We start from the raw sequence: 56,304 nt of genomic DNA, 5'->3' as shown, positions 1-56,304 counted from the left end.
CATGAACTTGACCTGGAAACGGTCCCCCGGACCCAGCCGGTAGGCCGGCGTGGAATCCTCCCACCGGGCGAAACCCTCGGGCATCGCCTCCCTGGGTGTCACGGACTGGCCGGTGCAGGCGCCGAGCGCCAGCAACGCCGCCAACAGGAAGCCCCGCATCGCGGCCATCCGCCTCACAACCATCTGTAGATCACCTGGGGAATGTGGAAGTGGCGGCCGGTCAGCACCAACCCGACGATGTCGCCGCCGGACGCGAGGATGGAGTCGCGCATCCGGGCCGCGACCGGCGCACGGGTGTGCTCGGCACGGGCGACCAGGATGTTCGCGTCCACCATCGGCGACAGCCGCCGGGCAAGATGGCTGTTCCCGATCGGCGGGGACAGAATCAAAATGATGTCAAAGCGTTGGTTCAGCCGCTCCAGCATCTGGCGCGATTGGGCGATGGGGGTGCGCAGGCTGCCCAGCGCCGATCCCGTCGCCTGCCGCGACACCCAGAGCAGCGGCACGGCGGAGGGCAGCGTTTCGAGGTCGCCGCTCCCCTGCGGGTCGATGGTCGGCAGCCGCTCGCCGGTTCCGGCGTCCGCGTCGCCGTCCGTCTTGTCGTCCGCCCCGGCGTTGATCGCCGCCAGCTGGCCCGTGCCGTCGCCGCAGAGGTCGATGAGCAGCGTCCGCAGGCCCCGCCCCTTGGCGAATTCCAGCGCCAGCCCGCGCGCCACGATGGCGTCGCCGTCGCCGTCGTTGGCGGTCACAAACTGGACAAGGGCCATCGGCTGGTCGTCGACGCCATGGTCGCGCAGCTGGGCGGCCAGATGGATCAGCTCCTGCTGGGCGCCTGGGGAGACCAGCTCGCCGTCGGTGTCGGAGAAGCTGGCGATGGCCGGAACACCCAGGTCGCGCTCGATCTCGTGCGGCAGAATGTAGACTTGGCGCAGCCATGTCGCCAGCACGCCGGCCGCCCCGCCCAGCAGGATGCCGCCGACCAGCCCGGCGATGATGAAGCTCGGCGCCATGCTCGTCCCGGTCGCCGGAGCCACCGCCGGCTGCACGACGCGGACGTTGGAGAAGCGCACCTTGGCGGCCTCCTCCTCGGCGCGGGCGGCCTCGGTGCGCTGGGCATAGTCGCGGTAGATGTCCTCCATCACGCCGCGCGTGCGCTCCAGGTCGCGCAGCTCGCTCTCCGCCTTGCGCAGGCGGCCGACCTTCTCCACCGCCACCGTATGCTGGCGGTTCAGCTCGTCGATCTGCCGGGCCACCGCGTCCTGCTCGATCTCCAACGTCAGCAGATGGTTGCTCAGAAAGGGGATGGTCGGGTTGCGGACCTCGCGCGTGGTGTTGAAGACCGGCTTGTCGCCGCCCTTCATCGACTGCCGGACCGTCCTGATCTTGCGTTCCAGCTCCTGGAGGGGCGGGTAGTCCGGCAGGAATTGGGAGGCCAGCCGGTCGCGCTCCAGCTCCAGGCGGAGCAGCACGTTGCGGTCGTCGTCGTTCTGGTTCTGATTGCTCTGTTCCCTGAAGTCGAACACCCGCTCCGGCAGGGCGGCGAGCCGCTTCTTGGCCGCCGCGACCTCCGCCTGGAGGGCGGCCTGACGCTCCTGGGTCTGCCGGCGGCGCTGCACGATGCTGTCCACCTGGTTGGCGGCGAGCAGGCTTTCCTGCCCGAGATCGACGATGTCGTATTCGGACTTCAGCGCCTGGATCTGCCCCTCGATGCTCTTCAGCTGGTCGGAGTGACGCGCCAGCTCGGAGGCGAGGAAGGGCGAACGCGGGATGTCGAAGATCGCGCGACGGCGCTTCAGGTAGGCATCGGCGAGCGCGTTGACGGTGTCCGCGGCGAGGTCCGGGTCCTCGTGGCTGAAGCTGAGGCGCACAATGTTGGAGGAAGACTGCTGCTCCACCTGAAGGCGGCGCTTGAACTTGTCGATGGCCTTTTCGAGCTGGTCCTGCGGGCTGTCGGCGGGCAGCAGGCCGAAGAGGCGCGGGTGGGCGATCTCCGGGAACAGGGTGACGGGGTCCAGCGCGCTCAGCGTGTCCTCGATCACCCGGCGGCTTTCCAGGATGCGGATCTCGCTGTCCACCGACTTCAGCCCGTCGATCGACAGGACGGAGGGCAGGGTCCCCGCCACATCGCTGATCCCCGCGTGCGAGCGGTCGATCATCATCATGACCAGACTCTCCGCGGCGTAGCGCGTGCGCGCATAGGTGGCGGCGGTCAGTCCGGCGATGATCGAGAGAAGAGCAACGATCAGGATGATACGCTTGTGATAAAAAGCGAGTATCAAGAGGTCGCGCGGTGTAAATGCCGACACACCGCTGGAGAACAGCACGCCATGCGATTGCTGAGCCGGCGAGCCATCCAGCTGATCAGCCGATTGACTCTGCCTGCGATTTTCCAGATGTTGGGACAGCATCTCTTATGGGTACCGTAGCGTGTGGATCGAACTCTTTACCGGTAGGGTTTACCACGCCCGGTGTAGAGCTGTCATGGGGTGGTTGGGGTTTTGAAGCATTTTGTCTCAATTTTTAGTTATTTGCTTTTTGCCGAAACCTCCCACTTTTGGTTGGGTCCCAGGATGCCGGCCCCAGCCCCACCGAGCCACGCGCCATGAACCACCGACTGTCTTCGCTGAAAGCCGCGATCGAGCTCCGCCACCCGCGGATCTTCCGTCGCCTGACCTGGCTTCGGGACCGCCTCGCGCCCTATTATGCCGAGCCGGAGCTGCGCCTTCTTCCCGCCCTGTGCGTTCCGGGGGAGGCCGCCTACGACATCGGCGCCAACAGCGGCATCTACACCTTCTGGCTCTGTCGGGTCGCGGCCAGCGTGACGGCGTTCGAGCCGAACCCGAAACTCGCGGCGTTGCTGGAGAGCAAGTTCGCGCCGCTGATCGCGTCCGGCCGGCTGCGGGTGGAGGGTTGCGCGCTGAGTGACGGCGACGGGTCGATCGTGCTCCACGTTCCGCGCTCGTCCGCCCTGGCCTCGGTCGAGGCGGGAGCGGTGGGCGCCCATGGCGAAGCGGTGGACGCGGTGACCGTCCCGCGTCGGACTCTGGACCGCTACGACGATCATCCGGTCGGATTCCTGAAGATCGACGTGGAGGGGCACGAGGCCGCGGTGGTCGGCGGCGGTCTCCGCCTGATCGACCGTGACCGTCCCAATCTCCTGATCGAAGCGGAGGAGCGGCACAATCCCGGAGCCCTGGCGGCGTTGCAGGCGCTGCTGGCTCCGCTGGGGTATCGTGGCTATTTCGTCCTGGCGGGGCGCCTGTGCACGCTGGACGGCTTCGACCCGGCCCGCCACCAGTCCCGCTCGGCCCTCAACGCGGCGGGCACCCATCGTGTCAAGGGGCAGATCTACATCAACAATTTCATCTTCGTGGCGCGCGACGGCATGGCCGACCGGCTGCGCGCCGCGCTCGGTCAATCCGGCGGGACCTGACGGCCTCGCATCGACGGCCGCGCATCGACGGCCTGAGCGGCAGCCTCAGCGGCGGCAGTCGACCTCGGGCCAGGGCCGCTTCTGGTGGAAGGGGCGCAAGGTCAGGATCTTCGCCACCTTCCAGATGCGGCTCTGCCGCTCGGGGCACAGATTGTTCACCGCCGAGGTCGGGTTTCCATGCCACCAATCGGGAATATTGACCTCGACCTCGTAGGCGTTCAGGTGCAGCTCGGGTTCGCGAATCCACCAGCCATAGGGCAAACGGTCGAAATGGGTGCGGATTTCCTGGCGGATGTCGACCGCGCGCCATTCCTCCACGTCCTGCGCGGCGGCTGGGCGGCCATGCCCGAGCAGCGCGGCGGCAAGACACAGCGTCAGCCCCGCGTGAACGCTCCGGCGGCATCGCCCTTTCGTCACCATGGTCATCAACCGATTGCTCTCCTTGCGCGGCGCACCGCCGCCGGTCCCAACGCGTCTGCGGATGTCCTCCGCTTCCGCGACAACCCCTTATCCCATAGAGCGTGATGCGTCTCCAGACATGGCGTGCCCTCGGGCGTTATGGCATCGGCCTCGGGCTGCGCGCGGTGGAGGTCGTCGGCAAGCTCGGCCTCTACATCATAGCGGCGCGCTCGCTGGGGGCCCATGACGCCGGCCTCTTCTTCCTGTGCCTGACCTGGATCGGTCTGGCATCGACCATGGCGCGGCTGGGGCTCGAACGGGCGATCACGCGGCACATCGCCGCCGAACTGGCCATCGGCCAGGGGCGGGCGGCCGGGCGCGATCTGCGGACCGGGCTCATTGGCACGGGACTCGCCGCGGCCTTGGCCGCGGTGGCGACCTTTGCCCTCTCGGGGCCGGCGTCGCACGTGCTGTTCGCGACGCCGGACCTCGAAACACCGCTGCGGCTGTCGGCCCTGGCCCTGGTGCCGCAAACCTTGGCGATCACCATCGGGTCGGCCCTGGCGGGGCTCAAGCGGGGCGTCGCCGCGCAGTTCGTGCAGAATGCGCTGTGGCCGGTGCTGATGCTTGCCACTCTTCTGGCCGGTGCTTCCAGCCTCGATTCCCTGATTCTGGGTCTGGCCGGGGCGCTGACCCTCAGCGTCGCGGTCGGACTGGTCCTTCTCGCGCGCGACCGCCACCGGTTCACCGACCAGTCGGTGTCGGCCGATGCCGCGTCTTCGGACGGTCCGACGGAGGTTTTGCCGTCGCTGTGGCACACGGCGCTTCCCCTGTTCGTCGTCGAGCTGGTGCAGGTGTCCCTGGCGTCGCTGCCGGTGCTTGCTCTGGGCGTGTTCGTCGACGCGTCGTCGGTCGGGGCGTTCAGCGTGGCGAACCGCATCTCCATGCTGGTCTGGGTCGTCATCATCAGCATCGGCACCTTCGCCGCGCCCAACTACGCCGAATTGCACCGCCGCGGCGAGACGTTCCGCCTGCTGGTCATGAATCGCAGCATCATGCTGACCGTCGCGGCACTGGGTCTGCCCATGGTGTCGGTGATGATGATCGTGCCGGAGCTGTTGCTCGATCTGGTCGGGCAGGGGTTTGGCAGCGCGGCGACGGCGCTGCGCATCCTCGCCGCGGGCCAGATGATCAACTGTCTTCTGGCCTGCCAGGACATTCTGCTGGCCATGACCGGGCACGGGCGCACGCTGCGCCGGCTGAATCTTCTGCAATTGGCGGTGTGCGTCCTTCTGGGCGCTGTCCTGATCCCGGTCTTCGGCATGACCGGAGCGGCTGTGGTGACGGCGCTGACCGTCGCCCAGGGAGCGATCGGCACGACGCTGGTGCGCACCTTGCTTTTCAGGAGCCGCCCGACGTCCGCAGCAGCCTCCAGCGCGCCCTGACCAACCCAATGGCCCGATCCAAATTGGTCAAGCTGGTTGAGGGGAGCAGGCCATGGGTCATATCATACCAACGGCATTAAACATCGACCTCTGCCCATGGGGGCGAGGCAATGGAGCGAATGATGTCGGGTGCCTGGGCGAGAGCGTTCCACGCCTCGCAGCAGGCCTCGACGATTGCGCCATACGAATCGAAGACGCGATGGCTGAGGCGGTTCTGGCGTAGGAACTGCCAATTGTTTTCGATCGGATTGAGTTCTGGGCAATAGGGCGGCAAAGTTTTTTTGTGAGCCTCGAGCGCCTCGGCATCCTGCTGAGGATGCTGGGGACGCACCGACAGGCGACGGAACCCCAGACGGCGCAGCAGTCCGCCACCGCTGCGCTCGGCCAGCACCACGCCATCCTCGGCGAGGTCCGGACCGGAACGGACCCAGGACGCCGCCTCCGCTTCCTGCTCCTCCGACAGCTTGGGCTTGGCAGCCGGTGCCTTGCGATCCCGCGGTCCCGCCACGCCTTGAGCGTTGTAGCGGTGAACCCAATCCCGCAGCGTTTGCCGATCCATCCCGCACGACCGCGCGGCGTCCCCCCGAGACAGCCCCTCCAAAACCAGGGCCAGGGCAAGAAGACGCCGCGCTACATCCGGATCGCCAAAAACGCACAGCCCGACGGCGCAACTCCGTCGAACTCAGCTCCAACCGCGTGATTGCCACCGCCGCCATGCCCCCTCCTTCCGAGAGCCGATAGCGACTCACGTTGCGGACCAAAAGCGAACCCATCCGTTACGAGTCACGCTTCAAAGCCGCTGGTATTACGTGACGGCCCGTTCGACGGGTCTCGTGTGGCCTACGCCTCCGACTCCGCGGTGATGCCGTGCTTGCGCAGCTTCGCATAAAGGTTGGTGCGCGACAGGCCGAGGCTTCGCGCGGCTTCGAGCTTGTTGCCCTGGGCATCCTCGAGCGCGGCGAGGATGAGTGAGCGTTCCAGCTCGTCCATGCTGTCGGCGAGCGGACGCTTGCGCACCAACGGGGTGGTCGGCCGGGCGGCGGCTCCGGGAAGGATGTCGGCGAAGTCCTCGGCCAGGATGCGCTCGCCTTCGGTGCGCACATAGACCTGCTCGATGACGTTGGCCAGTTCACGGACGTTGCCCGGCCAATCGTGCCCGCGCAGCGCGTCGAGCGCCGCGGGGGTGAGGTCGCGCATCGGCTGGTCGAGGCTCACCGCCATCCGTTCCGAGAAGAGCGAGGCGAGGATCTCCAGGTCTTCCTTGTGGTCACGCAGCGCCGGCAGCTGGATCGGGAAGACGTTCAGCCGGTAGTAGAGGTCCGAGCGGAAGGTGCCGTTCCGCATCATCTCCGGCAGCGGTCGGCTGGTCGCGGCGATGATGCGGACATCGACCTTGATGACCTGATTGGAGCCGAGCGGCTCGACCTCGCGCTCCTGCAGCACGCGCAGCAGCTTGGCCTGAAGCGGCAGCGGCATGTCGCCGATCTCGTCGAGGAACAGCGTGCCGCCGTGCGCGAGCTGGAACTTGCCGGGCCGCGGCTGGCGGCCGGCCCCGGTGTAGGCGCCCGGCGCCACGCCGAAGAACTCCGCCTCCAGCAGGTTTTCGGGAATCGCCGCGACGTTGATGCCGACGAAGGAGCGGTCGACCCGATCCGAGGCCGCGTGGATCGACTGCGCCACCAGCTCCTTTCCGGTCCCCGTCTCGCCCAGCACCAGCACCGCCGAGTTGATCTGCCCCGCCTTGCGGACCAGACGCTTCACCTGGAGCATCGCCGGGCTGAAGCCGACCAGATTCTCGACCGAGTATTTCGGTGCCCGGCTGGCGGCGAGTTCCTGCTCCATCCGCGCGAGCCGCGATTGAAGCTTGTTGAAGCGCTCGGCGATGGGGCGGAGGTAGGTCAGGCTGTTCTTCAGGGCGAAGGCGAGGGCGCCGATGATCTCCCCCTGCTCGTCGCGCAAGGGCAGGCGGCTCACCAGCAGCGTGTGCTCGCCATAGCGCATGATGTCGAGCGGGAAGGAGCGGCCGGTCTCCACCACGTCACGCATCTGGCTGTGCGGGATGACCCGTTCGATGGGCTGCCCCACCACCTCGGCCAGGGAGCGGATGCCCAACAGCGCCTTGCGCTTGTCATCGAACCAGACGTGCTTATCATTGGACCAGACGATCCGCGCGTCCTTGTCGACAAGGATGGCGCCGTCGATCATCTCGTCGATCATCACCATCAGCGCGCGCGCCGCCGCGAAGTGTTCGTCCCGTCCCGCCGCCATGGCCCGCCTCCCGTCGCGTCGTTTCTGTTAATATTCTGAACACGTTTTGTCAAAATTCAGCACACGACGGAAGCCCTGATTGGCAGGCCGGTGGCGGCGAGGGGGTCAAATCCGTAGGCAATCCGCCCGCTTGCCTAGCCGAATGCCCTCCATACCAACAATTTCCATCGCTGGCACGCCCCTTGCTTTGATTGCGCCAAGAAAATATGTGCGCTGCGAACAATTGGTCGGACGGCCGTCGCAGCGGCGCTCAAGGCAGGGGGGACGCGACAAAGGCATGACGCAGCAGCGTATTGGAATCATCGGCGCCGGGCTGATGGGGCATGGGATCGCCCAGGCCTTCGCCGTCGCCGGGCACCCGGTCGACATCCACGAGCCCGATCCGGGCCGCCGGGCCGGGATCGTCGGACGAATCCGCGGCAACCTTCACGGGTTGGGGATGGACGTCGCCGCCGCGGACCGGGTTCGGCCGTGCGACTCCCTGGAGGACGCGGTCGGGCACGCGGACGTCGTCATCGAAGCGGTTCCGGAGGATCTGCCCCTCAAGCAGCGAGTCTTCCTGGCCGTCGAGGCTGCCGCTCCGCCCCATGCGCTTCTGGCGAGCAACACGTCGGTGATCCCGATTACCCGGATCATGGAACCGCTCCGGGACAAGAGCCGCGCCCTGGGCACCCACTGGTGGAATCCACCGTACCAGATCCCGCTCGTCGAGGTCATCCAGACCGCCGACACCGACGACGCGGCGGTCGCCGCGATGATCGGACTGCTGGCCGCCATCGGCAAGACGCCGGTGCATGTCCGCAAGGACGTTCCCGGCTTCATCGGCAACCGCTTGCAGCACGCGCTCTGGCGCGAGGCCATCGCGCTCGTCCAGAACGGCGTGTGCGATGCCGAGACGGTGGACGCCGTGGTCAAAGCCAGCTTCGGCCGCCGCCTCGCCGTCCTGGGGCCGCTGGAGAACGCCGACCTTGTCGGCACCGACCTGACCCTGGCGGTGCACGAGCATGTCCTGCCCGACCTCGACCGGACGCCGGAACCGTTGCCCCTGCTGCGCGACCTCGTCGCGTCCGGGCGGCTGGGCATGAAATCCGGCGCCGGCTTCCGGACCTGGACGGAAGCGCAGCGGACCGAGACCCACGCCCGTCTGGCGGCCCACCTCCAGCGGCTGGACGGCGTCGAGCGCGGGTGATCGCGCGCCGTTCATACCGTCCTTCCCTTCGAACCGAACCCACACAGAGAATGTCCCATGGCCGCACCACAGAAGGCACCACAGAAGGCACCACAGAAGAAGGTCATCATCAGCTGCGCGTTGACGGGGTCGATCCACACCCCGACCATGTCGGACGCGCTGCCGGTGACGCCCGATGAGATCGTCGAGCAGGGGGTTGGCGCCGCCGAGGCCGGTGCCGCGATCCTCCACCTGCACGCCCGCGATCCCCGGACCGGGCAGCCGACGCCGGCCCCGGCGGTGTTCATGCAGTTCCTGCCGCGCCTCAAGCAGTCCACCGACGCGGTGCTCAACATCACCACCGGCGGTTCGCTCAACATGACGGTGCAGGAGCGCCTTGCCGCTCCGCTCCAGGCCCAGCCGGAGATGTGCTCGCTCAACATGGGCTCGATGAACTTCGGCATCTTCCCGCTGGCCGACCGTTACCAGGGCTGGAAGCACGATTGGGAGGAGCCCTATCTGCGCAGCACCGACGACTTCATCTTCCGCAACACCTTCCGCGACATCGCCTACATCCTGGAGCATCTGGGCGAGGGCTGCGGAACGCGTTTCGAATTCGAGTGCTACGACGTCGGGCACCTCTACAACCTCGCGCATTTCGTCGATCGGGGGCTGGTGAAGCCGCCCTTCTTCGTCCAGACGATCTTCGGCATCCTCGGCGGCATCGGCGCGGAGCAGCGCAACCTCGTCTTCATGCGCGAGACCGCCGACCGGCTGTTCGGGACCGATTACGAATGGTCGGTGCTCGCCGCCGGGCGCCACCAGATCCCCTTTACCACCATGGCCGCGGTCATGGGCGGCAACGTGCGGGTCGGACTGGAGGACAGCCTGTATCTCAGCAAGGGCCGGCTGGCCCGGAACAGCGCGGAGCAGGTGGCGAAGATCCGCCGCATTCTTGAAGAGCTGTCGCTCGAGGTCGCCACCCCCGCCGAGGCGCGCGCCATGCTCGCCCTGAAGGGCGCCGATCAGGTGGCTTTCTGACCTGCAGGACGCCTCAGACTCCATGTCGCCCGAAAGAAGGACAGAAATGCGAAACAGAAACGCTGTCGTCACCGGCTCCACCACCGGCATCGGGCTGGCGACCGCCCGCGAACTGGCCCGCCAGGGCTGCCATGTGATGCTCAACGGCTTCGGCGACCGCGCGGAGATCGACCGGCTGTGCGCGGACATCGCGGCGCAGAGCGGCACGACGATCGTCTATTCTGGGGCCGATCTCAGCCGGCCGGACGAGGCCCGCGCGATGATGGCGGACGCCGCGGCAACGCTCGGCCCCATCGACATCCTGGTGAACAACGCCGGGGTGCAGCATGTGGCGGCGGTGCACGAGTTCCCCGACGACAAGTGGGACCTGCTGCTCGCGGTCAACCTCAGCGCCGCCTTCCACACCATCAAGGCGGCCCTTCCCGCGATGCGGGAACGCCGCTGGGGGCGCATCGTCAACACGGCGTCGGTGCTCGGCATGGTCGGCGCCCCGCACAAGCCCGCCTATGTCGCTACCAAGCACGGCATCATCGGCCTGACGAAGTCGGTGGCGATCGAGGTCGCCGAACACGGCATCACCTGCAACGCGGTGTGCCCCGGCACGGTGCTGACCCCGATCATCGAGAAGCAGATCGCCCAGCAGGCTCAGGTCACCGGCCTGCCGGAGGAGCGGGTTCTCCAGGCGGTGTTCCTCGACCGCATGCCGACCGGCCGCCCGATCCCCCCGGAGGAGGTCGCCGCCGCCATCGCCTTCCTGTGCTCCGACGCCGCCGCGTCGATCACCGGCACCGCGATCCCCGTGGACGGCGGCTACACGACCCATTGAATCCCCAACCATCAAGAACAACACCCTAGGGAGTGAACCATGCGCAGCACCCGTCTTGCCGGCCTTCTCGCCGGAGTCGCCTTCGCCGCCCTGGCGTCCGGCACGGCCCAGGCCCAGATGTCGGACAACGTCATCAAGATCGGCATGCTGTCCGACCGGTCCGGCATCTACGCCGACATCAACGGCGAGGGGTCGGCGGTGGCCGCGCGGCTGGCCGCCGAGGAGTTCGGCAACGCCATCAACGGCACCAAGATCGAGATCATCGTCGGCGACCACCAGAACAAGGCGGACATCGCGGCCAACCTCGCCCGCCAGTGGATCGACGTCGAGAAGGTCGACGTCGTCGCCGACGTGCCGAACTCGGCCGCGGCGCTGGCCGTGCAGGGCATCACCAAGGACAAGAAGCGCATCTTCCTGATGTCCGGCCCCGGCTCCACCGATCTGACGGGCAAGGATTGCAGCCCCTATGGCTTCCTGTGGACGTGGGACAACCACGCCGTGGCGTCCTCCACCGCCCGCGCGCTGGTCGAGCAGGGCCGGAAGAGCTGGTTCTTCATCACCGCCGACTACGCCTTCGGCCATTCGCTGGAAACGGAAGCCGCCAACACCGTCAAGAAACTGGGCGGCACCATCAAGGGCAGCGTCCGCCATCCCCTGGCAAGCTCGGACTTCTCGTCCTTCCTGCTGCAGGCGCAGGCCTCGGGCGCGGAGGTCGTCGCCTTCGCCAACGCCGGCGGCGACACCATCAACGCGGTCAAGCAGGCCGCCGAGTTCGGCATTCCCCAGGGCGGCCAGACGCTGGCCGGCCTGCTGCTGAACGTCAACGACATCCATGCGCTGGGCCTCGACACCGCGCAGGGGCTGATGCTGGCGAATTCCTTCTACTGGGACATGAACGACGAGACCCGCGCCTGGTCGAAGACATTCGAGGAGCGGACCGGGCGTAAGCCGTCGATGAACCAGGCGGGCGTCTATTCGGCGGTCAAGCATTACCTGAAGGCCGTGCAGGAGGCCGGCACCGACGACGCGGACAAGGTCGCCGCCAAGATGCGCGCCACGCCCATCACCGACATGATGATGAAGGACGCGAGGATCGCCGACAACGGCCGGATCTTCAACGACATGTATCTGGCGCAGATCAAGGCGCCGGGCGAGTCGAAGGGAGCCTGGGATTACTTCAAGATCCTCAAGACCATCCCCGGCGAGCAGGCCTACATCAACCCGAAGGACAGCGGCTGCCCCCTGGTGAAGTGACGGTGGAAAGGGGGCGAACTCGCTTCCCTTTCGACTTTCGGTCGTTCCGCGCGGGATCGGTCGTACAGGCCTCTTCTCGGGCCGGACGTCATACCGTGGGCGGATGATGGCTTCCATCATCCACCCACGGTCAAACCCGACAGATCAATGCGATAGCATTGATTGAAAGGGTGATACGGACGAAGCCTTCAGGCGCCGTCCGTATCACTTGTACTTGGCGTAGACCCAGAGAACGCGTGCGTCCTCGTCCCCCTCCGACACCCAGAGATGGGGGGTGCTGGCGTCGTAATACATGGAATCGCCGGCATCAAGCCGCAGCGGCTCGTAGATCTGGCTGTGCACGACCAGCGTGCCGGAGACGACGTGGAGGAACAGCTCCGCGTCGTACTTGGCCCATTCCGGGTAGGCGTCGAGCGAGCGGGCGACCACGGTGGTCATGATCGGGGTCATGACCTTGCTCGTCAGGTCCGGGCAGAGCCAGGCGTTGTTGCAGGTGCCGGTCGGAAAGGGGCGGCCCTGTCCCGACCGCGTCACCGAGCGGCGCCCGGCGACGCGCAGCGCCGGGGTCTGCCCGCCGATGATCGCTGCCGCGTCCATCTCGAAACCGGCGGCGATCTTCAGAAGGGTGGTGACGGTCGGCGACAGCTCGTTCCGTTCGATCTTGGACAGGGTGGACACCCCGACCCCGGTGCGGTCGGCCGCCTGCTGGAGCGTCAGCCCCAGGCGCTTGCGCAGGTTCTTCAGCCGGACGCCGAGGTCCAGCTCTCCGTCCGCCCCGCTCTGGGAAGAGGGGGAGGAGGCCGCGTCGGGCCGGTCAATCACATCCATAGCGTCGTCCGCCGCCGGTCGTGTCGCGATTTGTCGTACATGCTTGGTCGTCAGGGCGGGCCGCTTCATTGAGGTTCCTCGAGCACCAGAACCTTTCCAGGATTCATCATATGGTCGGGGTCGAGCAACGCTTTGATCTGGGTCATCAGCCGATAGCGCGCCGGGTCGATGGAATGGGCGAGCCGTTTACGGTTGCTGAAGCCGATCCCGTGCTCCGCGCTGATCGAACCATCGCAGGCGAGCGTCGCGCTGTCGACGATCCCGTTGATCCGCCCCGCCGTCGCCTCGAAATCGGCGCGGGAGGGAAAGGCGTCGTGGTCGAAATGGATCACCGCGTGCAGGTTGCCGTCGCCGACATGGCCGACGAACAGCAGCCGCGCCTGCGGGAAGGCGGCGCGCACGCCGCGCTCCGTCTCCGCCGCGAAGTCGCCCAGCCGGTCGAGCGGCACCACGGTGTCATAGGAGACGCTGATGCCGGCGGTCTTGTTCGCCTCCGACACCGAATGGCGCAGGCGCCACAGCGCCTCGCGCTGCGCCCCGCTCCGGGGGATCACGGCGTCGGCGACGAGGCCGCGCTCCAGCGCGTCGGCTAGGCAGTCCTCCAGGATGGCGGCCAGATCCATGGTGGCGAAGCTGTCCTCCGCCTCGATCAGCACGTACCAGGGGTGCGGCTCCGCGAAGGGCAGGGTGCAGCCGGGAATGTGGTCGAGCACGAGCTGCATCTGGGAATGCGACATGACCTCGTAGGCGCCGACCCGGTCGCCGAAGTGGGAGCGGACGGAGGCCAGAAGCTCCAGCGCCTGGTCGAGGTGGCCGGCGCCGGCCATGGCGGTGGCGCTCGTCTGCGGCTGCGGGAACAGCTTCAGCACCGCCGCCGTGACGATGCCCAGCGTGCCCTCCGCCCCGATGAACAGGTGGCGCACCGCGTAGCCGCTGTTGTCCTTGCGCAGCCGCTTCAGGTCGTTCATCACCGAGCCGTCGGGAAGCACCACCTCCAGCCCCAGCACCATGTCGCGCATCGGGCCGTAGCGCAGCACCGCCGTGCCGCCGGCGTTGGTCGCGATGTTGCCGCCGATCTGGCAGCTCCCCTCCGCCCCCAGGCTGAGCGGGAAGAGGCGCCCAACCTCCTGCGCGCGGGCCTGAAGGTCGGCCAGGATGCAGCCGGCCTCCACCGTCATGGTGTTGTCCAGCGCGCTGACCTGCCGGACCCGGTTCAGCCGGTCGAGCCGCAGCACCACCGTCTCGTCCGAGAAGGGCGTGGCGCCGCCGCACATGCCGGTGTTGCCGCCCTGCGGCACGATCTTCCCGCCATGCTCGCGCACCAGCAGCACGGTCGCCGCCACCTGCCCGGTGTCCGAGGGATAGACGGCGCACAGCGCCGTGCCCTGGTAACGGCCCCGCCAGTCGCGGGTCAGCGGGTCCAGATCCGTCGCCTGCGTGACCACATGGCGCTCCCCCAGGAGCGTGCGCAACGACGTCAGCAGAGCCTGTGGGTCACGCATCGGGCAGGTCCTTGTGGCTTCGGGGCCGGCGAGGGGGAGCGGACATCGGTGCCCCGAACAATCGGCCGGGGCGATCGGACGTTGACGATACTGTTGCGCCATGTCTAGCATACGAAAAAATGTTCCCGAAAAGATAATTTTTGTCGGAGCAGCACCCAATGGGCATATCCTGTGAATCGTGCGATGCACGCCTCCTCCCTCGCAAACCGGGGACATGGCGGTGACTGCGTCGCTCAACATCGCCGAGGCCCGGCTGCGGGCACGGTCCCGCCTGCCGCGTGGCCTGTTCGAGTACATCGACCGCGGCACCGAGGACGAAACCGGCATTGCGACGAGCAGAACGGCGCTCGATGGCCTCGTCTTCAAACCGCGCGTGCTGGTGGACGTGTCGAAACGCGACGCCACCACCCGCCTGTTCGGGGTGAGCCAGCCCATGCCGCTGGTCGTGGCGCCGACCGCCGTGGCCGGGCTGGTCTGGTACGACGGCGAGGTGGAACTGGCCAAGGCCGCCGCCGCGGTCGGCATTCCCTTCTGCGTCTCCACCCAGTCCATCACCTCCATCGAGCGGATCGCCGGGGAATCCGGGGCTCGGCTGTGGTTCCAGCTCTATGTCTGGCGCAAACGCGAGCGCGCCCTCGAACTGGTGCGGCGGGCCGAGAGGGCGGGGGCGCAGGCGCTGGTCCTGACCGTCGATACGGCGGTGACGCCCAACCGTGAATACAACATCCGCAACGGCTTCGGCATTCCGATCAAGCCGTCGCTGCGCGCCGGGCTGGATTGCCTCGCCCACCCGCGCTGGTTCGCCGGGGTCTTCGCCAAATACCTGCGCAACGGCGGCGTGCCGACCTACGCCCACTATCCGGAGGAGTTCCGCACCGCGCTGGGCCGGGTCGCCGTCGGGGACGAGATCAGCCTCGCCCAGGACGTGGGATGGGACGACGTGCGGAGCTTGCGGGACGCCTGGAAGGGCAAGCTGATTTTGAAGGGCGTGCTGCGCGCCGACGACGCGGAGAGGGCGGCCGAACTGGGGGTGGACGGGATCGTCGTGTCCAATCATGGCGCCCGCAACCTGGATCACGCCATCCACCCGGTGCGCTGTCTGGCGGACATCGCCGAGCGGGTCGGCGACCGGGTGACGGTTCTGGCCGACAGCGGGGTGCGGCGCGGCAGCCATGTCGCCGGCTATCTGGGGCTCGGCGCGCAGGGCGTGCTGCTCGGCCGTTCCGTTCTCTACGGACTGGCCACCGGCGGGGCGGCGGGTGCGCAGGCGGTGCTGGAGCTGGTCCGGCGCGAGCTTCTGACCACCATGGGTTTCCTCGGCGCACCGACCGTGGCCGACATCACCGGGACGGTGGAACGGCCACGTTGACGTGTGTTGGCGCGCCGGATTTTATCGTATCATCACTTTTCATCCATGAAACGATTTGTTGTTGCAGCAAAGGGAAAAATAGGGTCACATCTCCTTGGTCGGAAGCGGGCGGGGCCGGATTGAGGTCTCACAAGGGACGCTCCATCGCTCCCGTTCCCTCCGGCCCCCACCCGAGCATTGGTCCAGGTGCGGGTTCAGGCACGGATTTCCGGCGGCGCGCCGGTCTTTGTCGATTTCATCGGACTCGTTTCATCGCGCTTCTTCCGATCTTCCCGAACCGGCTTCCCGCATCGCGGGGGCGAGGCCGCCCTGCGGCCGCAGCACACCGTCAAGCCACGCCTCAAACGCCACGCTTAGGAAATCCGAGGACCCCATGGCACTCACCCATTCGGAGATCAGCGGCCTGTTCAGCGCCATCGTCACGCCGCTGACGGTCGACGGCTCCGTCGACATCGCCGGCCTGAAGCGGCTGGTGCGGCACCAGCTCGACGCCGGGGCGTCCGGCGTCGTGCCGATCGGCGGCACCGGCGAGTATCCCGCCCTGTCGCGGGACGAGCGCAAGCGTGTCGTCGCCGCCTGCGTGGAGGAGGCCGGCGGCAAGCCGGTGATTCCCGGCGTGCTGTCCACCGGTTTCCAGGACGCGGTCGAGGCCGGGCGCGACTTCGCCGCTGCCGGGGCAGCTGCGGTGATGACCGTCACCCCCTATTACGCCGCCGGCACCCAGGAAGGCATGCGCGCCTATTTCCGCGCCTACCGCGACGCGGTGGACCTGCCGGTCATGCTCTACCAGATCCCGCGCCGCACCACTGTGGCGGTCACCGCCGAGGGCGTGCAGGCGATGGCGGAGGACGGCTCCATCATCGGCATGAAGTTCTCCTCCTACGACATGCCGGAATTCATCAAGACGATGAAGTACGCCGGCGACAGGATCTCGGTGCTGAGCGGCGAGGAGCCGCTGTTCGCCACCCACGTCGCGTTGGGCGCGCGGGGCGGCGTCCTGGCCTCGGCGACCATCTACCCGAAGGTCTGGTTGCGCGTCTTCGAACTGGCGCGCGCCGGCAAGCTGAACGAGGCGCTGGCCGAGCAGACCCGGATCGACCCGGTGGTGAATTCCATCTTCCTGGAAACCAACCCAGGCCCGCTCAAGGCCTTCATGGCGATGGCCGGCATGCCGGTCGGCGGGGTGCGGCTGCCGCTGACCGCGCCGACCGCCGAAACCACCGAGAAGCTCCAGGCGGTCGCCCGGCACGCGCGCGACATCGCGCTCGCCTGACGGCCAAAAGGAACACTCCGGGCGCCCTGACCTCCCCCGGGAGCGCCCCAACAACGCGAAGCCGCGGAGGCGGCCGGTCAACGAACACGGAATGGCCTGAACACAGGTAAAGACACACACGTCGAGACACATCCGGTCGGACAGCCCGACGGACCACAAGGGAGACGGACATGGTGAATCGCAGGGAACTGGCTGGGTTTCTGGGCGCCGGCGCGGCGGTCGGGGCGTTCGGGGCCACCATGGCGGCGGGCATCGCCCCGGCCGCGGCGCAGGAGGGCGGCAGCTCCTTCGACCGGGTCCTGAAGGCCAAGAAGCTGCGCATCGGCGGTGTGGCGACCGGCGCCCCCTGGATCATGAAGGACCAGACGACCGGCCAGTGGTCGGGCCAGTTCTGGGACATCGGATCGGCGCTCGCCGCCGACATGGACGTCGGCATCGAGGTGGTCGAGACCACCTGGGGCAACGCCATCCTCGACCTGCAGGCCAACAAGATCGACGTCATGTTCGGCATGAACCCGACGCCGAAACGCGCCCTGGCCGTCGACTTCACGGTCCCGGTCTACAACAGCGCCCTGGTCGTCATCGCCAAGCCGGGCTTCGAGCCGAAGAGCTGGGCCGACATGAACAAGCCGGAGGTCAAGATCGCGGTGGACGTCGGTTCCGCCCACGACCAGGTGGCCAGCCGCCTCTGCCCGAACGCCCAGCTCATCCGCTTCAAGTCGCTGGACGAGGCGACGCTGGCCGTGCGCAGCGGCCGGGCCGACGCGCAGTCGATCTTCTGGATGGGCGGCGTGCGCGCGGTGAAGCGCGACCCGTCGCTGGGCAAGGTGATCGTGCCGCGTCCGGTCTTCGGCTCCACCTCCAACGCGGCGGTGCGGCGCGAGCCGGACAAGACGCTGCGCGACTTCGTGAACACCTGGATCGTCTACGCCCAGGGCCTGGGCCTGATCCGCGAGGCGGTGGTGAACAGCCTCGCCAAGGTGGACATCGCCATGAGCGACATTCCGGAAGGCATCACCTTCTAAAGCAAACTTTCGTTTGCTTTAGACTCACATCGCCTCACTCGCCGGCTCTCAGCGGATGCCGATGGCATCCGCCTGCCGCCAGCGGGAACGATGTTCCCGCGAGAGGCGGGCTTCGGCCGCATGTGCGGCCGGGACCGCCGTCGCGGTCCAAAGCGGATTGCAATCCGCATGGCGCACGGCGGCCGGCCCCACGGGGATTCGGCCGCCGTTCCGAAGTTTTGCAAGCAGGCCCTCCATGTACACCTTCAACTTCGAGATGCTCTGGGGATACCGCTGGCTGTTCCTGAACGGCACGCTGGTCACCATCGGCCTGACGGCCGCCGTCGTCGTGCTGGGCCTGCTGCTTGGGCTGGTCGGCGGGCTGGCCCAGCTCTCGCGCTTCGCGGTGCTGCGCTGGATCTCCTGGGCCTACATCGAGCTGTTCCGCTGCACGCCCCTGCTGGTGCAGTTGCTGTGGTTCTACTACGCGCTGCCGATGCTGACCGGCATCCAGATCGACGCGGTGACGGCCTCCGTTCTCACCCTCTCGCTCTACGGCGGGTCCTTCTACGCGGAGGTGATCCGGGGCGGCGTGGTCTCCATCGAGGCCGGACAGTCCGAGGCCGGGCTGGCGCTCGGCATGACGCCGGCCAAGGTGATGCGGCGCATCGTGCTGCCACAGGCGGTCAAACGCATGATCCCGCCGCTGATGAACCAGTCGATCATCCAGTTCAAGAACACCTCGCTGGTGTCGGTGGTGGCGGTCCCCGACCTTCTCTACCAGGGGCAGGTCGCCGCGACCGACACCTTCCGCCCGCTGGAGGTCTACACGATCGTCGCGCTGATCTACTTCGTCGTGCTGGTCCCCCTGACGGCCATCGTGAAGCGGGGCGAGAAGCAGCTCCAGACGGGTCACTGACGTTCCCCCGGCGATCCAACGCGAGAGGCCCTTTTCCATGAGCATTCCCAAGATCGAAGTCGCCGGGCTGAGGAAGCAGTTCGGCGAGCTGGTCGTCCTGCGCGACATCAACCTGAAGGTCGATCCCGGCGCCGTCGTGGCGCTGATCGGCCCCTCGGGGTCGGGCAAGTCCACCCTGCTGCGCTGCCTCAACCTGCTGGTGGTGCCGAACGGCGGCCGGGTCCGCATCGGCGGCGACGCCTTCGACTTCGAGACGGGCAAGGCGCTGCCCCGGCCCAAGGCGCAGGCGAAGTTCCGTTCCAACACCGGCATGGTGTTCCAGCACTTCAACCTGTTCCCGCACATGACGGTGCTGGGCAACGTGATGGAGGGGCCGGTCTCTGCCAAGAACATGCCGAAGGCGCAGGCCGAGGCGATCGGGCGCCGGCTGCTCGCCAAGGTCGGGCTGGCCGACAAGGCCGACGCCTACCCGGACCGGCTGTCCGGCGGGCAGAAGCAGCGCGTCGCCATCGCCCGCGCGCTCGCCATGGAGCCGGAGGTGATGCTGTTCGACGAGGCGACCTCCGCCCTCGACCCGGAACTAGTGTCGGAGGTGCTGGGGGTGATGCGCGACCTCGCCGCCGAGGGCATGACGATGATCATCGTGACCCACGAGATCGCCTTCGCCCGCGAGGTGGCCGACCGCGTGATCTTCATGCGCGACGGCGTGATCGTGGAGGAGGGGCCGGCCCGCGACGTCATCGACCGGCCACAGCAGGAGGCCACCCGCGCCTTCCTCAGCCACTTCCACACCAGGAGCTGATCCGGACTCAGTCCTGTTCGGGCAGGCGGAAGGTGGCGACAGCGTCGCGGAACTCCCCCAGGAAGTCCTGCGCGAGGGTGGACAGCGACCGCTGCGCCGAATGCAGCACGGCCATTTCGAAGGTGATCGCCGGCTCGAAGGGGCGGATGGCGACGCCGCGCCCCGCATACTCCTCCGCCGTGAAGGGATCGACGATGGAGATCCCCGCCCCGGCCGCGACCATGGCGCAGGCGATCATGGTGAGCTGGGTTTCCACCCGCGTGGACCGGCCGACGCCGTGCTCGGCGAACACCGCGTCGATGGAATAGCGCATCAGCGTGGCGGCACCGAGCGCGATGAAGGCCTCGCCCGCGAAATCCTCCGGCACCAGCCGCTTGCGGGCGGCCAGCGGGTGGTTGCTCGGCACCACGGCGACCGCCCGCACCCGCGGCATCCGCTCGCACAGCACCGTGGCATGCTCCACCGCCGACTGGCCGAAGCCCAGCTCGCACTGGCCGGCGGCCACCCAATCGAGAACCTGCGGGGAACTGCTACCCCACAGCAACACGTCCACCCGCGGCCGCTGCTCCAGGAAGCGGGCGACGAAGCGCGGCAGGAAGCCGATGGCCATCGCCGGCATGGCGGCCACCCGCAGCGTGCCGGCCCGCCGCTCCTGGAGGTCGCGCGCCGCCTGCTCGATCCGCTCCAGCCCGACGAAGGACCGCTCCACCTCCTGGTACAGCGACATCGCCTCGCTGGTCGGCGCGATGCGCGAGCCGCGCCGCTCGAACAGGGTCAGCTTCAGCGCGTATTGCAGGTCGGCGATCAGGCGGCTGACCGCCGGCTGGGAAATGTTCAGAAGCTCCGCCGCCGCGGTGATTCCGCCGGTCAGCATGACGGCGCGGAACGCCTCGATCTGGCGGGGATTGAGCATTCCGGGGCGGTCCAAGAGTGTCAGATGCGTTGCAGCATAACATTCGTTTATAGACACCGCCAACAATTCGATTTGACGATTATGCCAGCGGGGCGCGACGCTCCGGGGGTGCGACAAAACGCGCACCGCTGGGAAACGAACCGGAACCGGAACAGGAGAGGGACAGATGCGAGCGTTGGTGTACGGCCTGATGGCAACCGCCGCCCTTGGATGTGGCGCCGCGCAGGCGCAGCAGAAGACCCTGTATGTCGCCGCCTACGGCGGGTCCTTCGAGCAGACCATGCGCAAGGACATCATCCCGGCCTTCGAGAGCAAGACGGGCGTGAAGGTCGAATACGTCGCCGGCAACTCCACCGACAACCTCGCCAAGCTCCAGGCCCAGAAGGGCAACCAGCAGATCGACGTGGTGATCCTGGACGACGGCCCGATGTACCAGGCGGTGGCGCTGGGCTTCTGCGCCGACATCGCCAAGGCGCCGGTCTACGACGACCTCTACGATCTGGCGAAGATCCCCTCGGGCAAGGCGGTCAGCGTCGGCGCGGTCGGCACCGGCATCGTCTACAACAAGAAGGTCTTCGACGAGAACGGCTGGCCCGCTCCCGCCTCCTGGAAGGACATCGAGGACGCCAAGTTCCGCAAGAAGCTGGTCGTCCCGCCGATCAACAACAGCTACGGCCTGCACGCGCTGGTGATGATGGCGCGGCTCGACGGCGGCGGCGAGAAGAGCATCGATCCCGGTTTCAAGGCCTTCAAGGACAAGGTGAACCCGAACGTGCTCGCCTACGAGCCGTCGCCGGGCAAGATGACCGAGCTGTTCCAGAGCGGGCAGGCCACCATCGCCGTCTGGGGCTCGGGCCGCGCCAAGGCGCTGGCCGACACCGGCTTCCCCGCCGCTTTCGTCTACCCGAAGGAGGGTGGCATCGTGCTGGCCTCGGCGGCCTGCGCCATCACCGGCAGCAAGCAGGCGGCGGAAGCCCAGCAGTTCATCCAGCACATGCTGTCGCCGGAGGTGCAGACCGTGATGGCGACCGGCGCCGGCTTCGGCCCGGTGAACAAGACCGTCACCCTGACCGCCGACCAGCAGGTGGGCATCCCCTACGGCCCCGAGCAGATGGGCAAGCTGCTGGTGGTGGACTGGGACACCATCAACGCCAACCGCGAGGCCTGGAACAAGCGCTGGACCCGCGAGATCGAGCGCTGACCGCAACTCCCCGGCCCGCCGTTGAAGCGGGCCGGGATTTTCCAGGCTCCTTGGTGGGAGACGACGCCATGCCTTACCTTGTCCTCGATCGGCTGACCAAGCGGTTCGGCCCATGGGTCGCCGTCGACAACCTGTCCCTGACGGTGGAGAAGGGGGAACTGGTCTCGCTGCTCGGCCCGTCGGGCTGCGGCAAGACCACGACGCTCCAGATGATCGCCGGCTTCCTCGACCCCAGCGCCGGGCGCGTCACGCTGGACGGCGCCGACCTGCTGGCCAAAAAGCCCAACGAGCGCGGGCTCGGCATCGTCTTCCAGAGCTACGCCCTGTTCCCTCACATGACGGCGGCCGAGAACGTCGCCTTCGGGCTGGAGATGCGCGGCATCCCGCGCGCCGACCGCGACCGGATGGTGCGCGACGCGCTCCAGCTCGTCGGGCTGGGGGCCTTCGGCGACCGCTACCCGCGGCGCATGTCCGGCGGCCAGCAGCAGCGCGTGGCGCTGGCCCGTGCGATGGTCATCAAGCCGAGCCTGCTGCTGCTCGACGAGCCGCTGTCCAACCTCGACGCCAAGATGCGCGAGGAGATGCAGATCGAGTTGCGGCGCATCCAGCGCAGCGTCGGCACCACCATGATCCTCGTCACCCACGATCAGGCGGAGGCGATGGCCCTGTCCGACCGGGTGGTCATCATGAACAAGGGCCGGGTGGAGCAGGTCGACGCCCCGCAGGACGCCTACGACAACCCGGCCAGCGCCTTCGTCGCCAACTTCCTCGGCCGCACCAACCTGCTCCAGGGCGTGGTGCGCCGCGACGACGGCGGGCGGCGCATCGACGTGGCCGGGACGGCGTGGCCCGTCGCGGCGGAGGTGCCGGACGGCCCCGGCCTGCTGACCGTGCGGCCGGAGAAGGTCCGCTTCGTGGACGGCGCCGGCGTGCCGGGCCACGTCCGGGCGCGGGTCTTCCAGGGCACCCAATGGCTGTTCGAAATCCGGACGGAGGCCGGCGACCTGACGGTGATCCGCCAGCACGACGGCCAGACCCTGCCGGCGGAGAACGAGCCGGTCATGGTCGGCTGGCGGGCGGAGGACATGCGCGTGATGGCGGGTGAGGCATGACCGCCGTGGACGCTCACAAATCCCTGGGCAAATCCCTGGGCAAATCCCTGATCGACTCCTCGGGCACGGACACGGCGGCCGATACTCCGCCGGACCGGCCGGAGCGGCGCCCGCTGGCGCCCTACCTGCTCAGCCTGCCGGCGCTGGCGCTGTTCGCCGTGCTGCTGTTGGTGCCGCTGGTCATGACCGGGCTGCTGTCGCTGAACAGCTTCGGATTCTACACGGGCATCGAGGATGTCTGGCAACTCGGCAACTACATCGACATCGTCACCGACGACTATTTCCACGAGATCTTCCTGCGCACCTTCCGCATCGCCGTGGTGGTGACCCTGCTCTGCGCCGTGCTCGGCGCGCCGGAGGCCTACATCCTGCGGCGCATGCGGTCGCCCTGGCGCGGCCTGTGCCTGCTGATCGTCCTGGGGCCGCTGCTGATCTCGGTGGTGTCGCGCACGCTCGGCTGGGCGCTGCTGTTCGGTTCCACCGGCATCATCAACACGGCGCTGATGGCGGTCGGGCTGATCGCGACGCCGATTGAGTTCATGTACACGGAGACCGGCGTCATCATCGCGCTGACCCACGTGCTGGTGCCCTTCATGGTGCTGTCGGTCTGGGCGTCGCTGCAGCGGCTGGACCCGCAGGTCGAGAACGCCGCGCTGTCGCTGGGCGCCAAGCCCTTCACCGTGCTGCGCCGGGTGGTGCTGCCGCAGGTCGTGCCGGGCATCCTCTCGGGCTCGATCATCGTCTTCGCGCTGGCCGCCAGCGCCTTCGCCACCCCGGCGATCATCGGCGGGCGGCGGCTGAAGGTGGCGGCGACGCTGGCCTACGACGAGTTCCTGAACACGCTGAACTGGCCGCTGGGCGCCGCCATCGCGATCCTTCTGCTGCTCGCCAACATCGTCATCATCGTCGGTTGCAACCGGCTGGTCGAACGTCGCTACAAGCAGGTGTTCGAATGAACCGCAATGGCCCCGTCGCCCTGGTCTTCCACACGCTGTTCCTGGCCTTCCTGCTGGCCCCGATCCTGGTCGTCTGCGTGGTCGCCTTCACCTCGCATGGCTACCTGTCGCTGCCGACCGACGGGGTGTCGCTGCGCTGGTTCAAGGCCATCGGCGACAACCCGGAATTCGCGCGGGCCTTCCGCGACAGCCTGCTGCTGGGGGCGGTCAGCTCCACCATCGCGGTGGCCTTCTCGGTCCCGGCGGCGCTGGCCATCGCCCGCCACCAGTTCCGGGGGCGCGAGGCGATCACGGCGCTTTTCCTGTCGCCGCTGATGGTGCCGCACATCGTGCTGGGCATCGCCTTCCTGCGCTTCTTCACGCAGATCGGGCTGGGCGGGACCTTCGCCGGGCTGGTGCTCAGCCACGTGGTCATCATCCTGCCCTTCGCGCTGCGGCTGATCCTGGCGGCCTCCACCGGCATGGACCGCTCCATCGAGAACGCCGCGGCCTCGCTCGGCGCCACCTCCTGGTCGACCTTCCGGCGGGTGACGCTGCCGCTGATCCTGCCGGGCGTGGCGAGCGGCTGGGTGCTGGCCTTCATCAACAGCTTCGACGAGGTGACGATGACCGTCTTCATCGCCTCGCCCGAGACGACGACGCTGCCGGTGCGGCTCTTCCTCTACATCCAGGACAACATCGACCCTCTGGTCGCCGCGGTGTCCGCCTCGCTGATCTTCATGACGGTGGCGGCGATGCTGGTGCTCGACCGGCTCTACGGGCTTGAGCGGCTGCTGGTCGGCCGCGGACAGGAGTGAGCGTCACCATGACCGAGTTAACGAGGTCCGACTGCGACGTCGCCGTGATCGGCGGCGGGCTGGTCGGGTCGGCCATCGCCTGGGGCCTCGCCCAGCAGGGGCAGACGGTCGCCGTCCTCGACGAGGGGGACGTCGCCGTCCGCCCGTCGCGCGGCAACTTCGCCCTGGTCTGGGTGCAGGGCAAGGGGCTGGGGCTGCCGGAATACGCCGGCTGGACCAAGATGTCCTCCGACACCTGGACCGGCTTCGCCGAGCGGCTTCAGGAGCAGACCGGAATCGACGTGTGCTACCGCCGGCCGGGCGGCTTCCTGCCCCTGCTGTCGGAGGAGGAGATGGAGCGGCGCGCCGGCCAGCTCCGCCGCCTGCACAACCAGCCGAACGTCGTCCGCTACGACTACGAGATGATGGACCGCGCCGCCGTGGCGAAGGAGATGCCCTTCATCGGCAAGGACGTGGTCGGGGCCAGCTACTGCCCGCTCGACGGCCATTGCAACTCGCTGAAGCTGCTGCGCGCCCTGCACAGCGGGATGAGCCGGTCCGGGGTGTCCTACCTTCCGCACCACCGGGTGGAGCGGATCGAGCCGCGCGACGGCGGGTTCCGCATGCTTACCGCCTCGGGGGACGAGGTCCGCTCGGGCAAGGTGGTTATCGCCGCCGGGCACGACGCCCGCCGCTTGGCCCCCATGGTCGGGCTGGACGCCCCGGTGCGGCCGGAGCGCGGGCACATCATCGTGACGGAGAAGACCGCCCCGTTCCTGAACTTCCCGGTCGGCTTCATCCGCCAGACCGACGAGGGCGGCGTGATGATCGGCGACAGCTTCGAAGATGTCGGGCTCGACACCACGGTGCGCAACGGCGTCACTTCGACCATCGCCGACCGCGCGCTGCGCATCTTCCCGCTGCTCGGCAAGCTGAACGTGGTGCGGACCTGGGCGGCGCTGCGCGTGCTGACCCCGGACGGCTTCCCGATCTACGAGCAGTCCACCACCATGCCCGGCGCCTTCGTCGCGACCTGCCACAGCGGCGTGACGCTCGCCGCCAACCACGCTTTGGCGCTGGCGCCGCACATCGCCGCCGGCGGCCTGCCCGACGAATTCTCGGCCTTCAGCGCCCGGAGGTTCCATGTTCCAGCGGTTGCCTGACGCGGGCGGAGAGCGCGTCTCCTTCACCATCGACGGCCGCCCGGCGGAGGCGCTGTCCGGCGACAGCGTCGCCGCCGCCCTGATCGCCAACGGGGTCGGCGCCTGCCGGACCACCCCGGTGTCCGGCGCCCCGCGCGGCCCCTACTGCATGATGGGCGTCTGCTTCGACTGTCTGGTGACCATCGACGGCACCGGCAACCAGCAGGGCTGCCAGATCCGCGTCCGCCCCGGCATGCGGGTGGAGACCCAGAACGGCAAGCGGGAGATCGACCGGTGACCGACCTGAAGCCTCGTTACGATCTGGCGGTGATCGGCGCCGGCCCGGCCGGCCTCGCCGCCGCCACGCTGGCCGCCCGGCGCGGCCTGTCCACCGTCCTGCTCGACGAGCAGGCGGCTCCCGGCGGCCAGATCTACCGCGCCATCACCCGCTCGCCGGTGAGGAATCCCAGCGTCCTCGGGACCGACTACTGGCACGGCGCCGATCTGGTCGGGCCGTTCCGCGACAGCGGCGCCGATTACCTGCCCGGCGCCGCGGTGTGGAGCGTCTCGCGCAGCCTCGACATCGGCCTGTCGCGCGACGGTGCTGCGCGCATCCTGCCGGCGCGGCACGTCATCCTGGCGACCGGCGCGCTGGAGCGGCCCTTCCCGGTCCCCGGCTGGACGCTGCCCGGCGTGATGGGGGCGGGGGCGGCGCAGATCCTGCTGAAGACGTCGGGCCTCGTCGCCTCGGGCAACGTGGTCATGGCCGGCAGTGGACCGCTGCTCTGGCTGCTCGCTTGGCAGTATCTGCGGGCCGGCGCGCACATCGACGCGATCCTCGACACCACACCGCGGGAGAACTGGCGGCAGGCCCTGCCACACCTGTCGGCCTTCGCCCGCTCCGGCTATGTCGGCAAGGGCCTGAAGCTGCTTCTGGAGGTCCGCCGCAAGGTCAAGGTGATCGGCAGCGTCTCCGCCCTGCGCGCCGAGGGTGACGGACGCGTGCAGTCGGTCGTTTACCGCCAGGGCGACGGGGCCGAGCAGCGCCTTCCGGCCGATACGCTCCTGCTGCATCACGGGGTGATCCCCAACATTAACCTCGCCAACGCCACCGGCTGCGCCCAGTCCTGGGACGAGGCGCAGCGCTGCTGGGTGCCGGACGTCGACGGCTGGGGCGCCACGTCGGTGGCGGGCGTCTCCATCGCCGGCGACGGGGCCGGCATCGGCGGCGCGCTGGCGGCGGAGCACCGCGGCCGGCTGACGGCGCTGGACGCCCTGCACCGGCTGGGCACGATCGACCGCGCCACCCGCGACCGCGACGCCGCCCCGCACCGCGAGGCGCTGGACCGGGCGCTGCGCGGCCGCGACTTCCTCGACGTGCTCTACCGGCCGGGCAAGGATTTCCGCGTGCCCGCCGACGACACCATCGTCTGCCGCTGCGAGGAGGTGACGGCGGGGCAGGTGCGCGACGCCGTGAAGCTGGGCGTCAGCGGGCCGAACCAGACCAAGTCCTTCCTGCGCTGCGGCATGGGGCCGTGCCAGGGGCGGCTGTGCGGCCCGACCGTGGTCGAAGTCATCGCCGACGCCCGCGGCGTTTCCCCGGCGGAGGTCGGCTACTACCGGCTGCGCCCGCCGGTGAAGCCGATCACGCTGGCCGAACTCGCCTCGCTGCCCAAGGCCGAGGACGAGGTGGCCGCCGTGATGCACCACTGACGGGGCAGGGGGACGCCATGTCGGAGCCGGACGTCATCATCGTCGGGGGTGGCCTGCACGGCTGCTCCACCGCGCTGCACCTCGCCATGCGCGGGGTCCGGGCGCTGGTGCTGGAGAAGGACCACATCGGCCGCCACGCCTCCGGCGTGAACGCCGGCGGGGTGCGCCAGCTCGGCCGCCATGCCGCGGAGGTGCCGCTGTCCGTCGCCTCTATGGCGCTGTGGCACGGCATCCGCGACCTCGTGGACGACGACTGCGGCTTCGAAAGCCACGGCCAGCTCAAGGTCGCGGAGACCGAGGCGGAGCTGGACTCCTGCCGGGAGCGGGCGGCCCAGCTCGCCGCACTCGGCTTCACGCACGAGGAGGTGGTGGATCAGGCGGAGCTGCGCCGCCTCGTCCCGTCCATCGCGGAGCATTGCCTCGGCGCGCTGGTGTCGCGCCGCGACGGGGCGGCCATCCCCTACCGCACCACCTTCGCCTTCAAGCGCAAGGCGGAGAGTCTGGGTGCGCGTTTCCACGAGGGGGCGGCGGTGGCGCGGGTCGCCCGCTCGGGCCGCAACTGGCGCGTGGAGACGGCGGACGGCGTGGCGCACGAGGCGCCGGTGCTGGTCAACTGCGCCGGGGCCTGGGCCGACCGGCTGGCCGCCCAGCTCGGCGAGCCGGTGCCGCTGGAGGTCATCGCGCCCATGCTGATGATCACCGCCCGCGTGCCGCCCTTCCTGAAGCCGGTGGTCGGGGCGACGGGCCGCACCCTGTCCTTCAAGCAGTTCCCCAACGGGACGGTGCTGATCGGCGGCGGGCTGCTGGGCCGCGCCTACCGCGACGAGAACCGGACGGATCTGGACTTCGCCAACGTCACCACCAACGCCCGCACGGTGTGGGACCTGTTCCCGATCATGCGCAGCGCCACCATCGTCCGCTCCTGGGCGGGGATCGAGGCGCGGATGCCCGACGACATTCCGGTGATCGGCCCCAGCGGAACGGAGGAGGGGGTGTTCCACGCCTTCGGCTTCTCCGCCCACGGCTTCCAGCTCGGCCCCATCGTCGGGCGGATCACCGCCGACCTGATCACCAAGGGGACCAGCGACCTGCCCATCGACGCCTTCCGCATCCAGCGATTCCGCCACACGGCGGCCGCCGCGTGACCGCTCCGGCGGAGCGGCCTTTTCAGGAGACTCACGTTTTGACGATTCAGCGTTTCGATTGCGGCCCGCGGATGAGCGAGATGGTCGTTCATAACGGCACCGTCTATCTGTGCGGCCAGATCGCCGATTTCGAGGCCATGGGCGGCGTAACCCACGACGTGACGGCGCAGACCCGCGACGTGCTGCGCCAGATCGACGTCCTGCTGGAGCGCGCCGGCACCGACAAGAGCCGGCTGCTGACCGCCACCGTCTATCTCGCCGACATGGCCGGCTTCGCGGCGATGAACGCGGCCTGGGACGCCTGGGTGGACCGCGCCAATGCCCCGGCCCGCGCGACCGTCGAGGCGAAGCTCGCCGACCCCGACCTGCTGGTCGAGATCCAGGTGATCGCGGCCCTCTGACCGGCGTTTATTGCCCCACCAAACGGGAGTTTTCCATGAAACGTCTGGCCCTTGGGCTGGCGATGAGCCTGTGCGCCCTCGCGGCGGTTGTCCCTTCGGAATCGCGGGCCGACGGCCCGGCGCTGCGCATCGCGACGGAGGGCGCCTACCCGCCCTTCAACATGACCGCCCCCGACGGCACGCTCGGCGGGCTGGAGGTGGAACTGGCCAACGCGCTGTGCGAGCGCATGAAGCGGCGCTGCACCCTGGTCGCCCAGGATTGGGACGGCATCATCCCCGGCCTGCTGTCGCGCCGCTACGACGCGATCATGGCGACGATGAACATCACGCCGGAGCGCGCGAAGGCCATCGCCTTCTCCGTCCCCTACATGGTCGTGCCGGCCTATTTCGTGGCGGCCACCGGCGGCGGCATCGATGGAACCGAGGCCACCCTGGCCGGCAAGTCGGTCGGCGCCCAGACCTCAACCACCCATTACCGCTACGTCGAGAAGCATTTCGGCAAGACCGTCTCGCTGAAGAACTACGACACCGCGTCGAATCTGCTGGCCGACCTGAAGAGCGGGCGCATCGACGCCGCCATCACCACCGGCGCCACCGCGTCCGACTGGGTGAAGGCCGACGCCTCCAAGTCGCTTCAGCTCGTCGGCAAGCCGCTGGTCGACGCCGAGGTGTTCGGCCCCGGCGTGGGCGTCGGCCTGCGCAAGGAGGACGCGGACCTCAAGGCCGCCTTCGACGCCGCCATCGCGTCGGTCGTCCAGGACGGCACGCTGGCCCGCATCGCCGCCAAGTACGTTGATTTCACGGTCATTCCCTGACGAAGCACCCCCCTGACCAACAACCGTACCGATACCAACCAAAACCGGGAGAGTTCTCGTGATCAAGCGCGTTGAGAAGACCAAGATCATGCACCGCGTCGTCGTCAGCAACGGCATCGCCTTCCTCGGCGGCATCATCGCCGACGACGTCAGCGTCGGCATGCAGGAGCAGACCGCCCAGATCTGCAAGAAGCTGGACGCCGTGCTCGCCATGGCCGGCACGGACAAGACCAAGCTGCTGTCCGCCCAGCTCTTCATCACCGACATGAAGGCCAAGGACGGCATGAACGCCGCGTGGCTGGAGTGGCTGAACGGCGACGACCTGCCGGCCCGCGCCACCATCGGCGTCGCCGACCTGGGCGACCCGTCGATCCTGATCGAGGTCGTGGTGACGGCCGCTGTTTAACGGCTCCCCTGAAACGGCCCCCATAAAACGAACGGGGGCGCCCGGCACCGTCATGGTGCGGCGGGCGCCCCCGGTCAACGCTCCCGACCGTGATCGGCGGTCGGCCTCACGCCATGTGGCGGAGGACTTCGTTGCTGCCGCGCCAGATCATGTCGAGCGCGACGTAGGAGATGATGGCGAGGCCGACCCAGCCAATCCAACGGTGCTTGTGCAGGACATGCGCGATCATGTTGGCGGCGGCACCCATCAGAACGACCGACAGGACCAGACCGATCACCAGGATCGTCGGGTGTTCCTTGGCGGCGCCGGCCACCGCCAGCACGTTGTCGAGCGACATCGACACGTCGGCGACGACGATCTGCCAGATGGCCGCGCCGAAGGTGGTCGCTCCGGCCGCCGCGACGGCGGCGTTGCCCGCCACACCGGCGGTGACGACGCCCGAGGGGTCGGGCGCGTCCATCGCCTCGTCGGGGGCGATCTCGTCCGCGCCGTGGCTGCGCAGCTCACGGTACATCTTCCAGCACACCCACAGCAGCAGGACGCCGCCGGCCAAGGTCAGGCCGATGATGGCGAGGAGCTGGGTGGTGATCAGGGCGAAGAACACGCGCAGCCCCATGGCGGCGGCGATTCCCCAGAAGATGACCTTGCGGCGCTGGGCCAGCGGCACCGCCGCGGCGGCCATGCCGACCACGATGGCGTTGTCGCCGGCCAGAACGAGGTCGATGGCGATGACTTGGAACAGCGCGGCGAGCGCGTCGGCTGTGAACAGATCGGTCATGCGGTGCCTTCCTCTTACATAGGGCAAGAGAGCAGCACCCACGGGCGGGACCAGGCACAGGGCAGAAACGCTGCCGGCAGGGGCGGGCGGGCGGGGGCCACTCTGAATGTCTCCAGTCCGACATCACAGTTCAGGGAACTGTCAGAGGGGCCCGGCCTGGTAATCCGGTCTTTATACCAACACTCCCGGCACCACAACTTCGGTTTCGCCGGGGCGGCCATGCGATTGTGTATGGGGTGAGGACGGCACGCCCACGCCCCGGCCGTCGCGGCCTTGGGTGCGGGCGTGCCGTTTCGCTCAGAGCGGCCCCGTAAAAGAGGCCCCGTAAAAGAGGCCCCGTCAAAGAGGCAGCGTGCCGACCGGCGTGCCCTCCGCCGACTCGATGGCCAGGGAGGTCCAGCGCGGCGCCCGGCCGCCGCTGCGGCTCACCGACAGGGCCGCCGCGTCCGTGCCGGTGACGGTCAGCAGGCAGACGGACTCGTCGCGGCACACGCTCTCCCCGTCGTCGTCGAACAGGGTCAGCGGGGCGTAGCCCTCCGGTCCGGGGAAGCAGCGGACGGTCAGCGGACCCTCCGCCCAGGAAGGGGCGGGGCCGAGCGGCAGCAGCGTGCCGGCCCGGACGAAGGCCGGGGCCACGCCCAGCGGCGCCGCCACGGTGACGCGCCCGCCGCCGTCGTAGCGCCGCCCGTCGCGCAGATCGTACCAGCCGCCGGGCACCGCCGGCAGCCAGACCTCCAGTTCCGTCCGGCCGGGGTCGAGGACCGGAGCGACCAGCAGCCGGTCGCCGACCATGGTGCTGTCCTCCTCCTCATAGGCGGCGGGCTGGTCGGGGAAGTCGTAGAACAGCGGCCGCATCACCGGGTCATGGTCGCGGTGCGCCCGCCACAGCAGCGTGTAGAGCAGCGGCACCAGCCGCTCCCGCCAATCCAGCGCGGCCTTCACCTGGGGCAGCAGCTCCGGATAGGTCCAGGGCTCGGTGACACTGCCGTCGTCGTTCCAGGAATGGATGGTGAAGCGCGGCCACCACACCGCCTGCTCGATCCAGCGCATCAGCAGCTCCGGCTCCGGGCGGGGACCGGCGAAGCCGCCCACGTCGTGGCCGTAGTCGAACAGGCCCGACAGGCTGAAGCCGTGGCCCATGCGCAGGTTCCAGCGCAGCGTCTTCCAGCTCGTCCGGTTGTCGCCCGACCAGGTCTGCACATAGCGCTGGAGGCCCGGCCCGCCGGAGCGCGAGATCAGGTAGGGGCGCTTGTCCGGGGCGTGCGCCACCTGGGCCAGATGCGAGGCGCGGATCATCAGGTGCGTCTGCACCGGGCGCAGCGTCGCCATCGTGCCGCCATGGCCGTTGACGTCGCAGACCGCCGCGTCGTCCCAGATCTCGAACTCGTTGTTGTCGTTCCAGGTCGAGCCGATGCCGCGCTCCAGCAGCTCCCGGGTGACGTTGGCCATCCACCAGCGCGTGGTCGCCGGGTTGGTGAAGTCGAGATAGGCGCCGTCGCCGCCCCAGAACTGGGTGGTCTGCGGGCGGTCCGGGGCGTCGCTGTCGCGCACGAAGCCGCCGAAGCCCTGGACCTCGGCGAATTTCGGATGGTCGTTGAGCAGCGCCGGCTTGATGTTGGCGACGAGATGGACGCCGGCCTCGGCGAACTTGGCGGTGACCGCCTCCGGCTCGGGGAACTTGTCACGGTTCCAGTGGAAGACGTAGCGCTTGTCGCCGATCATCGTGTAGCCGGACGACATCTGGAACGAGCCGCAGGGCAGGCCGTGCTCCTTCAGCGCGTCGAGGAAGCCGAGCAGCCGCACCCCGGCGTCCGGTGCGTCGGTGTACTGCATGGTCGAGCCGGAATAGCTGATCGCCCAGCGCGGCCGGAAGGAGGTGCGGCCGGTCAGGGCGGTGAAGTTCGCCACCACCTGCGGAACGCTCGGGCCGAACAGGACGTAGCAGTCGAGGTCGCCGTCCGACGCCTCGAACCGGATGAAGTCGCCGTGGTAGGCGTCGATGGTCTGGCCGAGGTCGAAGAGGCCGCGTGACAGGTTGTCGTAGAAGACGCCGACCGCCGCCCCGCCGCGCTCCGGCCGCACGCTGAGGCAGAAGGGGATGTGCTTGTAGAGCGGGTCGCTCGTCTCCGCGTCGTAGCCGAGCGCGTCGGTCGTCCCCATGGCGAGGCGCCGGCCGCGCTTGTCGGTGCCGCCGCTCTTGTCGCCGAAGCCGTGGTAGCGCTCCCCGGCGTGGCTGACCAGATGGTGGGCGAAGCGGGGGGAGCGGTCATCGAACAGGTAGGGCTGGGTCGGCCGGTCGGCCAGGACGAGGCGCCAGCCGTCGCCCTCCGCCGCCGGCTCGTACCAGCGCAGCGCCAGGGGCGCGCGCTGGACCACGACGCGCCAGCCGGGGGTGGTGACGGTGACGCTGTCCGCGCTTTCCTCGACCGCCGCCGGCGTGCCGGGGAAGCCGGTCAGGTCGCGGCGGTCGCGCCCGTCGATGGGGTCGGCCAGCGCGGGGTCGGTCTGGCCCGACAGCTCGGGCGCCAGCGACCAGGTGAGCGGCGCGCGCAGCCCGCCCGGCCGCTCGATGAGGACGCGCGCCAGCGCGGGCCCCAGCGGGAACAGGGTCAGGCGGTAGCCGCGGTCGAGGTCGAAGGCAATCCCCTGGGGGCCGGCTTGCGCCCCATCGCGGGGCGGGGCAAGGGTGGCGCCGGTCAGCGTACGCATGGCGCGTGAACTCCTGAAGTCATGAGACCTGAAGTTGGAAGGCCGGTTCCTGAGGGCAGGGCGCGGCTTACTTGATGAGGCCAAAGAGGCTGGGCAGCCAGAGCGACAGGCCGGGGACGTAGGTGACCACCAGCAGCGCCGCGGTGCTCCAGGCGAAGAGGGGGATCAGCGGCCGGATCACCTGCTCGATCGACACGCGCGCCACGGCGCAGCCGATGAACAGGGCGCTGCCGGTCGGTGGCGAGACGATGCCGAGCGACAGGTTGAACACCAGGATCACCCCGAAATGCACCGGGTCCACCCCCAGCTCCACCAGCACCGGCAGGAAGATCGGCGTGAAGATCAGGATGCCCGGCGTGATGTCCAGGAAGGTGCCCATCAGCAGCAGCACGATGTTGACCAGCAGCAGGGCGATGATCCAGTTGCCGGACACCGACTGCACCCAGTCGCCGATGATCTGCGGAATCTCGGCCAGCGACATCACATAGGCCATCGCCATGGAGGTGCCGACCATCAGCGCCACCACCGCCGTCGCCACAATGGTGTCGATCAGGATCTGCCCGATGTCGTCCATCGACAGCTCCCGGTAGGCGAGCGCCAGGGCGAGTGCGTAGACGACCGCGATGGCCGAACCCTCGGTCGCGGTGAACACGCCGCCGACGATGCCGCCGATCACCACAATGATCAGCCCCAGGCTGGGCAGGGCGGACAGCAGGGCGCGCGAGGACTGGGACAGCGTCGGGGAGGGCAGGCGGGCGTAGCCGCGCTTCTTCGCCATGATCCAGGCCGGGATCATCACCGCCAAGCCGAGCAGGATGCCCGGCAGATAGCCGGCGACGAACAGTGCCGCGATGGAGGTGCCGCCCGACACCAGCGAATAGACGATGAAGGCGCCCGACGGCGGGATCAGCAGTCCGGTGATGCAGGAGGAGATGTTGACCGCCGCGGTGTAGCTGCGGTCGTAGCCGGCCTTGTCCATCGACGGCTGCATGGTGCCGCCGATGGCCGAGGCGGCGGCCACCGCCGACCCCGACACGCAGCCGAACATCATGTTGGCGAGGATGGTGATCTGCGCCAGCGGTCCGGGCATCCAGCCTACGAAGACCTTGGCGCAGTCGATCAGGCGGCGGGCGATGCCGCCACGGTTCATGATCGATCCGGCCATGAAGAAGAAGGGGATCGCCAGAAGCGCGAAGCTGTCCAGGCCGGTGGCGATGCGCTGCGCCGTCACCGAGATCGCCGGCAGCGGCGGCATGATGGTCAGCAGCGCCGTGATCGAGGCGAGCCCGGTCGCGTAGGAGATGGGCACGCCGAAGGCCAGCAGGGCGACGAAGGCGGCGCTGAGAACGAAGGCGGGAGAGAAGTCCATGGCTGCGTTTCCGCGACGGATAGGGTGGGCGTCAGTCGAGCGAGACGGCGTGGTTGGACACGCCCGGCCCTTCGCGCAGGCTCTCCATAAGGGCGATGGCCATGTAGATCAGGGTCAGCACGCCGGACAGCGGGATCACCGCGTAGACGATCCACATCGGCAGCTGGAGCGCCGGCGTGACCTGGCCGAGCGTGCGCGCCTTGTCCACCAGCAGCCAGCCGCCGCCGCACAGGATCGTCACTGTGAACAGCGCGACCAGCGTCGCGATGGCGATCTCGACGCCGCCGCGCGGCCGGGCCGGCAGAAGGTCCACCAGCCCGGTGATGGCGATGTGCCCGCGCCGGCCCAGCACATAGGCCGAGCCGAGCAGGCTGACCCAGATGAAGGCGAAGCGGGCGATCTCATCCGTCGCCGACGTCGAAACGTTGAGCGCGTAGCGGGCGACGACCTGCCACACCACGCAGCCCAGCATGGCAACCGTCAGCGGGATCGTGATGGCGAGCACGAGGCGGTCGAGCGTGCGGTGGATGGTGGCCAGCATGGGGGCGCTCCTCTGTTTCGACGCGGCGGGCGGGCGGGGCGGGGGCTTACTTGACCGCCTGGATGCGGTCGGCGAGCGTGGCCAGCGCCGGGGTGGCCTTCAGGTCGTCGTACATGGGCTGCACCACCTGACGGTAGGCCGCCTTGTCGGCGTCCACGAACTTGACGCCCATCTTCACGGCCTCGCCCTCGGCCTTCTCCAGCTCGGCCGTCCAGCGGGCGTTGTGGGCCTTGGCGCTGTCGCGGGCCGCCTGGCGCAGAAGCTCCTGCTGCTCCGGCTTCAGCCGGTCAAGCGTGGCGGTGGCGACCAGCACCACATCGGGCACGCGGGTGTGCTCGTCGCGGGTGTAGACCTTCATCACCTCGCCGTGGCGGGCCAGCGTCAGGGCGGTCACGTTGTTCTCCGCCCCGTCGACGACGCCGGACTGCAGGGCCGTGTAGACCTCGCCCCAGGCCAGCGGGGTGGCGGTGGCGCCCAGCAGGTTGATCATGCGGGTGGCGATCGGGCCGGGCTGGACGCGGACCTTCAGGCCCTTCAGATCCTCCGGCTTGGCCAGCGGCTTGTTGGCGTAGAAGCTGCGCGTGCCGTTGTCGTAATAGGCGAGGCCGACGAAGGCCTTGGCACGGCTGGAGGCCAGGATCTCGTCGCCCACCGCGCCGTCGACCACCTTGAAGAAATGGTCGCTGTCGCGGAACAGGAAGGGCATGTCGTAGACGCCGAAGCTCGCTTCAAAGGCGGCGAGCGGCGAGGCGTTGGCGTGCACGAGGTCGAGCGCACCGTTCTGCATCTGCTCGATCAGCTCGCGCTGCTGGCCGAGCTGGCCGGCGGGGAACACCTTGATGTCCAGCTCGCCCTTGCTGCGCTCGCGCACCAGCTTGGCGAACTCGTCGAGCGAGACGTCCACCGGGTGGCCCTTGGCCAGCCCATGGCCGAGGCGCAGCGTGGTCTTGGCGGCGGCCGGCCCGGCGAGGGTCAGGCCCATGACGGCAGCGACGGCGGCGGCGAGAAGGGCGGCGTGGCGGCGGTTCAACGCGAACATGACGAATCCTCCGGTTATCGTGATTTGGCTGTTTGGGTGTGCGGCGACGGCGGCGCCTCGGCGTCGGCCATCGCCCGGTAATGGGCCGCAAGGACGGCGAAGGCGCGCTTGCGGGTGGTCTTGTCCTCGGCGATCAGCCCTTTGCGGTTCCAGCCGCGCTGGAAGGCGGTCTGCCGCCGCTCGGTGCGGAAGTCGTAGAGGACCCAGGGCGTCATCCCGCGCACGTAGGGGGCGGTGGCGAGGATGGCGAGCTGCTCGCGGTAGACCGCCTCCTGGCAGTCCTCGGTGAAGAGGTCGCGCGGGCCGCCGCGCAGGCCCGCCACCGCGTCGGCGCCGAATTCAGAGATGATCACCGGCTTTCCGGGGGCGGAGTTGGCGAGCAGCCGGCGCAGCCCGTCGAAGGAGGGCTCGTACCAGCCGAAATATTCGTTGAGGCCGATCACGTCGAGATGGTCGGCCAGACGGTCGGCGATGGCGAACCGCTCGCGGTCGATCAGGCAGGCCGCGGTCACCAGCCGCGTCGGGTCCAACTGACGGGCCAGCGCGGCCAGCCGCGCCATGAAGGACAGGCGGGCGTCGGTGTCGGCGTTCTCGTTGCCGACGCCCCACAGGATCGTGCTGGCCCGGTTGCGGTCGCGGGCGATCAGCTCGGCGAGCTGGTTCGCGGCGTCCTCGTACGTGTCGGGGTTGGCGAAGTCGATGGCCCAGTAGACGGGAATCTCCGACCACAGCATCAGCCCGACCTCGTCGGCGATGGCCACCGCCCGCGGGTCGTGCGGGTAGTGGGCGAGGCGCAGGAAATTGCAGCCCAGCGCCTTGGCGTCGGCGTAGCGGCGGCGGATGTCCGCCTCGTCGCTGGTCTTGCCGAGCAACAGGTCGTCCTCATGGACGGAAACGCCGCGCAGCGTGATGTCGCGCCGGTTGAGGAGGATGCGCTCCCCCGCCACGGCGATCTCGCGGAAGCCGACGCGGTCGGCCACGGAATCGGCGCCGAAGCGCAGGGTGACGCCGTAGAGGCGCGGCGAGTCCGGCGACCACAGCTCCGGGGCGAGGTCGAACTCCACCCGGCCGCGGCCGGCGGTGATGGGAACAGGGGAGGGCGGCAGCAGCCCGTCGATGGCGACGGTCGCCGTGCCGTCCACCGGGTCGGACAGGGTGACGTCCACGGCGACGCGGCGGAAGCCGCTGCCCGGCACCAGCGCCACGCCGAAATCCCGGATGAACAGCGCGGGCAGCCGCAGCAGCGCGACGGAGCGGTAGAGTCCACCATAGTTGAACCAGTCGGTGTGGCGCATCGGCACCCGGTCGGTCCGGCGCGCGTTGTCGACCTGGATCTGGAGGCGGTTCGGGCCGGGGCGCAGGTGCCCGGTCAGCTCGACGCAGAAGGGTGTCGAAGCGCCGCGGTGCGCCCCCAGGAATTGGCCGTTCAGGAAGACGCGCGCCTCGTAGGCGGCGGCGCCGACATGCAGGACGGTGCGTTCATCGGCCTCGCCGGGTGTATGGTCCAGCGTCCGCGTGTACCAGGCGCCGCCCTCGTAATGCCGCCATTCCGGGCGCCGCATGTTCCAGCAGGCGGGAACCGGGGCGGTCTGCCACGCACCGTCGTCATAATCGCGCGGGACGGTCCATTCCGAGGCCGGCACCGGCTCGTCGGCGTACCATGTCTGGCGCAGCCCCTCGTCATGGGGGTCGATGGCGAATCGCCAGTCGCCATCCAGCGACTCGACGGCGCGCCCGGCGACGGTCACCAGGGACGCGGCGCCCACCCGTCCGCGGGCGAAGGCGTCGGCGTAACTCTCGTCATGGAGGTGGTCGTAAGGGTCAACGACCGTGGCGCGGTCGGCGCCTTCGGCTGTCATGAGCGTTCTCTCCCTCGTCTTTTTTTCCGCGCCCGCTTTGCAAAAGGGGCGAGGTTGGGCAATTCGTCCGTCCGCCGGCATCGTTACCGATATCACGGCGGAGGGAAATCGATTACCCTTGCCGAAACAATAGGCGCGCGTGCATCTCTACGCAACCGGTTTTCATGCCGCCCGCCCACCGCCAACCCTCTTGCGCAGACCGAGGTGCCGATGTCCCCGCCATCCGACCGCAACCGCGCCTCGCGCGCGGAGCGCGCGTCGCTCACCCCGTCGCTCGCCCAGGTGGCGGCCCGCGCCGGGGTGTCGGTCGCCACCGCCTCGCGCGTCATCAACGGCGTCGCGAACAAGGCGACGGCGGAGACGGCGGAGCGGGTGAGAGCGGCGATCCGCGAGCTGGGCTACCGGCCCGGCAGCGTCGGGCGGGCGCTGCGCCGCCGGGAAAGCCGCATCGTCGGCGTTCTGGCCGCTAATCTCGCCAACCCTTCCATGGCGGCCATCGCCTCGTCGATCGAATGGTCGCTGCGCGGGGAGGGGCTGGTGATGTCGCTGTGCGACACGCACGAGCGCGCCGACGTGCAGGACGAGTACATCCGCGAAATGCGCGCCCAGCTCGTCCGCGCGATGATCCTGGTGGGCGCGGTGGACAGTCCGGCGCTGGACGAGGCGCGGGCGGGCGGCGACACGCTGGTCTTCGTGAACCGCCCGGACCCCGGCGACCCGTCCTCGCCCTATGTCGGGCTCGACAACGCCGGTGCCGGGGCGGAGATCGCCGACCGGCTGCTGGAGCGCGGGGTGCGCCGCATCGGCGTCCTCCACGCCTCGCTGGACCGCACCGCCGGTCACTGGCGCCTGCTCGGGCTGTTCGACCGGCTGGCCGCGGCGGGGGTGGACACGGCGGCCATTCCCTGCGCCACCGGGCCGGGGCTGGATCACATCGTGGCCGGCTACCACGCCATGGGGACGATGCTGGAGCGGCCGGACCGCCCGCCGGTGATCGTCTGCCTGAGCGACCTGCTCGCCTACGGCGCCTACCGCCGCGCGCGGGAGGCCGGGCTGGACGTGCCGGGCGACGTGGCCTTCTTCGGGTTCGACGACAACCCGATCAACCCCTGGATCGCCGACTGGCTGAACTCGGTCCGCGTGCCGTCCGACCATTTCGGTCCGGCCATCGTGGGGATGCTGCACCGGCTCTGGGACGGGGAGAAGCGGCCGGCTCCACTGCTCCTGACCCACCAGCTGACCATCCGCAACCGGGTCCTGCCGGGTGAGACGGAGCCTGTCTCGGGGAGCTGAACCGGGCGTTGAACCCGGCAGGTCGGAAAGCGTCTGCACCGAACAGGCCGCCTTCCAGCCTCCCATTCTCCGCTTCCCGCCCTCTTTTTGACGGCAAGCGCAATCGCGCACGATCACCCGCTTGACATGCAACCGTCGTTACAATCACGTTCGTTCCATGAACGCATGTTCATGGACACTCATTACCGACAAGGTTCCTCCCGGACCCGCGGAGGGGCGGGTGGGGCTGTGGCGGAAGATCAAGGGCCTCGGCGCGGTCTGCGAAGAAATGCTCGACGTCTATGCGCATCGGGTGTTCGCCGTGCAGGACGAGAACCGCGCGGGGCCGTAGTCCCCGTCATGGACCGGAGACCTTGCGCATGAAAAGCCTGCTGTCGGCCTGGCCGTTCTGGGCGTTGCTCTCGGCCGCCTTCGCGGCGCTGACGGCGATTTTCGCCAAGATCGGCGTCGAGAACGTCAATTCCGACTTCGCCACCTTCATCCGCACCATCGTCGTCCTGTTCACCCTCGGCGCCATCCTGCTGGGCACCGGACAGTTCCAGCCGCTGGACTCGCTGGCGCCCCGGACTTATGCGTTTCTGGTGCTGTCGGGTCTGGCCACCGGGGCGTCCTGGCTGTGCTATTTCCGCGCCTTGAAGCTCGGCAACGCCTCCCAGGTGGCGCCGATCGACAAGATGAGCGTCGTGATGGTGGCGGTTTTCGGTGTCCTGTTTCTCGGCGAGAAACTGTCCGCCCCCAACTGGGCCGGGGTCGTGCTGATCGCCGCCGGCGCGCTGCTCGTCGCCTACAAGCCCTGACGGCGGGCGGCTCAGGCGGCGTCCTGTGGCGCCCCGTAGCGGAGCACGCGGACCTTCTCCAGGGTGACGAGGCCGAACTCCATCATCCCGTCCAGCGTCGGCAGGAAAGCGGTGATGCTGGCCTCGTCGTCGACGATCTCGATCACCAGCGGGAGATCGACCGACAGGTCGAGGATCTTCGCGGTGTGGATGCGGCTGTCGTGCCCGTAGCCGATGACGCCGCGCAGCACGGTGGCGCCTTTCAGGCCGGCCTCGCGCGCCTTGGCCACCACGGCTTCATGGAATGGCTGATGCCCGAAGCGGTCGCGCTCGCTGGCGTGGATGCGCAGCAGGACGGCGTCCATCAGTGTCCGCATGGTTCAGGCTCCCTTCATTTGGTTGAGGCTGGCGGCGGTGACGTGGCCGAGCCAGACCGCGATCATGCACAGCGTGACGGAGAGCAGGACGTTGCCTCCGGCCAGCAGCCACTCGCCGTCCTGGGCCAGGTTCAGGGTCTGCAGGCTGAAGGACGAAAAGGTGGTGTAGCCGCCGCAGACCCCGACCATCACGAAGCTGCGGGCATCGGAGGGAACGAACAGGCGGCCGTCGGGTCCGGTCAGCGTCGCGGTGAAGCCGATGACGAAGGACCCGGCGATGTTCACCACCAGCGTGCCCCAGGGAAAAGTCTGGCCGAACAGGCCGGCGATGGCTCCCGAGCACCAGAACCGGAGAACGCTGCCGATGGCGCCACCGAGGGCGACCCACAGGTAGGTCATCAGCATGAACGCACCATCGGGCGTGACTGGATCGAGAGACAGGCGAAGCCGGGACCGCTTCCCCCTTCCGATGCGGCAGCGGCAACATGCGTCCGACCGACGCCGACCTCCGGGATGATTGCAAGGGCGAGTACGGTCGGGCGCATTCAGAGTCTCCGGACAACATGCAGGTCGAAGAGGGGGCGGCGGCACCACGCCACCGCTCCAACGCCGTGCAGATGACGGCCTTGCGTTCGAGCAGAGGGCGGCCCTCCCGGCAGAACAGTTCCAGCCGGTTCCGCGGGGCGATCAGCTCGACGCACATGGGGAGGAGGTGATTGGCCGCTTCGACGGCATGGACCTCGGCCCCGCCGTGGTTGTTGTAGTCGAAATGGATGTGGCGGGCGACCGCGTTGAGGATTCCAGACCGCTTGGCCGCTTCCGGAACAGTGGTGTGATGATGGGATCTGGCTGGATTCGGACATGCTACTCCCCCAAGGACAGGAAGTAGGAGTCATCAGCCCGCCGGAGCGGAGCGGTTCGACCGGGAATGGTCAGGCAGAATCCATTGCAGATCCTCACTTCTCATTTCTGCGCCGCGGCGTCAACAGCAAAGGTCGCGGCACACGCCACAGGCGATGCCGTCCCGTCACCGGCGGTCCTTGTTCCCTTCAGGTGAGCCGCGTCGGTTCGCGGATGGCTCCGGGGCCATATTGAAGCACCTGCACCTTTTCCAGGGTGATCAGCCCGCCCGGCATCATGCCGTCGAGCACCGGCAGGAAGGCGTTGATGGCATCCTCGCTGTCGACGATCTCGACCACCAGTGGCAGATCCTGGGAGAGCCGGAGGATCTTCGAGGTGTGCACCCGGTTGGAATGACCGAATCCCATGCCGCCGCGCAGCACCGTCGCTCCGGCGAGATGCAGCTCGCGCGCCTTCATGACGATGCGTTCGTAGAGCGGGCCGCCGTCATGGCGATCAGCTTCGCCGATGAAGGCCCGCAGGAGCACCGCGTTTTTTGGAACCTGCATTCGAGCGCCCTCCCAGGGTGACGCGCGATCCGAACATCCTCTTGGCAGTATCGCGCCAACGCCGGCGGCCGGCGCCGGTTCATTCGGCATTCACCACCAATTCCCCGACCGGGGGCGCGGCAGTGGCGCAGCGGCGGATGGAGTCCGTTGAAGCAGGGGATCAGCGCTTCCCCTTCCCGGACAGACGGTGCAGCAACTCCCCGACGATGCCGCGGCGGAAGACAAGGACGCAGACGACGAAGATGCCGCCGATCACCACCGGCACCGGCAGGCTGGTGGCCGCCAGATAACTTTCCAGCGTGACGACGATGACCGCACCCACCACCGGGCCGAGAAGCGTGCCCATGCCGCCGAGCAGGGTCATCAGCACCACCTCGCCCGACATCTGCCACGTCACGTCGGTCAGCGAGGCCAACTGGAAGACCAGCGCCTTGGTCCCGCCGGCCAGACCGGCGAGGCTCGCCGACAGCACGAAAGCGAGCAGCTTGTAGCGCTCCGTCCGGTAGCCCAGCGACACGGCGCGCGGTTCGTTCTCACGGATCGCCTTCAGCACCTGACCGAAGGGCGAATGGACCGTACGCCAGATCAGGGCGAAGCCGCCGAGGAAGATCGCCAGCACGGTGTAGTACATCGCCAGCGGGTGGCTGAGGTCGAACAGCCCGAACAGCACGCCGCGCGGCACCGCCTGGATGCCGTCCTCGCCATGGGTGAAGGGGAGTTGTAGGGCCAGGAAGAAGATCATCTGGCTCAGCGCCAGGGTGATCATGGCGAAATAGATGCCCTGCCGGCGGATGGCGAGCAGGCCGAAGACCAGCCCCATCGCTCCGGCGACCGCGGTGGCGGCGAGCAGCCCGGCCTCGGGCGCCCAGCCCCATTCCTTGACCGCGTGGGCGGCGACATAGGCCGCCCCGCCGAAGAAGGCGGCGTGGCCGAAGCTCAGCAACCCGGCGAAGCCGATCAGCAGGTTGAAGGCGCAGGCGAACAGCGCGAAGCACAGCACCTTCATCAGGAAGACCGGGTACAGGGCGTAGGGTGCCAGGACCGCCAGAAGCAGCAAGGCTCCGGTCAGAAGGACCTTCGGTGAGGCGCCGCGCATGGCGAGGCCCTCGTGCAGCGTGTCCCTGGTTTGCAGGCTCATGGCTTATCTCTCCCGCCCGAACAGGCCGGCGGGCTTGACCATCAGCACCACAGCCATGATGACGAAGACGACGATGTTGGAGGCCTCCGGGTAGAAGACCTTGGTCAACCCCTCCAGCAGCCCCAGCCCCAGGCCCGTCACGATGGCCCCGAGGATCGAGCCCATGCCGCCGATCACCACCACCGCGAAGACGACGATGATCAGGTTCGACCCCATCATCGGCGACACCTGATAGATCGGCGCCGCCAGCACCCCGGCCAGACCGGCCAGGGCCACCCCGAAGCCGTAGGTCAGCGACACCATCACCGGCACGTTGATGCCGAAGGCCTGGACCAGGGTCGGATTCTCGGTGGCGGCCCGCAGATAGGCGCCCAGCTTGGTGCGCTCGATGGCGAACCAGGTGCCAAGGCAAACCACCAGCGACGCCGCCACCACCCAGCCGCGGTAGGTCGGCAGATACATGAAGCCCAGGTTCGTGCCGCCCTTCAGCAGCTCCGGGATCGGGTAGGGCTGGCCCGACACGCCATACTGGTGGCGGAAGGCGCCCTCGAAGATCAGCGCGAGACCGAAGGTCAGGAGCAGGCCGTAGAGATGGTCGATCTTGTAGAGCCGGCGCAGCAGCGTGCGCTCCAGCGCCAGCCCGACCAGCCCGACCACCAGCGGCGCCAGCAGCAGCGCCCCCCAGTAGCCGATGCCAGCGTAGGTCAGCAGCAGCCAAGCCACGAACGCGCCGACCATATACAGGGCGCCGTGCGCCATGTTGACGACGTTGAGCATGCCGAAGATCACGGCCAGCCCAAGGCTGAGCAACGCGTAGAAGGAGCCGTTGATCAGGCCGAGCAGAAGCTGGCCGAACAAGGCCTGCGGCGGAATGCCGAGCAGTTGGGACATCGGGCGTTCTTCTCCCGCTCACACACCGAGATGGGTGTGCAGCTTGTCCATGTTGGCGTGGAGCTGGTCGTTGGGGATCATGTCCACGACATGGCCTTCCTCCATCACGTAATGGCGGTCGGCGATGGTCGCGGCGAAGCGGAAATTCTGCTCCACCAGCACGATGGTGAAGCCGCGCTGCTTCAGCTTGCGCACCGCCACCCCGATCTGCTCGATGATGACGGGGGCCAGCCCCTCGGTCGGCTCGTCGAGCAGGATCAGGTCGGCGCCGGTGCGCAGGATGCGCGCGATGGCCAGCATCTGCTGCTCACCCCCCGACAGGCGCGTGCCCTGGGTGGTGCCGCGGCCTTGCAGGTTGGGAAACAGCTCGTAAATCTGCGGGACGGTCATGCCGCCCGCCTTCACCACCGGCGGCAGCATCAGGTTCTCGTCCACGCTGAGCGAGGCGAAGATGCCCCGCTCCTCCGGCACGTAGCCGATGCCGAGGCGGGGGATCTTGTGCTGCGCCATGCCGATCAGCTCCCGGCCCTGGAAGCGGATCGAGCCGTTGCGCTTGCCGACGATGCCCATGATCGAGCGCATGGTGGTTGTCTTGCCGGCGCCGTTGCGGCCGAGCAGCGTCACCACCTCGCCCTGGCGCACGTCGATGTTGACGCCGTGCAGCACGTGGCTCTCGCCGTAGAAGGCCTGGAGATCGCGGATTTCCAGCATGGTGGTCTTCACGGTCGCGCCGTCAGGCATGGCCCACCTCACCCGTGCCGGCCCCCGTGCCCATGTAGGCCTCCATGACCTGCGGGTTGTGCGATACGACGTCGTAGGAGCCCTCCGCCAGGATCTCGCCGCGGCGGAGCACGGTGATGGTGTCCGACAGATGGGCGACGACCGACAGATTGTGCTCGACCATCAGGATGGTGCGGTCGGCGGAGACGCGCTTGATCAGCGCGGCGGTGCCCTCGATGTCCTCGTGGCCCATGCCGGCCAGCGGTTCGTCGAGCAGCATCACCTCCGGGTCGAGCGCCAGCGTGGTGGCGATCTCCAGCGCGCGCTTGCGGCCGTAGGGCAGCTCGGCGGCGGTGTGGCCGGCCCAGGGGGTGAGGTTCACCGCCTCGATCAGCTCCTCGGCGCGGTCGTGCAGGTCGTGCAGGCTGGCCTCCGGCTTCCAGAAATGGAAGCTGGTGCCGCGCGGGCGCTGCAACGCGACTCGGACATTCTCCAGCACGCTGAGGTGCGGGAAGACGGCGGAAATCTGGAAGGAGCGCACCATGCCGAGCAGCGCCACGTCGGCGGGCTTCATGGCGGTGATGTCACGCCCCTTGTAAAGGATCTGGCCGCGCGTCGGCGTCAGGAACTTGGTCAACAGGTTGAAAACCGTGCTCTTGCCGGCGCCGTTGGGGCCGATCAGCGCATGGATCGTGCCGCGGCGAACCTGGAGGTTCACCTCCTTCACCGCGATGAAGCCCTTGAACTCCATCGTCAGGCCACGCGCTTCCAGGATGATGTCGCCGATGTGTCCGGAGCGGGTGTTTCCGGTGGTCATGTCTGTCCTTTCCCGGTGTTGGGCCGGTCGACCGCCGGTGGGCCGGCCTCCGCGGCCTCGGGCACAGGCCGGCCGCTCCTCCCTCGCGCCATCCGGAACGGGAAGGATGTCAGGAGCGGAAGGAATGGGGGCGAGGGGAGGGCGACGCCGTTCCGGGCCATCGCCCCCGGCTCCACGCCGTCCGCCTACATCTTCTTGACGAGCGGGCATTCGCTTTCCGACAGCGGCCGGAAGGCGCGATCGGCGGGAACGCTGCGGACCAGCTTGTAATAGTCCCAGGGCGCCTTGGATTCCGGCGGAGTCTTGACCTGGAACAGGTGCATATCGCGCAGCACCCGGCCGTCCTCGCGGACCGAGCCGTTCTTCGTCATGAAATCATTCACCGGGGTTGCCTTCATCGTTTTCATGACGGCGGGGGCGGCGTCCGTTCCGGCGGCCTTGATCGCCTTCAGGTAATGGCTGACCGCGCCGTAGACGCCGGCCTGATAGAAGGTCGGCATGGCCTTGCGCTTCTCGAAGAAGCGCTTGGAGAAAGCGCGCGTCTCGTCATCCATGTCCCAGTAGAAGGGGGTGGTCAGCATGATGTCCTGGGTCGCCGACAGGCCCAGCGCATGGACCTCGCTGATCGCCAGCAGCAGCGCCACGATGTTCTTGCCCGACTGGCCGAGCCCGAACTCCGCCGCCTGCTTGATCGCGTTCTGGGTGTCGGCCCCGGCGGTGGCGAGCGCCACGACCTTCGCCGGCGACGCCTGCGCCTGGAGCAGGAAGGACGAGAAGTCAGCGTTGTTGGCCGGCACCCGGACGCTGCCCAGGACCTTGCCCTTCTGGCTTTCGACGACGGCGCCGGTGTCACGCTCCAACGCATGGCCGAAGGCGTAGTCGGAGGTCAGGAAGAACCAGCTGCTCAATCCCGAGGCCACCACCGCCTCGCCCGTCACGTGGGCGAGCGCGTAGGTGTCGTAGGTCCAATGCAGTCCGTTCGGCGTGCAGGCCTTGCCGGTCAGGTCCGAACTGGCCGGCGAGGAGAAGATGGCGACGCGGTTGGCCTCCTTGGTGATCTGCTGCACGGCCAGCGCCACCGCGGAGTTCGGAACGTCGATGATGGCATCCACCTGATCGACGTCGTACCAGCGCCGCGCCGTCGAGGCCCCGATGTCGGCCTTGTTCTGGTGGTCGGCGAAGATCAGCTCGACGGGCGTGCCGTTGACGGCGCCACCGAAATCCTCCACCGCCATCTGCGCGGCGGCGATCGAGCCCTGACCGGTGCTGTCGGAGAGCTGGCCCGACAGATCGGTCAGGATGCCGATCTTGATCTTGCCGTCGCTGTAGGCCGCGCCCTGGGCGTGGGCCGGCTGGGAATAGGTCTGGGCGAGCAGGCAGGCGGCGATGGCCGCCGTCACGGCGTAGCGCTTCACGATATCCTCCCAATGAATTCTTGGACGCAATTTTCTTGTGCCGGTTCAGCCGGCGTTCCGCGACGCGGCCGCGTGCTGCGCCGCGAGCCGGCCGAACACGGCGCCGCGCAGGACCGAGGTCGAGCCGGTGTAGACCTGGTGGTAGAGGCCGACCGTCTCGCCCGCCGCGTAGAGGCCCGGCATCGGCTGGCCGTTGCCGTCCAGCACGCGGGCGTCGACGTCCACCTTCAGCCCGCCGAAGGTGAAGCAGTTGGCCGAGACGATGGGGAAGGCGCGGAACGGCCCCTTGACCAGCGGGCGCGCCCAGTTGGTCTTGGCCGGGGTCAGCCCGGTCGTTGCCAGACCGTCCACCCGCGTCGCGTCGAAGCGGCCGGCGTCGGCTGGGCAGGCGGCGTTGTAGGCGGCGACCGTCGCCTTGGTGGCCTCGGCCGGCAGGCCGAGCGCCTCGATCAGGGCGTCGAGCGTCGGCGCCTCGATGGCCGGTACGTCGCTGCGGATGCTGGTGCGCCAGCGCGGGATGTCCTCCACCTGATCGTCGAACAGGACGTAGGCGAGCCCGTCCGGCTGGTCGGCGACGACCCGCGTGATGTGGTCATAGGTGGCGTCGGCGGTGCCCGGCGCCTCGTCGAGGAAGCGCTCGCCGCGCTTGTTGACCAGCACGCCGTAGGGCCAGATGAAGATCACCGCCTCGGGCTGGCGGGAGCGCGGATCGACCGGCTCGGCGTGGTAGGAGCCGAAATCGCCGGCCGGCGCCGCCCCGGCGTCGAGCGCCATGCGGATGCCCTCGCCCCGGTTGTAGTAGCCGCCGCGCGCCACCGGCCGCACATGCTTGGCGCGCGCCCCCATGTAGCGGGTCATCATCTCGGTGTTGCCCTGGTAGCCGCCCGAGGCCAGGACCGTCGAACGGCCGCGGATGGAGACGCGCAACCCGTCCGGCCCGGTGGCGTGGACGCCGCCGATGCGGCCCCGCCCGTCGCGCAGCAGGTCGAGCGCCGTGGTGCGGTAGAGCACGCGGGCGCCGAGCGCCTTCGCCTCCGCCATCAGCCGCTCGATCAGAGCGAGGCCGCCGCCCTGGGCCGCGATGCGCTGAGTGTTCTGGGTCAGCAGATAGATCGGCTGCGGCTCGAAGCGCAGCCCGAACTCCTTGAGCCAGCCGATGGTCGTCGGCACCCGCTCGGCGAAGCGGGCGATCACCTCCGGATCGGGGAAGGGATGGGCCTTCACGTAGTCGGGCCAGTATTCGTAGGGCTCGGCGGCGGCGGCCAGAACGTTGGGGTCGATGTTCAGCCCGGCGTTGGCGGCGAAATGCTCCTCGAAATCGTCGGCGATCTCGGAGTCGTTCTTCATCCGCATGTAGGCTTCGGTCCAGCGCGAGTTGCCGCCGAAATCCTCCTCCGGCGCCCGCTCCAGCAGGGTGACCGAGAGTCCGGCCTGCAGCGCCGTCACCGCGGCCGAAAGGCCGGCGATGCCGCAGCCGACGATCACCAGATCGCTGATATCGGTGTTGTTGTCGGCGTTGTCGTTGGCGTTGTTGTCGGCCGGGCTCATTCTGGTTTCCTCCGTCATCTCATTCGTCTCCTGACCTGTCCCGCTTCATCCGGCGAGGCGTTTGTGGTTCTTGTCCGGCGCCCGGTCGGTGGCGCCATCGGTGGAGTTGTCGATGGCGCCGTCGGCCACGATGATCCCGGCCTCCACCAAACGCTCGACCACCGCCGGGTCATAGCCGGCCTCGGCCAGCACGGCGCGCGTGTCCTGGCCGACGCGCGGCGGGTCGCAACGGATCGCCAGATCCGCGTCGGCCACATGGATCGGCAGCCGGGGCAGGGCGGTCCGCACCCCGTTGGGCAGGGTGGTCGGCATCAGCCCGCCGGTCGCCCGCAGATGCGGGTCGTCGAACAGATCCTCCGGACGGGCGATCGGCGCGAAGGGGATGCGGGCGCGCTCGCACACCGACACCGCCTCCTCCATCGACAGGCCGCCGAACAGGGCGGTCAGCAGCGGCAGCAGGCGCGGCCGGGCGGCGATGCGGTCGTTGTTGCTGCGGAACTGCGGATCGTCGCGCAGGTCCGGCCGGTCGATGGTGGCGCAGAAGCGCTCCCAATGGCTGTCGGTGGTGATGCCGACGAAGATCGGCCGCCCGTCGGCAGTGTGGAAGGTCTCGTAGACCGCCCAGGCCGACACGCGCTCCGGCATCGGCGGGATCGGCGCGTCCGACTGGGCGGCGTAGCAGAGATGCTGGCCCATCAGGAACACCGTGGTCTCGAACAGGGCGGACTCGACGGTCTGGCCCCGGCCGGTCCGCTCGCGCTCGCGCAACGCCACCAGGATGGCGATGACCGCGAACATGCCGCCGGTGATGTCCACCACCGACGTGCCGGCGCGCAGCGGCCGGCCGCTCGGCCCCGTCATGTAGGCGAGCCCGGTCATCATCTGCACCACCTCGTCGAGGGCGAGGCGCCCGGCGTAGGGGCCGTCGAGGAAGCCCTTCAGGCTGGCGTAGATCAGGCGCGGGTTGAGGCCGGCCAGCGTCTCGGCGCCCAGCCCCAGGCGATCCATCGTGCCGGGGGCGAAATTCTCCACCAGCACATCGGTCTCGGCGACGAGGCGGCGGGCGATCTCGCGCCCCTCCGGAGATTTCAGGTCGACGGCGACCGAACGCTTGTTGCGGTTGAAATAGCCGAAATAGCCGGTGCCGAAGCCCTTCAGATGGCGGGTGGGCTCGCCGTTGGGCACCGGTTCGATCTTCACCACGTCGGCGCCGAGGTCGGCGAGGATCATGGCGCAGGACGGCCCCATCACCGTGTGGCCGAAGTCGAGGACCCTGACGCCGGCCAGGGGCAGCGGGTTGTCGGCGGACGGGCCGGTCATGCGCCGCCTCCCGGCACCGGGCGGGGCGCTTCGCCGTCGTAGCGGTAGGGGATGGACGGCGGCATCGGCCCCTTGATCCGGCCGCCCTGCTGCGACTGCTCCCAGGCGTGCGCCAGGATGCCGACGGAGCGCGACAGCACGAACAGCCCGCGCCCGAGCCCCGCCGGAAAGCCGAGTTCCGCGAACACCACGGCGGTGGCGCCGTCGATGTTCATCGGCACCCGCTTGCCCTTGCGCGCGGCCAGCGCGTCCTCGACGGCGCGGCCGATGGCGGCGACCTCCCCGGTCACGGCACCGTCGTCCCTCGCCTCACCCACCAGGGCCAGCAGCCGGCCGGCGCGCGGATCGACGGGGTGGAAGCGGTGGCCGAAGCCGGGGATGTGCTCGCGCCGCTCCAACCGGGCGGCGATCTCGGCGTCCGCCGCCACAGCCACGGAGATGCCCTCCGCCATGCGGGCGGCGATGGCCGCGTACAGCTCCATGCACTGCTGGCCGGCACCGCCATGGACGTCGCCCAGCGCGTTGATGCCGGAGGCCATGGCGTTGTTCAGCCCGACGCCGCAGGTGGCGGCCATGCGGGCCGTGGCGATGGACGGCGCCTGCGGCCCGTGGTCCACCGCCGCGACCAGCGCGGCCCCCAGCAGCCGGCCCTGCGCCGGCGTCGGCAGGTCGCCGCGCAGCATCAGCCAGACCATGTCGGGAAAGCCGATCGTGCCGATCAGTTCCTCGATGGCGTAGCCGCGCACCCGGATCGAACCTGGATGGATGTCGATGATCGACGTCCGCCACCAGCCGGCGGCGGTATCGATGGTCGCTTCGGACATGGGAACGCTCCCGGGGTCATGCCCCTGCAGGCCCGGCCTCAGCCGAGCACGAAGGGGTTGGCGCGGTTGGGCTTTGTGGTGATCCAGACGCTCTTGGTCTGGAGATATTCCTTGATCGCCTCTACGCCGCCCTCGCGGCCGAGTCCGGAGCGCTTGTAGCCGCCGAAGGGCGTGGTGAAGCTGGTCGAGCGGTAGTTGTTCACCCACACCGTCCCGGCGCGCAGCCGGTCGACACAGTGCATCGCACGGTGGAGGTCGCGCGTCCACACGCCGGCCGCCAGACCGAACTCGACGTCGTTGGCGATGTGCAGCGCGTCCTCCTCGTCCTCGAAGGGGATGATGCAGAGGACCGGGCCGAACACCTCCTCCTGGGCGATGCGCATGTCGTTGCGGACGCCGGTGAAGATGGTCGGCGCCACGAACTGCCCCTGGCCATACTCCGGCCCCGACAGGGCATGGCCGCCGAGGGCGCAGACCGCTCCCTCCGCCTTGGCCATCTCGATCATCCGCAGGATCTTCTCCCATTGCGCGCGGGTGGCGATGGGGCCGATCTGCGTGTCCATCTTCGACGGGTCGCCGATGCGCGCCTCGCCCGCCGCCGCGACCAGCGTCTCGACGAAGGTGTCGTGGATGGTCTTCTGCACCAGCAGGCGCGAGCCGGCCATGCAGGTCTGGCCCGACGCGCCGAACACGCCGGAGATGGCGCCCTTCACCGCCTGGTCGAGATCGGCGTCGTCGAAGACGATGTTCGGCGACTTGCCGCCCAGTTCCAACGTCACCTTCTTCAGGCCCGGCGCCGCGGCCTCGTTGACCCGCTGGCCACCGATGTCGCCGCCGGTGAAGGCGACCTTTGCGGTCAGGCGGTGGCGGACCAGAGGCTCGCCGACTTCGCCGCCGAAGCCGGTGACGACGTTGACGACGCCGCGCGGGAAGCCCGCCTCCTGCGCCAGCTTCGCCAGTTCCAGGATGGAGGCGGAGGTGTATTCCGACGGCTTGATGACGATGGTGTTCCCGGCGGCCAGCGCCGGGGCCATCTTCCAGGTGGTCAACGCCAGCGGCGAGTTCCACGGCGTGATGGCGACGACGACGCCGAGCGGCTCGTACTTCACGTAGTTGAAGACATCGGCCTTGTTGATCGGCACGACGGAACCCTGCACCTTGTCGGCAAGGCCGGCGTAGTAATGGAACCACTGGGCGACGTTGCGCACCTGTCCGCTGACCTCAGCCATCAGCTTGCCGTTGTCGCGCTGCTCGATGGCGCCCAGCCGGTCGACGTTGCGCTCGATCAGTTCGGCCAGCCGGCGCAGCAGGGCGCCGCGTTGGGTCGCGGTCAGCCCCGCCCACTCCGGCGACAGGAAGGCGCGGTGCGCCGCTTCGATCGCACGGTCGGCATCGCCCTGCGTTCCGCGCGGAATCTCCGCCCACGCCAGCCCAGAAAAGGGCTCCGTCGTTTCGAACCACTCGTTGGAAACCGGATCGCACCAGTCCCCGTCGATGAACAGCCTGTAGCGTTCCACCCTTCGCCTCGCAAAAGTTCTGGTAGATAGAACCATGTTTCATCTAAGAGAACACGCGCCCGTCAAATGCGTCAACCACAAACTATTCGACATCGAACTTTTTGCGGGGCGTCTTGCGTCGGCCGTCCTTGACGTCCGATGGTGGTGTCGGGGAAAAATGCGCGCCGAGGCTGTCAATGCCAAGGTTGCCAATGAAGGACGCGACATGACCGACGCAAAGCCCAATACGACAACGGCCTCCGGCGGCGGCGTGGAGTCCGTCGACCGGGCGCTGAGCATCGTCGGCTGCTTCCAGGCGGGCGATCACGCGCTGAGCCTGACGGAAATCGCGGCGCGGACCGGGCTCTACAAAAGCACCATCCTGCGACTGACCGTTTCACTGGAGAAGGCCGGCTATCTCGTCCGCCACCAGGACAAGTCCTTTCGGCTCGGCCCGGAGCTGATGCGACTGGGGGGGCTTTATCAACGCTCACTGCGGTTGGAGGACCATGTCCGGCCGGTGCTGCGCCAGCTGATGCGTGAGAGCGGGGAAAGCGCGTCCTTCTTCCGGCGCGAAGGGGCGTGGCGGATTTGCGCGTTTCGCGAGGATTCCACGCAGGCGATCCGCGATCACGTCCACGAAGGCGACCGTCTTCCCCTGGATCGGGGGGCCGCCGGCCATGTGCTCACCCGTTTCGCCGAGAAGGCATCAGCGGCGGACTTCGCTGCCCTGCCTCTGCTCTCCTTCGGCGAGCGCGAATCCGAGACCGGGGCCGCGGCCGTTCCCGTCTTTTCCCAGCGGGAGGGACTGGTCGGCGCCCTGACTTTATCGGGCCCGCTGACTCGTTTTACCGAGGAACGCGTGGCGGTGATGATGCCCCTGTTGCGGGCTGCCGGTCACCGGCTGTCGGAGACTCTCGGCGGGCATTATCCAAGCTGATACTTCGTCAAGAATTGCGTCACAAGAAACTGGTCCTTCCGCGCAAGCGGGCCGGCATCGAAGGCACGATCTCCCAGGGCGTCCGTGCCTTCCACCTGCGACGCTCGCGTTACGTCGGGCTGGCCAAGACGCACCTTCAGCATCTCCTCATCGCCGCCGCCATTGACCTCGCCCGCGTCCACGCTTGGCTGGTCGGTGATCCGCGTGCCCAAACTCGCCGATCATCGTTCTCCGCCCTCATGATGCCGAACGCCGCATAGGGAATTCGCCAGCGGTATCGTTTTCGGTGCAGCGTGAGTGCACTTTCCGGCGGCAGTGAGCACATAGAGGGAACGGAATCCCTCTCTGAGTGCACTGATTTCTTTGTGCAAATCGCTGCTGTCCCTGCTCCCGCCCGGTCTCGCCGTTGATCACGTTACCGTCGCCCATGATCGCGTTGTTGTGGCCGTGCGTGCTCGCGCCGCTGCGGCGGCCTGCCCGGTTGCCGACGTCCTTCGCGCCGCGTTCATAGTCGTTACAGTCGCCACCACGGCGGCCTTCCTTGGCAGGGCCGGGTCGGCCAACTCGACCTTCAGGTTCGCCGGTTCCGTTGCGCCGCCGTCGAGTGTCCGCGCCGCATCTTTGCCGAACGCCTGCCGGCCGTCGCCTTGCCGAAGGCTCGGCGGACCGTCCGGCTCTCGGAGGCGCAGCGGCGCCTTGCCCTCAGTGCCGGCGGCGAGGCTGGTGCCCGCTTGGCGGCTTGCTTGGCCATGCCGGTCAGCGGTGACACGTTGTTGCGCCTGATCCGGGCGGCTCCCCTGCCGGCGCTGCCGACGCCGCGCGTCACCGGCATCGACGACTGGTCGTGGCGGCGCGGTCAGCGCTACGGCACGATCATCGTCGATCTGGAACGCAACCGTCCCATCGACCTGCTGCCCGACCGCCACGCGGAAACCGTGACGGCATGGTTGAAAGCCCATCCCGGGGTGGAGGTCGTTGCCCGCGACCGCGCCGGCCTTACGCCGACGGCATTCGGGCCGGCGCTCCAAACGCCGTACAGGTCTCGGACCGCTGACATCTTCTGCGCAATCTCGGGGATGCTCTGGCCGGGGTTCTCGACCGGCATCATCATGACCTGCGCATAGCAAGCAAAGCGGCCGCGGGGGCCGCCCCGGAAATCGGCCCGGCCGCCTCGTCATCCCCGACGACCGCACCGCTCCCGGCACCAACGGCCGAGTTGCCAATGACGGATCGCCATGGCGTCCGGCAGGCCCGATTTGACGAGGTGATGGCGTTGCACGGCCAAGGCTGGCCGATGAAGCGGATCGCCCGCACGCTCGGCATCAATCGCAAGACCGTGCGCGCGTGGGTGCGGTCCGGCGAACTTCCGGTTTGGTCCCAACAGGATCGCGGCAGTGCGGTCGATCTCCACGCCGTGTACCTCCGGCAGCGCTGGGGCGAGGGCTGCCACAACGCCGCCCGGCTGTGGCAGGAGATCCTTGAGCGAGGGTTTCGCGGGCAACTCCGCACCGTGCAGCGCTGGGTGCGCCGCCTTCGGGATGCAAACCCGACCTCAGGCGGCGCAGTCGGCAGGATGGTGACGTGGAAGTTGCCCTCGAAACGCCGGGCGGCGTGGCTGGTGGTGGCCGATCCGGAGACGATCGATGTCACCGAGCAACGGTTCGTTGATGCCTTGCTCGCCAATTCTGCGGGACTAACCGCGGTCATCGAGTTGGCGCGCGCGTTCAGCATGATGGTGCGTCGTCAGCAAACGCGTGCGATCCTCTGCTCCAACGACAACGCTCGACAACGCTGACGGTCTGGGCCATGCCGACAGAATCGCACACCAGCAGCCCGCTGTGAATCCTGTGTCTGCGTCAATGCCCTAGCACTACTTTGGCAGTTCTACTCTCGCATGTGCCGGACGAGCCAGCAACGACAGCACGGACATCGGATTGGCGTCTCGGTGGGGATATGCGCGAGGATCGCCCGCCGGACGGCGGGCAGCGTTGGTTGAGGCGGCGGTCCGCTTTCGCCGCTCGCCCTTTTTTCCCCACTCCGGCACGTGGGCGAGCCGGAGGTGCTGGAGAAAGGCCAAGGCGATCATGACGAGAACGGCGTGATGGTGCAGACCATGCCAGCCACGCCCCTCGAAGTGATCGAGCCCCAGTTCTTCCTTCATCTGCTGGTGCCCTTGTTCACATACCCAGCGCGCCTTGATCCGGGCCGCCAAGGTCCGCAACGGCGTGCCAGAGGGCAAATTGCTCAGGTAGTATCTGCGCTCGCCGTTGCTCCGGAGTTCACCGACCAGCCAGACCTCCTCGCCCGGCAAGGGCGCCCGATTGCGCTGGGGCGGCCCATCGGCGACACGGACGCGCATCGCAGCGAATTCTGCGGTGAGCGGCCCTTTGGTGCCGGTGCGCCATGTGAGGCGCTGCCAGGACGCGGCTTCCAGCATGGTGGCGGCGGCGACTGGCTCTTCACTGGCGACGGCCCGTTTGCGCGGCCGTCCGGTCTTGGCCACCGGCCAAGTCAATTCCACGGCGGTGCTATAGACCGACCGTGTGCACCGGACACCGACCGGAGCTATGTGGGAGATTGGGTGACGGGCCGATCAGGCGGCGTTCTGTGACGCGGCTTCAGTGACCTCGATGCCGTCGCGGAATGTGACGCCGCGGATCACCTTGGGCAACAGGTTTTCGCCCTGGAGGCGGCGCCAGGTTTTTGCCGCGGCGGTGATCAGCTTGAAGACCATCAGCTTGGCGGTCTCCTGTGACAGCGCCCCCTTGGTTCGGAAGGTCCGGTGCCGCACGGTGGCGAACACGCTCTCAATGGGATTTGTGGTCCGAACGTGCTCCCAGTGCTCGGCGGGGAAGGCGTAGAAGGCGAGTAGCGCGTCGCGGTCCTTGCTCAGGCACTGGACGGCTTTGGCATGCTTGGCCGCGTACTTCTTCA

The 56,304-nt window shown here is 68.5% G+C and carries 51 protein-coding genes and 4 pseudogenes (1 of these 55 only partly in view); 27 read left to right on the top strand and 28 right to left on the bottom strand.

Features of this window, described 5'->3' with window-relative positions; translation table 11 throughout:
- Both JJL56_RS22610 and JJL56_RS33265 read right to left on the bottom strand, forming a co-directional pair.
- On the bottom strand, positions 1–183 hold the beginning of the coding sequence (locus JJL56_RS22610; RefSeq protein WP_247890312.1) for a polysaccharide biosynthesis/export family protein. It extends 558 nt beyond the left edge of the window; only the first 183 of its 741 coding nucleotides appear in the window; it begins with the start codon at positions 181–183; its stop codon lies off the left edge, out of view.
- Positions 174–2,279 carry a GumC family protein gene (locus JJL56_RS33265; protein ID WP_200486389.1) on the bottom strand — a complete coding sequence of 702 codons (2,106 nt, stop codon included), beginning with the start codon at positions 2,277–2,279 and terminating at the stop codon, positions 174–176. Before JJL56_RS33265 ends, JJL56_RS22610 begins: the two co-directional genes overlap by 10 nt.
- Positions 2,280–2,602: 323 nt before the next feature.
- Between JJL56_RS33265 and JJL56_RS22600 the strand changes: the two genes are divergently transcribed.
- Positions 2,603–3,433, top strand: a complete 831-nt coding sequence (locus tag JJL56_RS22600) for an FkbM family methyltransferase (protein WP_200486388.1) — start codon at positions 2,603–2,605, stop codon at positions 3,431–3,433.
- Positions 3,434–3,478: 45 nt separating this feature from the next.
- On the opposite strand, the gene JJL56_RS22595 is transcribed toward JJL56_RS22600, so the two are convergent.
- Positions 3,479–3,859 (bottom strand): hypothetical protein, encoded by a 381-nt coding sequence (locus JJL56_RS22595; protein WP_247890311.1) that lies wholly within the window; start codon positions 3,857–3,859, stop codon positions 3,479–3,481.
- Between the two features lie 98 nt (positions 3,860–3,957).
- Here JJL56_RS22595 and JJL56_RS22590 point away from each other — a divergent pair, with 98 nt between their 5' ends.
- Entirely contained in the window at positions 3,958–5,277 is a 1,320-nt protein-coding gene (locus JJL56_RS22590; protein ID WP_200486386.1) for an oligosaccharide flippase family protein, read from the top strand.
- A 76-nt stretch (positions 5,278–5,353) separates the two neighbouring features.
- Here the strand turns inward: JJL56_RS22590 and JJL56_RS22585 are convergent.
- Positions 5,354–5,993 (bottom strand): annotated as a pseudogene (locus JJL56_RS22585) (helix-turn-helix domain-containing protein).
- Positions 5,994–6,117: 124 nt separating this feature from the next.
- Entirely contained in the window at positions 6,118–7,545 is a 1,428-nt protein-coding gene (locus JJL56_RS22580) for a sigma-54 interaction domain-containing protein (protein WP_200486385.1), read from the bottom strand.
- Between the two features lie 277 nt (positions 7,546–7,822).
- On the opposite strand from JJL56_RS22580, the gene JJL56_RS22575 reads away from it, so the two are divergent.
- The 4 genes from JJL56_RS22575 to JJL56_RS22560 are packed head-to-tail and all read left to right on the top strand — an operon-like array spanning position 7,823 to position 11,834.
- Positions 7,823–8,734, top strand: coding sequence for a 3-hydroxyacyl-CoA dehydrogenase family protein (locus JJL56_RS22575; RefSeq protein WP_200486384.1), 912 nt, complete (start codon positions 7,823–7,825; stop codon positions 8,732–8,734).
- Between the two features lie 57 nt (positions 8,735–8,791).
- A complete protein-coding gene (gene kce, locus JJL56_RS22570; RefSeq protein ID WP_200486383.1) occupies positions 8,792–9,754 on the top strand; it encodes a 3,5-dioxohexanoate:acetyl-CoA acetone transferase in 963 nt (320 codons plus the stop codon).
- A gap of 46 nt (positions 9,755–9,800) precedes the next feature.
- Entirely contained in the window at positions 9,801–10,580 is a 780-nt protein-coding gene (locus JJL56_RS22565; protein WP_200486382.1) for a 3-hydroxybutyrate dehydrogenase, read from the top strand.
- A 39-nt stretch (positions 10,581–10,619) separates the two neighbouring features.
- A complete protein-coding gene (locus JJL56_RS22560; protein ID WP_200486381.1) occupies positions 10,620–11,834 on the top strand; it encodes an ABC transporter substrate-binding protein in 1,215 nt (404 codons plus the stop codon).
- A 204-nt stretch (positions 11,835–12,038) separates the two neighbouring features.
- On the opposite strand, the gene JJL56_RS22555 is transcribed toward JJL56_RS22560, so the two are convergent.
- Both JJL56_RS22555 and JJL56_RS22550 read right to left on the bottom strand, forming a co-directional pair.
- Positions 12,039–12,662, bottom strand: a complete 624-nt coding sequence (locus JJL56_RS22555) for a helix-turn-helix domain-containing protein (RefSeq protein WP_247890310.1) — start codon at positions 12,660–12,662, stop codon at positions 12,039–12,041.
- 65 nt (positions 12,663–12,727) lie between these two features.
- Complete coding sequence (locus JJL56_RS22550; RefSeq protein ID WP_200486379.1) at positions 12,728–14,164, bottom strand: FAD-binding oxidoreductase; 1,437 nt, start codon at positions 14,162–14,164, stop codon at positions 12,728–12,730.
- A gap of 214 nt (positions 14,165–14,378) precedes the next feature.
- Between JJL56_RS22550 and JJL56_RS22545 the strand changes: the two genes are divergently transcribed.
- The 5 genes from JJL56_RS22545 to JJL56_RS22525 all read left to right on the top strand — a co-directional run bounded on the left by JJL56_RS22545 (position 14,379) and on the right by JJL56_RS22525 (position 19,531).
- Positions 14,379–15,533, top strand: coding sequence for an alpha-hydroxy acid oxidase (locus tag JJL56_RS22545; protein WP_200486378.1), 1,155 nt, complete (start codon positions 14,379–14,381; stop codon positions 15,531–15,533).
- Positions 15,534–15,906: 373 nt separating this feature from the next.
- Positions 15,907–16,806 (top strand): 4-hydroxy-tetrahydrodipicolinate synthase, encoded by a 900-nt coding sequence (gene dapA / locus JJL56_RS22540; RefSeq protein ID WP_200486377.1) that lies wholly within the window; start codon positions 15,907–15,909, stop codon positions 16,804–16,806.
- A 170-nt stretch (positions 16,807–16,976) separates the two neighbouring features.
- Positions 16,977–17,831 carry a transporter substrate-binding domain-containing protein gene (locus JJL56_RS22535; protein ID WP_200486376.1) on the top strand — a complete coding sequence of 285 codons (855 nt, stop codon included), beginning with the start codon at positions 16,977–16,979 and terminating at the stop codon, positions 17,829–17,831.
- Positions 17,832–18,066: 235 nt separating this feature from the next.
- Complete coding sequence (locus JJL56_RS22530; protein WP_200486375.1) at positions 18,067–18,729, top strand: amino acid ABC transporter permease; 663 nt, start codon at positions 18,067–18,069, stop codon at positions 18,727–18,729.
- Between the two features lie 37 nt (positions 18,730–18,766).
- Positions 18,767–19,531, top strand: coding sequence for an amino acid ABC transporter ATP-binding protein (locus JJL56_RS22525; RefSeq protein ID WP_200486374.1), 765 nt, complete (start codon positions 18,767–18,769; stop codon positions 19,529–19,531).
- Positions 19,532–19,538: 7 nt separating this feature from the next.
- Here the strand turns inward: JJL56_RS22525 and JJL56_RS22520 are convergent, their stop codons facing one another.
- On the bottom strand, positions 19,539–20,444 hold the full coding sequence (locus tag JJL56_RS22520) for a LysR substrate-binding domain-containing protein (protein WP_200486373.1): 906 nt from the start codon (positions 20,442–20,444) through the stop codon (positions 19,539–19,541).
- A 166-nt stretch (positions 20,445–20,610) separates the two neighbouring features.
- On the opposite strand from JJL56_RS22520, the gene JJL56_RS22515 reads away from it, so the two are divergent.
- From JJL56_RS22515 to JJL56_RS22465, 11 genes are all read left to right on the top strand, one after another.
- Positions 20,611–21,645 carry an ABC transporter substrate-binding protein gene (locus JJL56_RS22515; protein WP_200486372.1) on the top strand — a complete coding sequence of 345 codons (1,035 nt, stop codon included), beginning with the start codon at positions 20,611–20,613 and terminating at the stop codon, positions 21,643–21,645.
- A gap of 68 nt (positions 21,646–21,713) precedes the next feature.
- Positions 21,714–22,757, top strand: a complete 1,044-nt coding sequence (locus tag JJL56_RS22510) for an ABC transporter ATP-binding protein (protein ID WP_200486371.1) — start codon at positions 21,714–21,716, stop codon at positions 22,755–22,757.
- Entirely contained in the window at positions 22,754–23,713 is a 960-nt protein-coding gene (locus JJL56_RS22505; RefSeq protein ID WP_200486370.1) for an ABC transporter permease, read from the top strand. Before JJL56_RS22510 ends, JJL56_RS22505 begins: the two co-directional genes overlap by 4 nt.
- Positions 23,710–24,510 (top strand): ABC transporter permease, encoded by an 801-nt coding sequence (locus tag JJL56_RS22500; RefSeq protein ID WP_200486369.1) that lies wholly within the window; start codon positions 23,710–23,712, stop codon positions 24,508–24,510. The genes JJL56_RS22505 and JJL56_RS22500 overlap by 4 nt, the downstream gene beginning before the upstream one ends.
- An 8-nt stretch (positions 24,511–24,518) precedes the next feature.
- Positions 24,519–25,652: an NAD(P)/FAD-dependent oxidoreductase gene (locus JJL56_RS22495; RefSeq protein WP_200486368.1), complete on the top strand. Its 1,134-nt coding sequence runs from the start codon at positions 24,519–24,521 to the stop codon at positions 25,650–25,652.
- Entirely contained in the window at positions 25,633–25,929 is a 297-nt protein-coding gene (locus JJL56_RS22490; RefSeq protein WP_035681439.1) for a (2Fe-2S)-binding protein, read from the top strand. The genes JJL56_RS22495 and JJL56_RS22490 overlap by 20 nt, the downstream gene beginning before the upstream one ends.
- Complete coding sequence (locus JJL56_RS22485) at positions 25,926–27,344, top strand: FAD/NAD(P)-dependent oxidoreductase (RefSeq protein WP_345772622.1); 1,419 nt, start codon at positions 25,926–25,928, stop codon at positions 27,342–27,344. The genes JJL56_RS22490 and JJL56_RS22485 overlap by 4 nt, the downstream gene beginning before the upstream one ends.
- A 17-nt stretch (positions 27,345–27,361) precedes the next feature.
- Complete coding sequence (locus JJL56_RS22480; RefSeq protein ID WP_200486367.1) at positions 27,362–28,489, top strand: NAD(P)/FAD-dependent oxidoreductase; 1,128 nt, start codon at positions 27,362–27,364, stop codon at positions 28,487–28,489.
- 38 nt (positions 28,490–28,527) lie between these two features.
- Positions 28,528–28,890 (top strand): RidA family protein, encoded by a 363-nt coding sequence (locus tag JJL56_RS22475; RefSeq protein ID WP_035680295.1) that lies wholly within the window; start codon positions 28,528–28,530, stop codon positions 28,888–28,890.
- A gap of 35 nt (positions 28,891–28,925) precedes the next feature.
- A complete protein-coding gene (locus JJL56_RS22470) occupies positions 28,926–29,705 on the top strand; it encodes a transporter substrate-binding domain-containing protein (protein WP_200486366.1) in 780 nt (259 codons plus the stop codon).
- A 58-nt stretch (positions 29,706–29,763) separates the two neighbouring features.
- Entirely contained in the window at positions 29,764–30,111 is a 348-nt protein-coding gene (locus JJL56_RS22465; protein ID WP_035680290.1) for a RidA family protein, read from the top strand.
- A 106-nt stretch (positions 30,112–30,217) separates the two neighbouring features.
- Here the strand turns inward: JJL56_RS22465 and JJL56_RS22460 are convergent, their stop codons facing one another.
- The 6 genes from JJL56_RS22460 to JJL56_RS22435 form a co-directional block, all read right to left on the bottom strand.
- Entirely contained in the window at positions 30,218–30,889 is a 672-nt protein-coding gene (locus JJL56_RS22460) for a TerC family protein (RefSeq protein ID WP_200486365.1), read from the bottom strand.
- 339 nt (positions 30,890–31,228) lie between these two features.
- Positions 31,229–33,598 (bottom strand): glycoside hydrolase family 31 protein, encoded by a 2,370-nt coding sequence (locus JJL56_RS22455; protein ID WP_200486364.1) that lies wholly within the window; start codon positions 33,596–33,598, stop codon positions 31,229–31,231.
- Between the two features lie 67 nt (positions 33,599–33,665).
- Entirely contained in the window at positions 33,666–34,967 is a 1,302-nt protein-coding gene (locus JJL56_RS22450) for a TRAP transporter large permease (RefSeq protein ID WP_200486363.1), read from the bottom strand.
- A gap of 31 nt (positions 34,968–34,998) precedes the next feature.
- On the bottom strand, positions 34,999–35,508 hold the full coding sequence (locus JJL56_RS22445; protein WP_200486362.1) for a TRAP transporter small permease: 510 nt from the start codon (positions 35,506–35,508) through the stop codon (positions 34,999–35,001).
- 46 nt (positions 35,509–35,554) lie between these two features.
- Positions 35,555–36,547 (bottom strand): TRAP transporter substrate-binding protein, encoded by a 993-nt coding sequence (locus tag JJL56_RS22440; RefSeq protein ID WP_200486361.1) that lies wholly within the window; start codon positions 36,545–36,547, stop codon positions 35,555–35,557.
- A 14-nt stretch (positions 36,548–36,561) separates the two neighbouring features.
- Positions 36,562–38,406: a glycoside hydrolase family 2 protein gene (locus tag JJL56_RS22435; RefSeq protein ID WP_200486360.1), complete on the bottom strand. Its 1,845-nt coding sequence runs from the start codon at positions 38,404–38,406 to the stop codon at positions 36,562–36,564.
- A gap of 210 nt (positions 38,407–38,616) precedes the next feature.
- On the opposite strand from JJL56_RS22435, the gene JJL56_RS22430 reads away from it, so the two are divergent.
- Complete coding sequence (locus JJL56_RS22430; RefSeq protein ID WP_200486359.1) at positions 38,617–39,699, top strand: LacI family DNA-binding transcriptional regulator; 1,083 nt, start codon at positions 38,617–38,619, stop codon at positions 39,697–39,699.
- Between the two features lie 359 nt (positions 39,700–40,058).
- On the top strand, positions 40,059–40,496 hold the full coding sequence (locus JJL56_RS22425) for an EamA family transporter (protein ID WP_200486358.1): 438 nt from the start codon (positions 40,059–40,061) through the stop codon (positions 40,494–40,496).
- A gap of 11 nt (positions 40,497–40,507) precedes the next feature.
- Here the strand turns inward: JJL56_RS22425 and JJL56_RS22420 are convergent, their stop codons facing one another.
- The 12 genes from JJL56_RS22420 to JJL56_RS22365 all read right to left on the bottom strand — a co-directional run bounded on the left by JJL56_RS22420 (position 40,508) and on the right by JJL56_RS22365 (position 52,451).
- Positions 40,508–40,852, bottom strand: a complete 345-nt coding sequence (locus JJL56_RS22420) for a DUF190 domain-containing protein (protein WP_200486357.1) — start codon at positions 40,850–40,852, stop codon at positions 40,508–40,510.
- Positions 40,853–40,855: 3 nt separating this feature from the next.
- Positions 40,856–41,251 carry a fluoride efflux transporter CrcB gene (gene crcB, locus JJL56_RS22415; RefSeq protein WP_200486435.1) on the bottom strand — a complete coding sequence of 132 codons (396 nt, stop codon included), beginning with the start codon at positions 41,249–41,251 and terminating at the stop codon, positions 40,856–40,858.
- A 650-nt stretch (positions 41,252–41,901) separates the two neighbouring features.
- On the bottom strand, positions 41,902–42,261 hold the full coding sequence (locus JJL56_RS22410; protein ID WP_200486356.1) for a DUF190 domain-containing protein: 360 nt from the start codon (positions 42,259–42,261) through the stop codon (positions 41,902–41,904).
- A 160-nt stretch (positions 42,262–42,421) separates the two neighbouring features.
- Positions 42,422–43,357: a branched-chain amino acid ABC transporter permease gene (locus tag JJL56_RS22405; protein ID WP_247890585.1), complete on the bottom strand. Its 936-nt coding sequence runs from the start codon at positions 43,355–43,357 to the stop codon at positions 42,422–42,424.
- A 45-nt stretch (positions 43,358–43,402) separates the two neighbouring features.
- Positions 43,403–44,290, bottom strand: coding sequence for a branched-chain amino acid ABC transporter permease (locus JJL56_RS22400; RefSeq protein WP_200486354.1), 888 nt, complete (start codon positions 44,288–44,290; stop codon positions 43,403–43,405).
- 18 nt (positions 44,291–44,308) lie between these two features.
- Positions 44,309–45,031: an ABC transporter ATP-binding protein gene (locus tag JJL56_RS22395; protein ID WP_200486353.1), complete on the bottom strand. Its 723-nt coding sequence runs from the start codon at positions 45,029–45,031 to the stop codon at positions 44,309–44,311.
- Positions 45,024–45,827 (bottom strand): ABC transporter ATP-binding protein, encoded by an 804-nt coding sequence (locus tag JJL56_RS22390; protein ID WP_200486352.1) that lies wholly within the window; start codon positions 45,825–45,827, stop codon positions 45,024–45,026. Before JJL56_RS22390 ends, JJL56_RS22395 begins: the two co-directional genes overlap by 8 nt.
- A 185-nt stretch (positions 45,828–46,012) precedes the next feature.
- The gene (locus JJL56_RS22385; RefSeq protein ID WP_345772621.1) at positions 46,013–47,242 is read right to left on the bottom strand and encodes an ABC transporter substrate-binding protein; all 1,230 of its coding nucleotides are present in this window, start codon (positions 47,240–47,242) and stop codon (positions 46,013–46,015) included.
- A 45-nt stretch (positions 47,243–47,287) separates the two neighbouring features.
- Complete coding sequence (locus JJL56_RS22380; RefSeq protein WP_200486351.1) at positions 47,288–48,790, bottom strand: FAD-dependent oxidoreductase; 1,503 nt, start codon at positions 48,788–48,790, stop codon at positions 47,288–47,290.
- Positions 48,791–48,835: 45 nt separating this feature from the next.
- Positions 48,836–50,110 carry a CaiB/BaiF CoA transferase family protein gene (locus JJL56_RS22375; RefSeq protein WP_200486350.1) on the bottom strand — a complete coding sequence of 425 codons (1,275 nt, stop codon included), beginning with the start codon at positions 50,108–50,110 and terminating at the stop codon, positions 48,836–48,838.
- Positions 50,107–50,934, bottom strand: a complete 828-nt coding sequence (locus JJL56_RS22370; RefSeq protein WP_200486349.1) for a citryl-CoA lyase — start codon at positions 50,932–50,934, stop codon at positions 50,107–50,109. Before JJL56_RS22370 ends, JJL56_RS22375 begins: the two co-directional genes overlap by 4 nt.
- 38 nt (positions 50,935–50,972) lie before the next feature.
- The gene (locus JJL56_RS22365) at positions 50,973–52,451 is read right to left on the bottom strand and encodes an aldehyde dehydrogenase family protein (protein WP_200486348.1); all 1,479 of its coding nucleotides are present in this window, start codon (positions 52,449–52,451) and stop codon (positions 50,973–50,975) included.
- A gap of 205 nt (positions 52,452–52,656) precedes the next feature.
- Here JJL56_RS22365 and JJL56_RS22360 point away from each other — a divergent pair, with 205 nt between their 5' ends.
- From JJL56_RS22360 to JJL56_RS22350, 3 genes and pseudogenes are all read left to right on the top strand, one after another.
- On the top strand, positions 52,657–53,370 hold the full coding sequence (locus JJL56_RS22360; protein WP_200486347.1) for an IclR family transcriptional regulator: 714 nt from the start codon (positions 52,657–52,659) through the stop codon (positions 53,368–53,370).
- 47 nt (positions 53,371–53,417) lie between these two features.
- Positions 53,418–53,630 (top strand): annotated as a pseudogene (locus JJL56_RS22355) (transposase); the annotation flags it as partial.
- Between the two features lie 94 nt (positions 53,631–53,724).
- Positions 53,725–55,120 (top strand): annotated as a pseudogene (locus JJL56_RS22350) (ISL3 family transposase); the annotation flags it as partial.
- 120 nt (positions 55,121–55,240) lie between these two features.
- On the opposite strand, the pseudogene JJL56_RS22345 reads toward JJL56_RS22350, so the two are convergent.
- A pseudogene (locus JJL56_RS22345) lies at positions 55,241–55,930 on the bottom strand (transposase); the annotation flags it as partial.
- Positions 55,931–55,963: 33 nt separating this feature from the next.
- On the bottom strand, positions 55,964–56,304 hold a 341-nt coding region (locus JJL56_RS22340; protein WP_200486344.1), incomplete at its 5' end, for a transposase.

Source organism: Azospirillum aestuarii, from assembly GCF_016632405.1.
Taxonomy (GTDB): Bacteria; Pseudomonadota; Alphaproteobacteria; order Azospirillales; family Azospirillaceae; genus Azospirillum; species Azospirillum aestuarii.
This window is presented reverse-complemented; position numbering and strand designations above follow the sequence as displayed.

Bases quoted from the DNA above. Each gene is read 5' to 3' on its own strand.
- JJL56_RS22600 (WP_200486388.1), top strand. From the start codon at position 2,603: ATGAACCACCGACTGTCTTCGCTGAAAGCCGCGATCGAGCTCCGCCAC.
- JJL56_RS22555 (WP_247890310.1), bottom strand. From the start codon at position 12,662: ATGGATGTGATTGACCGGCCCGACGCGGCCTCCTCCCCCTCTTCCCAG.
- JJL56_RS22595 (WP_247890311.1), bottom strand. From the start codon at position 3,859: ATGACCATGGTGACGAAAGGGCGATGCCGCCGGAGCGTTCACGCGGGG.
- JJL56_RS22490 (WP_035681439.1), top strand. From the start codon at position 25,633: ATGTTCCAGCGGTTGCCTGACGCGGGCGGAGAGCGCGTCTCCTTCACC.
- JJL56_RS22480 (WP_200486367.1), top strand. From the start codon at position 27,362: ATGTCGGAGCCGGACGTCATCATCGTCGGGGGTGGCCTGCACGGCTGC.
- JJL56_RS22525 (WP_200486374.1), top strand. From the start codon at position 18,767: ATGAGCATTCCCAAGATCGAAGTCGCCGGGCTGAGGAAGCAGTTCGGC.
- JJL56_RS22390 (WP_200486352.1), bottom strand. From the start codon at position 45,827: ATGACCACCGGAAACACCCGCTCCGGACACATCGGCGACATCATCCTG.
- JJL56_RS22450 (WP_200486363.1), bottom strand. From the start codon at position 34,967: ATGGACTTCTCTCCCGCCTTCGTTCTCAGCGCCGCCTTCGTCGCCCTG.
- JJL56_RS22420 (WP_200486357.1), bottom strand. From the start codon at position 40,852: ATGCGGACACTGATGGACGCCGTCCTGCTGCGCATCCACGCCAGCGAG.
- JJL56_RS22440 (WP_200486361.1), bottom strand. From the start codon at position 36,547: ATGTTCGCGTTGAACCGCCGCCACGCCGCCCTTCTCGCCGCCGCCGTC.
- JJL56_RS22560 (WP_200486381.1), top strand. From the start codon at position 10,620: ATGCGCAGCACCCGTCTTGCCGGCCTTCTCGCCGGAGTCGCCTTCGCC.
- JJL56_RS22545 (WP_200486378.1), top strand. From the start codon at position 14,379: ATGGCGGTGACTGCGTCGCTCAACATCGCCGAGGCCCGGCTGCGGGCA.
- dapA (WP_200486377.1), top strand. From the start codon at position 15,907: ATGGCACTCACCCATTCGGAGATCAGCGGCCTGTTCAGCGCCATCGTC.
- JJL56_RS22530 (WP_200486375.1), top strand. From the start codon at position 18,067: ATGTACACCTTCAACTTCGAGATGCTCTGGGGATACCGCTGGCTGTTC.
- JJL56_RS22550 (WP_200486379.1), bottom strand. From the start codon at position 14,164: ATGCGTGACCCACAGGCTCTGCTGACGTCGTTGCGCACGCTCCTGGGG.
- JJL56_RS22430 (WP_200486359.1), top strand. From the start codon at position 38,617: ATGTCCCCGCCATCCGACCGCAACCGCGCCTCGCGCGCGGAGCGCGCG.
- JJL56_RS22395 (WP_200486353.1), bottom strand. From the start codon at position 45,031: ATGCCTGACGGCGCGACCGTGAAGACCACCATGCTGGAAATCCGCGAT.
- JJL56_RS22400 (WP_200486354.1), bottom strand. From the start codon at position 44,290: ATGTCCCAACTGCTCGGCATTCCGCCGCAGGCCTTGTTCGGCCAGCTT.
- JJL56_RS22505 (WP_200486370.1), top strand. From the start codon at position 22,754: ATGACCGCCGTGGACGCTCACAAATCCCTGGGCAAATCCCTGGGCAAA.
- JJL56_RS22360 (WP_200486347.1), top strand. From the start codon at position 52,657: ATGACCGACGCAAAGCCCAATACGACAACGGCCTCCGGCGGCGGCGTG.
- JJL56_RS22580 (WP_200486385.1), bottom strand. From the start codon at position 7,545: ATGGCGGCGGGACGGGACGAACACTTCGCGGCGGCGCGCGCGCTGATG.
- JJL56_RS22410 (WP_200486356.1), bottom strand. From the start codon at position 42,261: ATGCAGGTTCCAAAAAACGCGGTGCTCCTGCGGGCCTTCATCGGCGAA.
- JJL56_RS22520 (WP_200486373.1), bottom strand. From the start codon at position 20,444: ATGCTCAATCCCCGCCAGATCGAGGCGTTCCGCGCCGTCATGCTGACC.
- JJL56_RS22535 (WP_200486376.1), top strand. From the start codon at position 16,977: ATGGTGAATCGCAGGGAACTGGCTGGGTTTCTGGGCGCCGGCGCGGCG.
- JJL56_RS22460 (WP_200486365.1), bottom strand. From the start codon at position 30,889: ATGACCGATCTGTTCACAGCCGACGCGCTCGCCGCGCTGTTCCAAGTC.
- JJL56_RS22375 (WP_200486350.1), bottom strand. From the start codon at position 50,110: ATGACCGGCCCGTCCGCCGACAACCCGCTGCCCCTGGCCGGCGTCAGG.
- JJL56_RS22495 (WP_200486368.1), top strand. From the start codon at position 24,519: ATGACCGAGTTAACGAGGTCCGACTGCGACGTCGCCGTGATCGGCGGC.
- JJL56_RS22435 (WP_200486360.1), bottom strand. From the start codon at position 38,406: ATGACAGCCGAAGGCGCCGACCGCGCCACGGTCGTTGACCCTTACGAC.
- kce (WP_200486383.1), top strand. From the start codon at position 8,792: ATGGCCGCACCACAGAAGGCACCACAGAAGGCACCACAGAAGAAGGTC.
- crcB (WP_200486435.1), bottom strand. From the start codon at position 41,251: ATGACCTACCTGTGGGTCGCCCTCGGTGGCGCCATCGGCAGCGTTCTC.
- JJL56_RS22470 (WP_200486366.1), top strand. From the start codon at position 28,926: ATGAAACGTCTGGCCCTTGGGCTGGCGATGAGCCTGTGCGCCCTCGCG.
- JJL56_RS22500 (WP_200486369.1), top strand. From the start codon at position 23,710: ATGAACCGCAATGGCCCCGTCGCCCTGGTCTTCCACACGCTGTTCCTG.
- JJL56_RS22590 (WP_200486386.1), top strand. From the start codon at position 3,958: ATGCGTCTCCAGACATGGCGTGCCCTCGGGCGTTATGGCATCGGCCTC.
- JJL56_RS22510 (WP_200486371.1), top strand. From the start codon at position 21,714: ATGCCTTACCTTGTCCTCGATCGGCTGACCAAGCGGTTCGGCCCATGG.
- JJL56_RS22515 (WP_200486372.1), top strand. From the start codon at position 20,611: ATGCGAGCGTTGGTGTACGGCCTGATGGCAACCGCCGCCCTTGGATGT.
- JJL56_RS22405 (WP_247890585.1), bottom strand. From the start codon at position 43,357: ATGCGCGGCGCCTCACCGAAGGTCCTTCTGACCGGAGCCTTGCTGCTT.
- JJL56_RS22425 (WP_200486358.1), top strand. From the start codon at position 40,059: ATGAAAAGCCTGCTGTCGGCCTGGCCGTTCTGGGCGTTGCTCTCGGCC.
- JJL56_RS22575 (WP_200486384.1), top strand. From the start codon at position 7,823: ATGACGCAGCAGCGTATTGGAATCATCGGCGCCGGGCTGATGGGGCAT.
- JJL56_RS22455 (WP_200486364.1), bottom strand. From the start codon at position 33,598: ATGCGTACGCTGACCGGCGCCACCCTTGCCCCGCCCCGCGATGGGGCG.
- JJL56_RS22565 (WP_200486382.1), top strand. From the start codon at position 9,801: ATGCGAAACAGAAACGCTGTCGTCACCGGCTCCACCACCGGCATCGGG.
- JJL56_RS22380 (WP_200486351.1), bottom strand. From the start codon at position 48,790: ATGAGCCCGGCCGACAACAACGCCAACGACAACGCCGACAACAACACC.
- JJL56_RS22445 (WP_200486362.1), bottom strand. From the start codon at position 35,508: ATGCTGGCCACCATCCACCGCACGCTCGACCGCCTCGTGCTCGCCATC.
- JJL56_RS22370 (WP_200486349.1), bottom strand. From the start codon at position 50,934: ATGTCCGAAGCGACCATCGATACCGCCGCCGGCTGGTGGCGGACGTCG.